Origin of the sequence: Aeromonas sp. (genome assembly GCF_050252055.1) — a bacterium.
GTDB lineage: Bacteria > Pseudomonadota > Gammaproteobacteria > Enterobacterales > Aeromonadaceae > Aeromonas > Aeromonas caviae.
Genome location: NZ_JBFWLQ010000002.1, coordinates 400,184 through 457,854 on the forward strand (window position 1 = coordinate 400,184; position 57,671 = coordinate 457,854).

At 61.1% G+C, this 57,671-nt stretch carries 49 protein-coding genes and 1 other annotated feature (2 of these 50 running past the window's edge); of the genes, 33 read left to right on the plus strand and 16 right to left on the minus strand.

Annotation, left to right across the window (positions count from 1 at the left end):
* On the minus strand, window positions 1–309 hold the 5' portion of the coding sequence (gene hisG, locus AB7E19_RS05450; protein ID WP_010674694.1) for an ATP phosphoribosyltransferase. It extends 588 nt beyond the left edge of the window; the window shows 309 of its 897 coding nt (coding positions 1–309); the start codon lies at window positions 307–309; its stop codon lies off the left edge, out of view.
* 24 nt (window positions 310–333) lie between these two features.
* Window positions 334–462: a sequence feature (His leader region), on the minus strand.
* Between the two features lie 190 nt (window positions 463–652).
* On the opposite strand from hisG, the gene AB7E19_RS05455 reads away from it, so the two are divergent.
* The 7 genes from AB7E19_RS05455 to rnd all read left to right on the plus strand — a co-directional run bounded on the left by AB7E19_RS05455 (window position 653) and on the right by rnd (window position 8,188).
* On the plus strand, window positions 653–898 hold the full coding sequence (locus AB7E19_RS05455; protein ID WP_103243147.1) for a hypothetical protein: 246 nt from the start codon (window positions 653–655) through the stop codon (window positions 896–898).
* Between the two features lie 61 nt (window positions 899–959).
* Window positions 960–2,879, plus strand: a complete 1,920-nt coding sequence (locus tag AB7E19_RS05460) for an ATP-dependent DNA helicase (RefSeq protein ID WP_042017607.1) — start codon at window positions 960–962, stop codon at window positions 2,877–2,879.
* A 97-nt stretch (window positions 2,880–2,976) separates the two neighbouring features.
* Window positions 2,977–3,678 (plus strand): tRNA (adenosine(37)-N6)-threonylcarbamoyltransferase complex dimerization subunit type 1 TsaB, encoded by a 702-nt coding sequence (tsaB, locus tag AB7E19_RS05465; protein WP_042017608.1) that lies wholly within the window; start codon window positions 2,977–2,979, stop codon window positions 3,676–3,678.
* 49 nt (window positions 3,679–3,727) lie between these two features.
* On the plus strand, window positions 3,728–4,243 hold the full coding sequence (locus tag AB7E19_RS05470) for a Slp family lipoprotein (RefSeq protein ID WP_039039136.1): 516 nt from the start codon (window positions 3,728–3,730) through the stop codon (window positions 4,241–4,243).
* 9 nt (window positions 4,244–4,252) lie between these two features.
* Window positions 4,253–5,095: an alpha/beta hydrolase gene (locus AB7E19_RS05475; protein ID WP_322131203.1), complete on the plus strand. Its 843-nt coding sequence runs from the start codon at window positions 4,253–4,255 to the stop codon at window positions 5,093–5,095.
* A gap of 205 nt (window positions 5,096–5,300) precedes the next feature.
* Window positions 5,301–6,977, plus strand: a complete 1,677-nt coding sequence (fadD, locus tag AB7E19_RS05480; RefSeq protein ID WP_010674700.1) for a long-chain-fatty-acid--CoA ligase FadD — start codon at window positions 5,301–5,303, stop codon at window positions 6,975–6,977.
* A 98-nt stretch (window positions 6,978–7,075) separates the two neighbouring features.
* A complete protein-coding gene (gene rnd, locus AB7E19_RS05485) occupies window positions 7,076–8,188 on the plus strand; it encodes a ribonuclease D (RefSeq protein WP_039039174.1) in 1,113 nt (370 codons plus the stop codon).
* A gap of 158 nt (window positions 8,189–8,346) precedes the next feature.
* Here the strand turns inward: rnd and AB7E19_RS05490 are convergent, their stop codons facing one another.
* From AB7E19_RS05490 to dusC, 4 genes are all read right to left on the minus strand, one after another.
* Window positions 8,347–8,715, minus strand: a complete 369-nt coding sequence (locus tag AB7E19_RS05490; protein ID WP_039039175.1) for a TraR/DksA family transcriptional regulator — start codon at window positions 8,713–8,715, stop codon at window positions 8,347–8,349.
* Window positions 8,716–8,796: 81 nt separating this feature from the next.
* Window positions 8,797–9,762: a DMT family transporter gene (locus AB7E19_RS05495; protein WP_322131204.1), complete on the minus strand. Its 966-nt coding sequence runs from the start codon at window positions 9,760–9,762 to the stop codon at window positions 8,797–8,799.
* 74 nt (window positions 9,763–9,836) lie between these two features.
* Entirely contained in the window at window positions 9,837–10,664 is an 828-nt protein-coding gene (locus AB7E19_RS05500; protein ID WP_128295888.1) for an AraC family transcriptional regulator, read from the minus strand.
* Between the two features lie 56 nt (window positions 10,665–10,720).
* Entirely contained in the window at window positions 10,721–11,665 is a 945-nt protein-coding gene (gene dusC, locus AB7E19_RS05505) for a tRNA dihydrouridine(16) synthase DusC (RefSeq protein ID WP_103243143.1), read from the minus strand.
* Between the two features lie 176 nt (window positions 11,666–11,841).
* Here dusC and AB7E19_RS05510 point away from each other — a divergent pair, with 176 nt between their 5' ends.
* The 4 genes from AB7E19_RS05510 to AB7E19_RS05525 all read left to right on the plus strand — a co-directional run bounded on the left by AB7E19_RS05510 (window position 11,842) and on the right by AB7E19_RS05525 (window position 16,006).
* Window positions 11,842–12,219, plus strand: a complete 378-nt coding sequence (locus AB7E19_RS05510; protein ID WP_039039141.1) for a YbaN family protein — start codon at window positions 11,842–11,844, stop codon at window positions 12,217–12,219.
* 132 nt (window positions 12,220–12,351) lie between these two features.
* Window positions 12,352–12,897 carry an adenine phosphoribosyltransferase gene (apt, locus tag AB7E19_RS05515; RefSeq protein WP_010674707.1) on the plus strand — a complete coding sequence of 182 codons (546 nt, stop codon included), beginning with the start codon at window positions 12,352–12,354 and terminating at the stop codon, window positions 12,895–12,897.
* 177 nt (window positions 12,898–13,074) lie between these two features.
* Entirely contained in the window at window positions 13,075–15,552 is a 2,478-nt protein-coding gene (dnaX, locus tag AB7E19_RS05520) for a DNA polymerase III subunit gamma/tau (protein ID WP_322131205.1), read from the plus strand.
* Between the two features lie 124 nt (window positions 15,553–15,676).
* A complete protein-coding gene (locus AB7E19_RS05525) occupies window positions 15,677–16,006 on the plus strand; it encodes a YbaB/EbfC family nucleoid-associated protein (RefSeq protein ID WP_011706069.1) in 330 nt (109 codons plus the stop codon).
* Window positions 16,007–16,116: 110 nt separating this feature from the next.
* Here the strand turns inward: AB7E19_RS05525 and AB7E19_RS05530 are convergent, their stop codons facing one another.
* Window positions 16,117–17,043: a LysR family transcriptional regulator gene (locus AB7E19_RS05530; protein WP_322131206.1), complete on the minus strand. Its 927-nt coding sequence runs from the start codon at window positions 17,041–17,043 to the stop codon at window positions 16,117–16,119.
* 118 nt (window positions 17,044–17,161) lie between these two features.
* Between AB7E19_RS05530 and AB7E19_RS05535 the strand changes: the two genes are divergently transcribed.
* Window positions 17,162–18,043 (plus strand): pirin family protein, encoded by an 882-nt coding sequence (locus AB7E19_RS05535; RefSeq protein WP_043152681.1) that lies wholly within the window; start codon window positions 17,162–17,164, stop codon window positions 18,041–18,043.
* A 57-nt stretch (window positions 18,044–18,100) separates the two neighbouring features.
* On the opposite strand, the gene AB7E19_RS05540 is transcribed toward AB7E19_RS05535, so the two are convergent.
* Window positions 18,101–19,423 carry a YjiH family protein gene (locus AB7E19_RS05540; RefSeq protein WP_427934710.1) on the minus strand — a complete coding sequence of 441 codons (1,323 nt, stop codon included), beginning with the start codon at window positions 19,421–19,423 and terminating at the stop codon, window positions 18,101–18,103.
* Window positions 19,424–19,830: 407 nt separating this feature from the next.
* On the opposite strand from AB7E19_RS05540, the gene AB7E19_RS05545 reads away from it, so the two are divergent.
* From AB7E19_RS05545 to AB7E19_RS05575, 7 genes are all read left to right on the plus strand, one after another.
* A complete protein-coding gene (locus AB7E19_RS05545) occupies window positions 19,831–20,901 on the plus strand; it encodes a helix-turn-helix transcriptional regulator (protein ID WP_041215183.1) in 1,071 nt (356 codons plus the stop codon).
* Between the two features lie 83 nt (window positions 20,902–20,984).
* A complete protein-coding gene (locus AB7E19_RS05550; RefSeq protein ID WP_010674714.1) occupies window positions 20,985–21,407 on the plus strand; it encodes a CBS domain-containing protein in 423 nt (140 codons plus the stop codon).
* 189 nt (window positions 21,408–21,596) lie between these two features.
* Window positions 21,597–25,511: an ATP-dependent RNA helicase HrpA gene (gene hrpA, locus AB7E19_RS05555; RefSeq protein ID WP_427934711.1), complete on the plus strand. Its 3,915-nt coding sequence runs from the start codon at window positions 21,597–21,599 to the stop codon at window positions 25,509–25,511.
* 71 nt (window positions 25,512–25,582) lie between these two features.
* Window positions 25,583–26,413, plus strand: a complete 831-nt coding sequence (locus tag AB7E19_RS05560; protein WP_427934712.1) for a hypothetical protein — start codon at window positions 25,583–25,585, stop codon at window positions 26,411–26,413.
* A gap of 164 nt (window positions 26,414–26,577) precedes the next feature.
* Window positions 26,578–26,865, plus strand: coding sequence for a 50S ribosomal protein L25 (gene rplY, locus AB7E19_RS05565; RefSeq protein WP_010674717.1), 288 nt, complete (start codon window positions 26,578–26,580; stop codon window positions 26,863–26,865).
* 204 nt (window positions 26,866–27,069) lie between these two features.
* Window positions 27,070–30,240, plus strand: a complete 3,171-nt coding sequence (locus AB7E19_RS05570) for a hybrid sensor histidine kinase/response regulator (RefSeq protein WP_408810830.1) — start codon at window positions 27,070–27,072, stop codon at window positions 30,238–30,240.
* Window positions 30,237–31,253, plus strand: coding sequence for an HD domain-containing phosphohydrolase (locus tag AB7E19_RS05575; protein WP_261999737.1), 1,017 nt, complete (start codon window positions 30,237–30,239; stop codon window positions 31,251–31,253). Before AB7E19_RS05570 ends, AB7E19_RS05575 begins: the two co-directional genes overlap by 4 nt.
* On the opposite strand, the gene AB7E19_RS05580 is transcribed toward AB7E19_RS05575, so the two are convergent.
* The 4 genes from AB7E19_RS05580 to AB7E19_RS05595 all read right to left on the minus strand — a co-directional run bounded on the left by AB7E19_RS05580 (window position 31,229) and on the right by AB7E19_RS05595 (window position 35,564).
* Window positions 31,229–31,873 carry an MBL fold metallo-hydrolase gene (locus tag AB7E19_RS05580; protein ID WP_336582097.1) on the minus strand — a complete coding sequence of 215 codons (645 nt, stop codon included), beginning with the start codon at window positions 31,871–31,873 and terminating at the stop codon, window positions 31,229–31,231. The two genes, AB7E19_RS05575 and AB7E19_RS05580, sit on opposite strands and share 25 nt — an antisense overlap.
* Window positions 31,867–32,997: a tRNA 2-selenouridine(34) synthase MnmH gene (gene mnmH, locus AB7E19_RS05585; RefSeq protein WP_201888725.1), complete on the minus strand. Its 1,131-nt coding sequence runs from the start codon at window positions 32,995–32,997 to the stop codon at window positions 31,867–31,869. The genes AB7E19_RS05580 and mnmH overlap by 7 nt, the downstream gene beginning before the upstream one ends.
* Window positions 32,994–34,031 carry a selenide, water dikinase SelD gene (selD, locus tag AB7E19_RS05590; protein WP_323951770.1) on the minus strand — a complete coding sequence of 346 codons (1,038 nt, stop codon included), beginning with the start codon at window positions 34,029–34,031 and terminating at the stop codon, window positions 32,994–32,996. Before selD ends, mnmH begins: the two co-directional genes overlap by 4 nt.
* Before the next feature lie 348 nt (window positions 34,032–34,379).
* A complete protein-coding gene (locus AB7E19_RS05595) occupies window positions 34,380–35,564 on the minus strand; it encodes an acyltransferase family protein (RefSeq protein ID WP_427934713.1) in 1,185 nt (394 codons plus the stop codon).
* Window positions 35,565–35,823: 259 nt separating this feature from the next.
* Here AB7E19_RS05595 and AB7E19_RS05600 point away from each other — a divergent pair, with 259 nt between their 5' ends.
* A complete protein-coding gene (locus AB7E19_RS05600) occupies window positions 35,824–36,468 on the plus strand; it encodes a glutathione S-transferase family protein (RefSeq protein WP_427934714.1) in 645 nt (214 codons plus the stop codon).
* 459 nt (window positions 36,469–36,927) lie between these two features.
* Here the strand turns inward: AB7E19_RS05600 and AB7E19_RS05605 are convergent, their stop codons facing one another.
* A complete protein-coding gene (locus tag AB7E19_RS05605) occupies window positions 36,928–38,121 on the minus strand; it encodes a class I SAM-dependent methyltransferase (RefSeq protein ID WP_039039155.1) in 1,194 nt (397 codons plus the stop codon).
* Between the two features lie 183 nt (window positions 38,122–38,304).
* Entirely contained in the window at window positions 38,305–39,735 is a 1,431-nt protein-coding gene (locus AB7E19_RS05610) for a methyl-accepting chemotaxis protein (RefSeq protein WP_214003245.1), read from the minus strand.
* An 85-nt stretch (window positions 39,736–39,820) separates the two neighbouring features.
* Between AB7E19_RS05610 and AB7E19_RS05615 the strand changes: the two genes are divergently transcribed.
* Both AB7E19_RS05615 and AB7E19_RS05620 read left to right on the plus strand, forming a co-directional pair.
* Window positions 39,821–40,093, plus strand: coding sequence for an acylphosphatase (locus AB7E19_RS05615; protein WP_010674727.1), 273 nt, complete (start codon window positions 39,821–39,823; stop codon window positions 40,091–40,093).
* Between the two features lie 12 nt (window positions 40,094–40,105).
* Window positions 40,106–40,840 carry a CHAD domain-containing protein gene (locus AB7E19_RS05620; protein ID WP_427934715.1) on the plus strand — a complete coding sequence of 245 codons (735 nt, stop codon included), beginning with the start codon at window positions 40,106–40,108 and terminating at the stop codon, window positions 40,838–40,840.
* A 71-nt stretch (window positions 40,841–40,911) separates the two neighbouring features.
* On the opposite strand, the gene metG is transcribed toward AB7E19_RS05620, so the two are convergent.
* The gene (gene metG, locus AB7E19_RS05625; RefSeq protein WP_322131732.1) at window positions 40,912–42,945 is read right to left on the minus strand and encodes a methionine--tRNA ligase; all 2,034 of its coding nucleotides are present in this window, start codon (window positions 42,943–42,945) and stop codon (window positions 40,912–40,914) included.
* Between the two features lie 185 nt (window positions 42,946–43,130).
* On the opposite strand from metG, the gene apbC reads away from it, so the two are divergent.
* The 4 genes from apbC to AB7E19_RS05645 all read left to right on the plus strand — a co-directional run bounded on the left by apbC (window position 43,131) and on the right by AB7E19_RS05645 (window position 47,403).
* Window positions 43,131–44,213: an iron-sulfur cluster carrier protein ApbC gene (apbC, locus tag AB7E19_RS05630; RefSeq protein ID WP_113978935.1), complete on the plus strand. Its 1,083-nt coding sequence runs from the start codon at window positions 43,131–43,133 to the stop codon at window positions 44,211–44,213.
* A 108-nt stretch (window positions 44,214–44,321) separates the two neighbouring features.
* On the plus strand, window positions 44,322–44,966 hold the full coding sequence (gene udk / locus AB7E19_RS05635) for a uridine kinase (protein WP_010674731.1): 645 nt from the start codon (window positions 44,322–44,324) through the stop codon (window positions 44,964–44,966).
* A gap of 63 nt (window positions 44,967–45,029) precedes the next feature.
* Window positions 45,030–45,611 carry a dCTP deaminase gene (gene dcd, locus AB7E19_RS05640; protein WP_010674732.1) on the plus strand — a complete coding sequence of 194 codons (582 nt, stop codon included), beginning with the start codon at window positions 45,030–45,032 and terminating at the stop codon, window positions 45,609–45,611.
* A gap of 319 nt (window positions 45,612–45,930) precedes the next feature.
* On the plus strand, window positions 45,931–47,403 hold the full coding sequence (locus tag AB7E19_RS05645) for an inorganic phosphate transporter (RefSeq protein WP_029314527.1): 1,473 nt from the start codon (window positions 45,931–45,933) through the stop codon (window positions 47,401–47,403).
* Between the two features lie 649 nt (window positions 47,404–48,052).
* Here the strand turns inward: AB7E19_RS05645 and rne are convergent.
* The gene (gene rne, locus AB7E19_RS05650; protein WP_427934716.1) at window positions 48,053–51,175 is read right to left on the minus strand and encodes a ribonuclease E; all 3,123 of its coding nucleotides are present in this window, start codon (window positions 51,173–51,175) and stop codon (window positions 48,053–48,055) included.
* 414 nt (window positions 51,176–51,589) lie between these two features.
* Between rne and rluC the strand changes: the two genes are divergently transcribed.
* The gene (gene rluC / locus AB7E19_RS05655; RefSeq protein ID WP_010674735.1) at window positions 51,590–52,534 is read left to right on the plus strand and encodes a 23S rRNA pseudouridine(955/2504/2580) synthase RluC; all 945 of its coding nucleotides are present in this window, start codon (window positions 51,590–51,592) and stop codon (window positions 52,532–52,534) included.
* Between the two features lie 52 nt (window positions 52,535–52,586).
* Here rluC and AB7E19_RS05660 read toward each other — a convergent pair whose 3' ends face one another.
* A complete protein-coding gene (locus AB7E19_RS05660) occupies window positions 52,587–53,168 on the minus strand; it encodes a Maf family protein (protein WP_201997132.1) in 582 nt (193 codons plus the stop codon).
* 183 nt (window positions 53,169–53,351) lie between these two features.
* Between AB7E19_RS05660 and AB7E19_RS05665 the strand changes: the two genes are divergently transcribed.
* The 6 genes from AB7E19_RS05665 to fabD form a co-directional block, all read left to right on the plus strand.
* Complete coding sequence (locus tag AB7E19_RS05665) at window positions 53,352–53,981, plus strand: START domain-containing protein (protein WP_324034049.1); 630 nt, start codon at window positions 53,352–53,354, stop codon at window positions 53,979–53,981.
* A 196-nt stretch (window positions 53,982–54,177) separates the two neighbouring features.
* Window positions 54,178–54,699 (plus strand): 23S rRNA accumulation protein YceD, encoded by a 522-nt coding sequence (gene yceD, locus AB7E19_RS05670; protein ID WP_029314532.1) that lies wholly within the window; start codon window positions 54,178–54,180, stop codon window positions 54,697–54,699.
* Between the two features lie 20 nt (window positions 54,700–54,719).
* Window positions 54,720–54,887 carry a 50S ribosomal protein L32 gene (rpmF, locus tag AB7E19_RS05675; RefSeq protein ID WP_005300935.1) on the plus strand — a complete coding sequence of 56 codons (168 nt, stop codon included), beginning with the start codon at window positions 54,720–54,722 and terminating at the stop codon, window positions 54,885–54,887.
* A gap of 9 nt (window positions 54,888–54,896) precedes the next feature.
* Window positions 54,897–55,916 carry a phosphate acyltransferase PlsX gene (plsX, locus tag AB7E19_RS05680; protein WP_041215168.1) on the plus strand — a complete coding sequence of 340 codons (1,020 nt, stop codon included), beginning with the start codon at window positions 54,897–54,899 and terminating at the stop codon, window positions 55,914–55,916.
* Between the two features lie 6 nt (window positions 55,917–55,922).
* Complete coding sequence (locus tag AB7E19_RS05685; RefSeq protein WP_010674740.1) at window positions 55,923–56,882, plus strand: beta-ketoacyl-ACP synthase III; 960 nt, start codon at window positions 55,923–55,925, stop codon at window positions 56,880–56,882.
* A 66-nt stretch (window positions 56,883–56,948) separates the two neighbouring features.
* On the plus strand, window positions 56,949–57,671 hold the 5' portion of the coding sequence (fabD, locus tag AB7E19_RS05690) for an ACP S-malonyltransferase (RefSeq protein ID WP_042017641.1). It continues 213 nt past the right edge of the window; only the first 723 of its 936 coding nucleotides appear in the window; the start codon lies at window positions 56,949–56,951; the stop codon falls past the right edge of the window.

A 57,671-nucleotide genomic window follows, 5' to 3' on the forward strand; every position in this document is an offset into this window, starting at 1 on the left:
GCAGCCGCCGAAGTCGAGCTGCTTGAGGGTCTTCACCGCAAAGGGCTGCCCCTGGGCTGCGCGGATGAGCTGCACCTCTTCGAGAACGTTCTCGCCGATGATGCCAAGATCGACCACCCCTTCCATCACCAGACCCGGGATATCGTCATCACGCACCCGCAGAATGTCGATGGGCATGTTCTCGACATGGGCGATGAGGCGCTGTTCCCGCAGGTTGATCTTGAGGCCGCAGCTCTTGAAGAGGGCCTGGGAATCCTGGCTCAGACGACCGGATTTTTGCATGGCGATGCGCAGACGTTGTGTTTCCATTGCTCGATTTCCTTTTAGTCAAAAACGAAAAAACCCTCGGAAGTATGTGCTTCCGAGGGTTCATGAATCTTGCGGTCCTTTTGGAAGTCACCAGTTAAGTGTCTTCCAGCAGTCAACCTCCTGAAAGACTATTCGGGATGATGATGGTGATGATGAGTCTTCAGGTTGGTGAACTTCATGATGTAATCAATCCTTTACAAATCAGATGCCGTTGTTGACGCCCGGTTTAAACTACCTGCCTTGACAGAAAAAGCAACCGAAAAATGTGATCCGGACGATTAAAGTTGAGAAAACGGTTTTCTGGTCGATAACTAGACAATGAGATGCCAAAGGAGGCGACATCATGCCCAGCCAGGACCTGTTATTTCCCATCCTGCCCCGCGCACCCTCGACACCGAGCCCGGATGACATCAAGCGGGAGGTGACCCAGATCAGCCAGAAACATCAGCTGCGCAAGATAGGCACCGACAATGGCGGAGGTGGCCAGTATCACCAGCAGAGAGAGCAGCCGCCAAAGCCTGATCAACCAGCGGTGCAGGATGATGATCACAAACCGGATCCGGACCACCGGATTGATCTCTTCGTCTGAACGCATTATCAGTCCCGCTTTTTCCGCGCTTTTGGCATAATGCCCGCTTTTGCAGCGGGACATGCCTTTGACCATCATCCAGACCCTGTTCAAGCCAGACGGCCCCCTGGCCCGCCATATTGACGGCTTCAAGGCCCGTGCCCCGCAACTGGAGATGGCCGAGGCGGTGTCGCGCGCCATCAAGCAAGGTGGCCGCTTGCTGGTGGAGGCTGGAACGGGCACTGGCAAAACCTATGCCTATCTGGTGCCTGCGCTGGAATCCGGCAAGCGGGTGGTGATCAGCACCGGGTCCAAGAATCTGCAGGAGCAGCTCTTTTATCGGGATCTGCCCACCATCACGGGGGCGCTTCACTACACCCCGCCGGTGGCACTGCTCAAGGGGCGCAGCAATTACCTCTGCATCGAGCGGATGAACCGGCTGTTGAGTGAATCCCATCTGCAAAAGCCCGAGATCCTGAGCGATCTCGTGAAGGTCAAATCCTGGTCGACCGCCACCGACAACGGCGATGTGGGGGATATCCCGGGGCTACAGGAGAACGCCGAGATCCTTGCCCACGTCACCAGCACCAACGACAACTGCCTGGGTCGCGACTGCCCCTATTACGATGATTGTCACCTGGTCATCGCCCGGCGCCGTGCCATGGACGCCCAGGTAGTGGTGATCAACCACCACCTTTTTTTCGCCGACATGGCGGTCAAAGACACCGGCTTTGGCGAGCTGGTGCCCGAGGCGCAGGTCTATGTATTCGACGAGGCGCACCAGCTGCCCGAGATCGCCAGCCACTACTTCGGCAAGTCCGTGGGCAGTCGCACCATCCAGGATTTGGCGCAGGATATCCAGCTTGCCTACCGGGCAGAGGCTCATGACATGGCCCAGCTTGGCAAGGCGGCGGACAGGCTCGCCATTGCCAGTCAGGATCTGCGCCTTGCCTTCGGCGTGGAGGGGGGGCGCGGCAACACCCGGGATCTGCTGAGACAATCCCTCTGGGCCCAGGCGCTGGCCCGCCTCAACGATGCCATCGGGCTCTGTTATGAAGTGCTGAAACTGGCGCTCGGGCGAGGGGAGCAGCTGGATCACTGTTTCGAGCGCATCAGCGAGCTGCGTACTCGCCTTGGGGAGGTGCTGGCGGTCAACCAGACCGGTTTCTCCTACTGGTATGACTGTTCGCGTCTGCACTTTACCCTCAATCTGACGCCGCTGTCGGTCGCCGAGCGCTTCGGTGCCGAGGTGCAGCGCCCCGAGGTGGCCTGGGTCTTCACCTCGGCCACCTTGACGGTGGACAATCGCTTCGCCCACTTCGTCGCCGAGATGGGGCTGGCCGGCAGCGCCGAACTCATTCTCGACAGTCCGTTCGATTACGCTGAGCAGGCGCGCCTGTGCGTACCCCGTTTCCTGCCAGAGCCCAATGCCTTCGGGCGCGGGGAGCAGCTGGCGACCCTGATGATCCCCCTCATCAACAAGACGCCGGGGGGATGTTTTTTCCTCTGCACCAGCCATCAGGTGATGCGCCAGGTGGCCGAGGTGCTGCGCCGGGAAATCGGGCGCACCGTCCTGCTGCAAGGGGAAGACAACAAGCAGCGGCTGCTCAAGACCTTCGTGGAGAACGGTCGGGCCGTGCTGGTGGCCACCAGCAGTTTCTGGGAGGGGATAGACGTGCGGGGGGCGGCATTGTCCTGTGTTATCATCGACAAGCTGCCCTTTGCGAGCCCGGACGATCCCCAGCTCAAGGCACGGGTGGAGGATTGCAAGCTCAAGGGGGGGGATCCCTTTGCCGAGCTGCAGTTGCCCAAGGCGGTGATTGCCCTCAAGCAGGGGGTGGGGCGGCTCATCCGTGATCGCAGTGATCACGGCGTACTGGTTATTTGTGATCCACGGGTGGTCAACAAGCCCTATGGCGCCACCTTCATCAAGAGCCTGCCTGCCATTCCACGGACCCGGGAGCTGGCGACCCTGGGAGAATTTTTCGGACCACGGGAGTGAGTCCGCCGCGCCGGGGCTGATTGCACCCGGACATGCATGACGGCAGGCCTTGGCCATGCTGACGATTTAACTGACTGATGTGAAGAGAATAAAAAGAATGGATGAGTTGAAGATCCTGGCCGTGGATACCGCCACCGAAGCCTGCTCCGCAGCCCTCTTGGTGGGCGATACCCTCTACTCCCGCTGGGAAGAGGCGCCCCGTGACCATACCCGCAAGATCCTGCCCATGGTTCAGGCTCTGTTGGATGAAGCCGGTCTATCGTTGGATGAGCTCGACGCCATCGCCTTCGGTCGTGGGCCTGGCTCCTTCACCGGGGTACGGATCGGGATCAGCGTGGCTCAGGGGCTCGCCTTTGGTGCCGGCGTGCCGATGATCGGTGTCTCCACCCTGGCAGCCATGGCCCAGGGGGCCCATAAGCTGGAAGGGGCCGAGCAGGTGCTTGCCGCCATCGATGCGCGCATGGACGAGGTCTATTTCGGCCACTACGCCTTGGTGGACGGGGTGATGACGCTGGTGGGCGAGGAGGTGGTGAGCGAACCAGCCGCACTGGTGCAGGCCCGTGACAAGCTGACTGGCGCGGTGAGCTGCGTTGGCACCGGTTTTGAAACCTATGGCGAGACCCTGGGCGGCCTGGCAGATGTGCTGATGCCAAGCCAGGTGCGTTTCCCGGCGGCCGCCGACATGCTGCCTCTGGCACGCCAGGCCTGGTTTGCGGGTGAGGCGGTGCCGGTTGAGCAAGCCACCCCTGTCTATCTGCGTGACAAGGTGACCTGGAAGAAACTGCCGGGTCGCGAATAGGCGGCAACAGCTGCCCGGGCTGCTTTATCGGACGATGATGGAGAGACGAATGAGAAAATCCGTGATCATGCTGGGATTGGTGGGGCTGCTGCTGGGTGGTTGCAGCACGGTGCCCAAAGAGCTTGCCTATGAGCCTGCGGATCAGCTGGTTGCCTATCAACCCGCCCTGCAGGGGATGGAAGGCAAGCCGGCCCGCTGGAGCGGTGTCATCTCGGCGGTCCACAACAAGGCGGATCAGAGTGTCATCGAGGTGGTCTATCTGCCCCTCAAGTCCAACGGGGTGCCGGAGCAGACCGAGCAGAGCCCAGGTCGTTTTCTCGCCATCATGCAAGGGTTTGTCGACCCGACCCTCTATGCCAAGGGTCGCAGCCTGACGGTGCTCGGCACCCTCGACAAGCCGGTGGACAGCCAGATTGGCGAGCACAAGTATCGCTTCTCGGTACTCAAGGTGACGGGGAGCAAGCTGTGGCCACCGGTGAAGGAGGTGGAGATCCGCTACATGGATCCCTACTTTTACGATCCTTTCTATGATCCCTTCTGGCCCAGACGGCCCCTGCGCCGCTGAGGAGCCCGGATGACGGCGACATTGCAGGAGCGCAGGCTGTGCCTGGCGGACGGGCGGCACATCGCCCTGCTGGACAATGGTCAGGAGGGCAGACCGCTGCTGGTGGCCCTCCATGGCTGGCTCGACAACGGCGCCAGCTTTTTGCCTCTGGCCCCCTGGCTGGGGGCGTTTCATCTGGTCTGCGTCGATCTGCCGGGCCATGGTCACTCCGATCACAAGTCGACTCCCTATGTCTTCGTGGACTGGCTGGATGATCTCTACCAGATCACCCAGGCCGCGGGCTGGCAGCGTTTCATCCTGCTTGGTCACTCCCTGGGGGCGCTGATTGCCTCTGCCTATGCCGGCGTTTTTCCCGAGCAAATCGAGCGGCTCATTCTGCTGGAGGGGCTCGGCCCCTTGAGCCAGCCTGACGAGGAGGTACCGGGGCAGCTGCGCCGCGCCATCCTCAACCGCTCTCGTACCCGTGAGCGTGCAACCAGTGGATTTGCCACCCTCGAAGAGGCGGTGGCTGCCCGCTGCAAGGTGGCGGACATCCCCCCGAGTGCGGCACGCCTTATCTGCGAGCGGCAGTTGGAGGCGCGGGAAGGGCGCTGGTATTGGCGCAGTGATCCCCGTCTTCGCGATCTCTCGCCCCTGCGCATGAGCGAGGGGCAGGCCCAGGCCCTGATCCGGGCCATCGCCTGTCCGGTGCTCTTTATCCGGGGAGAGCAGGGCTTCCCCGGGCTCCTGGCACAGTGGCAGTTGCGGGAGGCGGCCTTTGGCCACATTGAACGGGTAACAGTGGCAGGAGGCCATCATTTTCATATGGAAAATTCATCAGAAACCGCCGTTTATATCGAAAACTTCGCTTAAATCCGGTAGGATCGGCGGCTTTGAATCATGTCAGGTTTGCTTTCTCCCTCACATTTCCCGTTGTTAATTCACTGTTAATTGATGTTGCCTTATGTAAATATGTGCGGCATTAGAGCATGAACTTAAAACAACTGATTGAAATGGATGTGACAGGGACGGAGGCAACACAGTGAGCGCACAGGTGCGAGTTATGCAGGAGAAGTTCGTGGAAAGAGTCTGGCTGAAGCGTTATCCAGAAGGGGTGCCCGCCGAGATCAATCCAGACCAATACGGCTCTCTGGTCGAGATGTTTGAAGAGTCGGTGAACCAGTTCGCCGATCAACCCGCCTTCGTCAACATGGGGCAGACCATTACCTACCGCCGGCTGGAGGAGCAGTCCCGAGCCTTCGCCGCCTACCTGCAAAACGAGCTGAAGCTCGGCAAGGGGGACAGGGTGGCCGTGATGATGCCGAACCTGCTGCAATACCCCATCGCGGTATTCGGCATCCTGCGGGCCGGCATGACGGTGGTGAACGTCAACCCCCTCTATACCCCGCGCGAGCTGGAGCATCAGTTGAAAGACTCCGGCGCCAAGGCCATCGTCATCGTCTCCAACTTTGCCCACACCCTGGAAAAAGTGGTGTATGACACCCCGGTCAAGCATGTGATCCTGACCCGGATGGGAGACAACCTGGGGCTGGCCAAGGGGACCCTGGTCAACTTCGTGGTCAAATACGTCAAGAAGCTGGTGCCCAAGTACAACCTGCCCCATGCCAGCACCATGCGCCAGGCCCTCGCCAAGGGGCGCTACCTGCAGTACATCAAACCCGAGATCAGCAACCAGGACATCGCCTTCCTGCAATACACCGGCGGGACCACCGGCCTCTCCAAGGGGGCCATGCTGACTCATCGCAACATGATCGCCAACGTTGAGCAGTGCCTCGGTGTCTATGGCCCCGTGCTGGAGCGCGGCAAGGAGTTCGTGGTCACGGCGCTGCCGCTCTATCACGTCTTCGCCCTGACGGTAAACTGCCTGCTGTTCATGCGTCTGGGGGGCTACAACCTGCTCATCAGCAACCCCCGCGACATCCCGGGTTTTGTCAAAGAGATCAAGAAGTATCCTTTCACCTGCATCACAGGGGTGAACACCCTGTTCAACGCCCTGGTCAACAACGACGAGTTCAAGGGCATGGATTTTGCCAAGCTCAAGCTCACCATCGGTGGCGGCATGGCGGTGCAACGGGCGGTGGCCGAGCAGTGGAAGGGGCTGACCGGCACCCCGCTGCTGGAGGGCTATGGCCTGACCGAGTGCTCGCCCCTGGTGAGCGTCTGCCCCTATGATCTGGTGGATTACAACGGCTCCATCGGTCTGCCGGTCTGCTCCACCGAGATCCGTCTGGTGGATGACGAGGGGAACCAGGTCACCGAACGGGGTGCCCCCGGCGAGATGCAGGTGCGCGGTCCTCAGGTGATGACCGGCTACTGGCAGCGCCCGGAGGCGACCGCAGAGGTGATGCAGGATGGCTGGCTCTGCACCGGCGACATCGCGGTATGCGACGAGCAGGGTTTCTTCAAGATTGTCGATCGCAAGAAGGACATGATCCTGGTCTCCGGCTTCAACGTCTACCCGAACGAGATAGAAGACGTGGTGGCCCTGCATCCCAAGGTGCTGGAGGTGGCCGCCGTCGGCGTACCCAACCCGGTGTCCGGCGAGCAGGTGAAGATCTTCGTGGTCAAGAAAGATGCAAAGCTGGCGGAAGAGGAGATAATTGCCCACTGCCGCAAACATCTGACTGCCTATAAGGTGCCGAAACTGGTAGAATTTCGCGACGAACTTCCCAAGACCAACGTGGGCAAGATCCTGCGCCGCGTACTGCGCGACGAGGAGATTGCCAAGCAGTAACCGGCATGCACTGCTTTGCAGTCCAGCGCTGTCGTTATGCAAAACCGTGGGACATCCACGGTTTTTTCTTTCTGGATCCGACCAACGTGCAGGCAACGATGCAATATCAACTCATTTCACAGCAAGCCGAACTGGATCAGTATCTCGCTTCTCTGGCCGACGTTCCCCTGGCCATCGATACCGAATTCGTTCGCACCCGTACCTACTATCCCCAGCTCGGTCTGTTCCAGATCTACGATGGCAAGCAGCTTGCCCTGCTCGATCCCCTGACCCTGGATCTCTCCGGTTTGTGGCAGCGCCTCGGTCGGGCCGGACAGATTGCCATCCTGCACGCCTCCGGTGAGGATCTGGAACTTATCCAGCATCAGGCGGGTCACCTGCCCAACCAGATGCACGATACCCAGCTGGCGGCAGCCTTCCTGGGTCATGGCGTGTCGGTGGGGTTTGGCGCCTTGGTCAACGAATTCCTCGGGGTCGAGCTTGAGAAGGATCAGGCCCGTACCGACTGGCTGGCGCGCCCCCTTACCCCTCGTCAGCTGGAATATGCCGCGGCGGATGTCTTCTACCTCATGCCCCTCTACGAGAAGGTGATGGCCAGACTGCGCGAGAGCGGCAAGTTCCCCTGGTTCGAGCAGGAGTGCCAGAACCACTCCGCCCGCAAGACCCAGGGCAGCGATCCCCGTCAGGCCTACCTAGAGATAGTCAACGCCTGGCAACTGGGTCGCCGCGAGCTGGCCATCCTGCGCGAGCTGGCCGCCTGGCGCCAGCAGGAAGCGGTACGCCGGGATCTTGCCCTCAACTTCGTGGTCAAAGAGCTGCACCTGTTCAAGGTGGCGGAGCGTCGTCCCGCTTCCCTTCGGGATCTTAACGAGCTGGGCCTCTCGCCCATCGAGATCAAGATCCACGGCAAGCGGATGCTGGACATCGTCGCCGCCGCCCAGCAGAGCGACCCTGCGAGCTGGCCCGATCCCATCCGCCGTCTGGTGGACTTCCCCCAGTACAAGGCCGAGCTCAAGCGCATCAAGGCCATGGTGGAGGAGAAGGCCAAGGCCAGCAACATTCCGCCGGAGCTGGTGGCGAGCAAGAAGATCATCCACCAGTACTTCACCTGGAGCTGGCGCATGAGTGCCGAGGAGCGGGCCAGGGCGGACAAGCCCATGCTGCTGCAAGGGTGGCGTCATGAGCTGGTAGGCCACCTGCTGGCCCAGTGACGAGTACGCAGTACGAGAAGGGGAGTCCATGACTCCCCTTTTTCATGCCTGTGCGGCTGCCCCCGGGGGTTGCCGGGATCGTCGCGCCAGGGGGTTGGTCATGATGGGAAGCGAGAAGGGGTGGAGGAGGAAAATGGCGGGCACAAAGGGTGCCCCCATCAGAGTTCGTGAGCGTGGAATCCCTTGCGGTAGCGGGCCTCGCAGCGCGGGCAGCGTTGCAGGGTCGGATCCTGTTCCAGCTGTTCAGGGAGCAGCGGCTCCTCACAATCGGAGCAGAAGCCATAGAGCCCCAGATCCATCTGGCAGAGCGCCGCGTCGAGCCGTTTGAGGCGTGCCACGCTGTGTTCCACCCCGGGCAGATCGAGACGGCTGGTCAGATCAACCAGTTGATCCCGCTCGCAGCGCTCCACCTTCTGTGCCCAGTCATCTTGTCGACAGGCCTTGAGCTGACGGATCAGCTCCTCTCTTGTTTGCGCCCAGTCGGTCAGAAGGCGCTGATGCCATTCGGCCAACCGGGCTTGCGTCACTTCACACACAGCAGCCCCCAAAAACGAGTGATAAAACTCGGCCAGTATAGGGAAACCCGCGGTTTATCAAGATGACATGAGTCAAGTTAACCGTGCTTTGGCAGGTTTTTCCGGCAGGTGCTGCGGCTTGCCGGTGATGACGTAGAGCACCCCCGCCACCAGACAGACGACACCCATCAGGGTACTCATGGGGGGCATGATCCCGCGCAGCATAAAAGCGTACAAGAGCCCCGCCAGAGTCTCGAACACGATGAGCGGCCCGACCAGCACGGTCGGCAGGCGCTGGCTCGCCTCGTTCCAGCACAGGGTGCCGAGCCAGGAGCAGAAGAGCCCCACCGCCCCCATCAGCAGCACGAAGCGCAGGGGCGTCGGCCCGAAGGGCAGGGGAAAGTCCGGTGCGCTCAGGGCAAGATGGCCGAGGCTGCCGAGATAGGCAATGAGCGCTACCGGCAGGGTCACCAGCCCCTGGGCGGTGGCCCAGACGGCCGGACTGCGGCCCGGGTGCTCGCGCAGCCAGCGGGCGTTGCGCAGGGGATACCAGGTCCAGCACAGCACGGCGCCCACCGCCAGGGCGAGCCCAAGCAGTTGTTCGGTGCGCGCCTCGGTGTGCCAGATCAGCTCGGCGCTGTTGACCAGATAGAGGCCGGCCCCCATCAGCACCAGGGACGGGTAGAGCCGGGTGCGGGAGAGGCGACCGTCCCGTGCGCCATAGAGGCGGTTGGCGGCCAGGGCCGTCACCACCGGCAGGGTGCCGATAAACATGGCCGCCAGGGGCGAGCCGATGCGCAAGATGGCCCCCGACAGGCAGAAGTAGTAGAGGAGGTTCCCCACCAGAGTGAGGGCGAGGGCCTCTCGCCAGTCGCTGGCCGAGAGGGCCGCCAGGTGTTTGCGGGCCTGCCAGGCGAGCGGCAGCACGATGAGGCCGAAGGCGAGGTAGCGGCCGCTCGCGAGCAGGGCGGGGGGATAGCCGTCCACCAAGAGGGGGGCGACGAAGATGAGCCCCCACATCAGGCCGGCCAGCAGGGCAAACAGGACTCCGATCAACATGTTTCATATCCGGTAAAGAAGAAGGAGGCCAGCCTAGCAGGGGGGAAGGGGGGCGTATTGAACCAGATTGCGCTTTAGCGGCCAGCCTGCACCTGTTTCTGGTAGCGGACCGGGGTGGTGCCATAGCGGCGCAGGAAGGCACGGTTGAGGTGGGACTGATCGGCCAGACCACAGGCGGCGGCCACTTCGGCTGCGGGCAGGCCGGAGGCCAGCCACCCCTTGGCGCGCTGCAGGCGGATGGCCATCAACATCTGCTGGGGGGTGACGTGAAAGCGGGCCTTGAAGCTGCGCTGGAAGTGGTAGGGGCTGAGGTTCACTGCACCGGCCAGCTCGGCCAGGGTAATGGGGCGAGCGAAACAGGCCTGCATATAGTCGATGGCGCGGCCCAGAGGGTGTGCCGCTTCGCGCGGGGCCGCCAGGGCCCGGGCATGGGGGCGCAGGGTCTCGCACACCCTTAGCAGCAGGCCGTCGGCGGCGAGCTCGCTGTCACAGTGCCAGAGGGCATCCAGGGCCGCCTGCAGGACGGGGGCAGTGCGCGGATCGCTTCGCACGGCATCGGTGAAATACCAGTCGCGCTCGCCGCTGATGGCCTCGAGCCGGTCGGCGGGCAGGTAGAGCATGCGATAGCGCCACCCCTGCTCGCAGGCTGACTCGCCCGTGTGCAGCTCATCGGGGTTCATCAGCACCAGGCTGCCGGGACCGGCCAGGAGCTGGCTGCCGCGATAGCGAAAGCGCTCGGCACCGCACTCGATGACACCGAGGCCAAACCCCTCGTGACTATGGGGATCGAAGATGTGGTGCTGGATGTGGGCGCGATAGAGCTCGGTCGCAGGCTGCCCCGGCAGGGCGCGAAAATCGGCCCTGTCGTGCTGATGGGTAAAGTTGACCGGCACTCCTTGCATCCTGACCTCCTGTCAATGAGCCTTCATCATAGGGCGCCGCGGGGCGGCGGCCAAGTCTAGGCCTGTGAGGCGCACTCGCGCTCGAGGGCGGTGCGGATCTCCTCTGCGGTCTTGATGGTGCGGATGCGACGAAACAGCTCGTCGGCCTGGGGGTATTCCCGCACTATGTAGGAGAACCACTGCTTGATGCGACTCGGGTAGTAGTCGGCCTTGTCGCTCGCCAGATCCTGCTCGGTGTAGGTCACCATCAGTTGCAGTACCTCGGCCCAGCTCATGTGGGCACACCCCGTCTTCATCACGTTGGCCAGGTTGGGCAGGGAGATGGCGCCCCGGCCAACCATGAGGGCATCGCAACCGGACACCCGGGCACAAGTCAGGGCATCGGCATGGTTCCAGATCTCGCCGTTGGCGGTGACGGGGATGGGCAGGGCGCGGCGGATGGCGTCCACGTACTCCCAGTGGGCCGGCGCCTTGTAGCCTTCGCGCTTGGTGCGGGCATGCACCGCCAGCTCGTTGGCGCCCCCCTGATAGACGGCTTGGGCGTTGTCCAGATAGAGATCCTTGTCATCGTATCCCAGGCGGATCTTGGCGCTCACCGGCAGGTGGGCAGGCACGGCCTCCCGCACCGCCTTGACGATGCGATAGACGGTCTCGGGCTCCTTGAGCAGCACGGCGCCCCCCTTGCTCTTGTTGACCGTGGGGGCAGGGCAGCCGAAGTTGAGATCGACCCCGGGAGAGCCGAGCTCGATGGCCCGGATGGCATTTTCTGCCAGCCACTCCGGATGCTGTCCCAGCAGTTGCACCCGTACCGGGGTCCCTGCACGGGTCTTGCCATCCTGTTTCAGCTCGGGGCAGAGGCGATGGAAGACCTTGGCGGGCAGCAGTTGATCGACCACCCGGATGAATTCACTGACGCAAAGGTCGTAATCATTGACGGAGGTGAGGACCTCCCGCATCAGGTGATCCAGCACCCCCTGCATGGGGGCCAAAATAACGCGCATAGCTGCTTCCGAAGACAAGGGGAGAAAAAAGAGCGCAGATTGTAGTGGCAATGGCCAGGATTGTCAGCCGTCTGCCCACTCGATGGCCCCCATCGACGGCCGCAGACTGGGCCAGGCTGTCAGCTTCCGGGCCAACTCTGTTAGGCTAAAGGCAGAGAAACACTAGAGGAGTACCCATGAAACGCTGGTGTCTGATGGCCCTGGGCTGGCTTGCCTTCGCCACCGGGATAGTCGGGATAGTCCTGCCCCTGCTGCCGACAACCCCCTTCATGTTGCTGGCGGCGGCGCTGTTTGCGCGCTCCTCCCCCCGCTTTCATGGCTGGTTGCTGGCGCATCCCTGGTTTGGCCCCCCCATCCTCGACTGGCAGCAGTATCGCGGCATTCGCCGCCACGCCAGACGCCGCGCCATCATCTTCATCCTGATCTCGTTCTCGGTATCGCTGCTGGTGGTGCCGTTGCCCTGGGTGAGGTGGCTGCTGGTTGTCATAATGGTGATCCTGCTCACCTGGTTGATGCGTCTGCCGGTGCTGGAGCCGGTTGCAATGAAGAAGTGAAATCCCTAAGCTATCGCGGCAATAATGCTATGGAGTTGGCTCGTCATTTTTGCGTGACGGGCCTTTTTATTGCCCCCAGGCGGAGACCCCGTGCGCCGCCATGGCAGGGCTCAAAAAATAAGCGGTCAAATAATGAATCCGGAAACCCTGAAGTTTATCGAAGCGAGCATCAAGACCATTCCCGACTATCCGAAGCCGGGCATTCTGTTTCGCGACATCACCAGCCTGATCGAGAATGCCGAGGCCTTCAAGGCCACCATCGATCTGCTGGCCGATCATTACCGTGATCAAGGCATCACCAAGATTGTCGGCACCGAGGCCCGTGGCTTCATCTTCGGCGCCCCGGTTGCCTACGCCATGGGGCTGGGGTTCGTGCCGGTGCGCAAGCCGGGCAAGCTGCCCCGCGCCGTCATCGAGGAGTCCTACGCCCTGGAGTACGGCACCGACACTCTGCAACTGCACACCGATGCCATCGTGCCCGGTGACAAGGTGCTGGTGGTGGACGATCTGCTGGCCACCGGCGGCACCGTCGATGCCACCGTCAAGCTCATCCGCCGCGCCGGCGGTGAGGTAGCGGATGCCGCTTTCATCATCTCCCTGCCGTCCCTGGGCGGTGATGCCCGCCTGACCGCCGCCGGCGTCAAGGTGGTCTCTCTGGTGGAACTCGCGGGGGCGTAAATCGCCCCTTCGCGCGGCAGGCCTCGTCACCCTGCTTTCTGCCGCAAACCGGTGCCTGAACGGGCACCGGTTTGAAATTCAAGCGATCCCTCCCAAGGCGGCGCATCCCCCATACAGCCAGCCCTCCATTTGTGTTAGCATCCAGCCTCAATGCCTCGTTTCCCAGCATCGAGATCTATGAGCTATCAGGTTTTGGCGCGCAAATGGCGCCCCCATACGTTTGAACAAGTGGTCGGCCAGCAACATGTGCTGACTGCCCTGACCAATGCCCTGGATCAGGGGCGGCTTCATCACGCCTACCTGCTGAGCGGGACTCGCGGCGTGGGCAAAACCACCATCGCCCGCATTCTGGCCAAGAGCCTCAACTGCGAGCAGGGGATCAGCAGCCATCCGTGCGGTGTGTGCGATACCTGCCGCGAGATCGATCAGGGTAATTTCGTCGATCTGCTGGAAATCGATGCGGCGTCCCGCACCAAGGTGGAAGACACCCGAGAGCTGCTCGACAACGTGCAGTACCGTCCGGCCCGTGGTCGTTTCAAGGTGTACCTCATCGATGAAGTGCACATGTTGTCGCGCCACAGCTTCAATGCGCTGCTCAAAACCCTAGAAGAGCCGCCGCCCTATGTGAAATTCCTGCTGGCCACCACGGATCCGCAGAAGCTCCCCATCACCATACTGTCGCGCTGCCTGCAGTTTCATCTCAAGAGTCTGGATCAGACCCAGATTGCCAGGCAGCTCGAATGGGTGCTGGATCAGGAGGGACAACCCTTCGAGCCTCGCGCCCTGCTGGCCCTGGCCAAGGCGGCTGACGGCAGCATGCGCGATGCCCTGAGCCTCACCGATCAGGCGCTGGCCCACGGCAACGGCAGCGTGCGCCTGGAGAGCGTGCTCGCCATGCTGGGGACCCTCGATCATCACCACCTGCACCAGTTGCTGGAGGCGGTGCTGCGCCAGGATGCCCCGGCCACCATGGCCAAGATCACCGAGATTGCTACCCTGGGGCCGGATTTCGACCAGCTTCACGCCGAGCTGGAAGCCTTGCTCCACCGGGTGGCCATGGCGCAACTGCTGCCTGCGAGCGTGCAGGAGCAGGGGGCGGATGCCGATGCCTTGCTGCAGCTCGCCGGAGCCATGAGCCCGGAAGAGGTGCAGCTTTGCTATCAAATCGTGCTGGGGGGGCGCAAGGATCTGCCCTGGGCCCCTGACGGACGCACCGCACTGGAGATGACCTGTCTGCGGATGCTGGCCTTCTCTCCCCGGCGCGAGGTGGTCCATCCCGCCAACCTGGCGGCCCAGCCTCTCATGACAGGGCACTCCGGCGTGATGGCGGCTGCGAGGGAAAACGCGCCGCTCCTGCCGGGAAAGCCCCAGGGGGCTGAGCCGGCCCCGGCTGCCAGCGCAGCACCACAGGCTCCCGCCGCGCCATCATCGGTCCTTGAGGCCGAGCACGTCGCCCCCGCACCCAAGGCGGAGGAGGGCGCAGTGCTGGATCCGCTCTTTGCCGAGCAGGATGAGCTGCTGCGCGAGGCCGAACGGATGGGTTACGAGGCCGTGGTGCCCGCCAGTCCGCCTGCAGAGCCTGCCTCTGGGCCGTTTGCGGCGGATGACGCCGGGCAGACGCAGCAGGTTGAGGTCCAAGATGAAGACGTCGCCATCTCTTCGACCTCCAGCATGCAGAGCCTGCTTGGCAAGCGCAATCTGCTGCGAAGCCGCCTGCGTGGCGAGCAGAGTGCAAACGCCGCGCCTGCCCGGGTCACTCCCGTCAAACCGGTGGCCGCGACCAAACCGGCCCCGATGCCTGCCGTCGCGACTTCGCCCCAGGCCGAGGTGCAACCAGCGGCGCGGCCCGAGATGCCGGGGCAGGGATCTGCCATGCAAACGGGGTATGACGACCTGCCTCCTCTCGATGCCTATGAAGAGGGGGCCAGTGACTACGAAGAGTATCTGAATCAGGGGTTTGACGAGGGGTTTGCCAGTGCCCCGTTGCCCACGCGGGCAGTGACTTCCGCCCAGCCAGCTCCCGCCACCATGGCATCTCCTTCGCAGGAGGATCTGCCGCCCTGGGATCTGGGCGCTGACGTCGGCAGCGCTGATGCGGCGGCACCTGCGGTTGCCGCTATGGTGTCTGCCGCGCCTCCAGTGGCCGCCAGCGAGCCTCAGCCCGCCATTGCGTTGATGGAGACTATCGACTGGGATGCGCTGGAGAGCGACGCCCAGCCCGAGGAGGAGGGGGAGGTCGCCCGTCTGATCCCCTCGTCCTTGCTGGTCAATTGCGGGGACGCCTGGGCCGAGCTCATCGCCCGCACCGGGGTGGGTGGTCGGCTGCGTCAACTGGCCATCAACGCGGTGATGACCCGGGAAGGCAATCGGGTCTCCCTGCTGCTCAAACCCGAGCAGCGCCATCTGGTGAGCGACAAGGCCCGCGCCGATCTGGCCGAGATCATCAGTCCCGAGCTGGGCGGCCCGGTTCACATCGATGTGACCCTGGGCTCGGATCCCGCGCGGGAGACGCCGCTCGAGATAGAGCACCGTCTCTATCTCGGGGTGCGTGAACAGGTGAGCCGGGATCTGGCGGCGGATCCCAACGTACAATTCTTGCAGCAGCGTTTCGGCGCCGTGCTCCATCCCGAGAGCATCGAACCACTGAGTCGCTGAATTGCGGTGAAAAAACCGTGCCGGGGTTTGTCCCCGGTTGAAAAGACCTTTGGCTGCCCCCACTTAGGGCAGATGAACCCACAGCCCGGCGCTGGATGCCGGATTTCAAGACGAGAGACGATCTATGTTTGGTAAAGGTGGAATGGGTAACCTGATGAAACAGGCCCAACAGATGCAAGAGCGCATGCAGAAGATGCAAGAGCAGCTGGCCCAGATGGAAGTCGTCGGCGAAGCCGGCGCCGGCATGGTCAAGGTCACCATGGCCGGCAGCCACAGCGTGCGTCGTATCGAGATCGATCCCAGCCTGATGGAAGATGACAAGGAGATGCTGGAAGATCTGGTCGCCGCCGCCGTCAACGACGCCGTGCGCCGGGTGGAAGAGCAGAACAAGAGCAAGATGGGCGAGCTGACCGGCGGTATGCAATTGCCCCCGGGCTTCAAAATGCCCTTCTGAGGATACTGCCCGTATCCGTTTCTCCTCCTCTGTGAAGAGGAAAATGAAAAGGCCAGAGCCAAGCTCTGGCCTTTTGCATGTCAGCACACCCGGGAACGGCCATGCACAGATCATGGCGGGGGCGGCGTACTTGCCTGCCCCTGGTGGGAGAAGCCCTCGACCAGATGATCGATGAGGGCGCGGATGGCAGGCAGCAGACCGCGGCGTGAGGGGAAGACCGCGTGGATCACCTCCTGGCGCGGTGCCCAGTCGGGGAGCAGACGCACCAGCCGGCCATCGGCCAGGGGCTCATTCATCATCATGGTGGGCAGTTGCACGACCCCGAGCCCGTCGATCGCCCCCTGACGCAATGTCTGCATGTCGGTGGTGGCAAAGCGGGGGCTGTGGTGCTGTTTGACTCGGGCACCATCGGGGCCCAACAGGGTCCAGTGATGGCCTTCCAGGCTGGCGCCGTGACCGAGGCTCGGCCATGACAGCAGATCTGCGGGGGCCCGGGGCATGCCGAGTGACGCGACAAGGGCCGGACTTGCCACCAGACACTGGGTCGCATAACCCAGCACCCGCATGGCGAGATCGCTGTCCTCCAGGGGCAGTGGTCGCACCCTGAGCGCCATGTCCAACCCCTCCGCGACCAAATCCACCGCCCGGTTGACCCCGACGAGCTGCACCTTGACGCTGGGATGGGCCAGGGCGAAGGAGACCAGCATCCTCCCTACGTGGGCGTGCAGCAGATCGATGGGGCAGGCGATGCGAACCAGACCGCAAGGCTCGCTCTGGGTCGCGGCGATGAGATCCTGCGCCGCATCTGCTTCCACCAGCATGGCCCGGCAACGGGTGTAATAAGCCTGCCCGAGTTCGGTGACGGTGAAGCTGCGGGTGGAACGCTGGATAAGGCGCACTCCGAGTCGCTCTTCCAGCATGGCGATGCGGCGGCTGAGTCGCGATTTGGGCATGCCGAGGGCCCTGCCGGCCTGGGCAAAGCCCCCGTGATCCACCACCTGGACATAGAAATAGAGGTCGTTGAGATCCTGTTGCATGGGGTTATCGTTCACAAAATAGGACGCTGATGGCAAATTTTACGTCTACCGGACGCAGCGTTCCAGACTCACAATGCGAGCAACGGCACATCCCGTGACGATCACCCAGGAGAGCATCATGAAAAGAGTCATCGGTATTTACAGCGCCCCTCGACAACACTGGGTCGGCGACGGATTCCCGGTTCGCTCGCTGTTCTCGTATCAGACCCATGGCCGCGCCTTGAGCCCCTTCCTGCTGCTGGACAGGGCTGGCCCGGCACATTTCGAGCCCGCCGATCATGCCAGGGGAGTGGGAGAGCACCCGCACCGTGGCTTCGAGACGGTCACCATCGTCTATGAAGGGGAGGTCGCCCATCGCGACTCGACCGGCCAGGGGGGGATCATCGGTCCGGGAGACGTGCAGTGGATGACGGCCGCCGCCGGCATCATGCACGACGAATTCCACTCCCAGGGGTTTACCCGTCGTGGTGGCACCCTCGACATGGTGCAGCTGTGGGTCAACCTGCCCGCCAAACACAAGATGTCGACGCCCGGTTATCAGGGCATCACCAGCGACACCATCCCGCAACTGAGCCTCAAGGAGGGCGACGTGCGGGTGCGCATCATCGCCGGGAACGATGCCGGGTTGCAACAAGGCGAGGTAGAGGGGCCTGCCCGCACCTTCTCGCCCATGAACATCTGGGATCTGCGGCTCAAGGGCGGGGCCAGCGTGGTGCTGCCGGCGGTAGCGGGATGGAACAGCGCCTTGGTGGTGCTCAAGGGCTCTCTCATTATCAACGGTCAGGAGCGCGCGGGCGAAGCACAACTGGTGCTGCTCGATCCCAACGGTGAGGAGTTCATGTTGGAGGCGGAAGGCGAGGCCAGCTTGTTGCTGTTGAGTGGCGAGCCCATCGATGAACCCATCGTGGGTTATGGCCCCTTTGTCATGAACAGCGAGGCAGAGATCCATCAGGCGATAGATGATTTCAACAGCGGCCGGTTCGCCGTCATCGCCCCCTGAGACAATCCCGATAAAAACAAAGCGCCTGATGGCGCTTTGTTTTTTTATGAGCCCTGGTCAACCGAGCCAGCCGAGGGCCAGCGCCAGCCTGCCGCACAAGGCGGCCAGCAGGATGCCAAGCAGGGTGCGCAGCAGCCAGATCACCACCAGCTGTCCCACGCTCACCGGGATCCGGGTGGCCAGGATGCAGGGGATGGAGGCAGAGAAGAAGAGCACCGAGCTGACCGAAACCACGGCCGCGACATAGCGCACCAGCGGGTCGGCATCCTTGAGCAGGATGGCGGGCAGGAACATCTCGGCGAGACCGGCGGAGAGGGCCTTGGCGGTGGCGAGCGGTTCGCCGAGATCCAGCAGCCAGGTCAGTGGCCAAAGCAGCCAGCCCAGCAGATCGAACAGGGGAGTGTGCTTTGCCAGCAGCAGGCCCAGCAGACCGACGGACAGTATGGTGGGCACCACGGCAGCGGCCATGTGAAGACCGTCCCTGAGGTTGTCCTTCAATTGCCGCAGCAGGGGATCTGCCTGGTGGGACTGGGTCAGGCCGCAGGTGAGGGCCGCCTGCCAGCGGCTCATGCCAGCCGGTAGCGGCTCGTCGGTCTCCCCATGGTGAGCCAGGCGACTGATGGGAGGAACGCGCGCCAGGATGGCGGTGATGACGAAAGTGATCACCAGGGTGGACCAGAAGTAGAAGTTCCAGTGTCCCATCAGGTTGAGGGTCTTGGCCACGATGATCATGAAGGCGGCCGAGACGGTGGAGAAGCCGGTGGCGATGATGACGGCTTCTCGCACCGTATACTTGCCCGCGAGGAAGACCCGGTTGGTGATGAGCAGGCCCACCGAGTAGCTGCCGACGAAAGAGGCGACGGCATCGATGGCGGAGTGACCCGGCGTGCGCCACAGGGGGCGCATCACAGGTTGCATCAGTACCCCGATGAATTCCAGCAGGCCGAAACCGAGCAGGAAGGTCAGGGCCATGGCGCCGATAGGCACGATGAGACCCACAGACATGGCCAGTTTATCGAACAGGAAGGGGAGGCGATCCGGGGTCATCAACCAGGCAGGGCCCCAGTCTGTGACATACAAAATGGCCAGGGCCAGCCCGAGCAGCTTGAACAGGCTCAATACCCTGTCGATGGGACGGGCGCGCCAGCGGCCATCCAGCAAGGGGGTGATGGCGCCATAGGCGATGAGCAAGAGAATGAGGGTCAGGGCAAGGGGGCGCTGGGCAATCAGAAAGCCGGCCAGGTGATCCACCACTATGGTGCTGCGCCCGCCAAGCTCGAAGGGCACGAAAAAGATGGCGATGCCAAGCAGGCTGGCCAGCAGCAGCTTGATGCCGGCCCCTGATCCTGCCGGTGCAGTGAGCGTGTGTTCAGGTTCCATTTTCTCTCCTTGTGATCCGCATGGTTCAATTCCGTTGAGGGGATAATATGTATATACAATATCGTCCGGCGCTCAAAATGGAAACACCAAAGTCACCAAAATGCAACATGTGAATCGGTGTGGATGCAGATGACCCCAAGACTGAAAAGCGTGATCTCGGGGGGAAAGAGGGGCCGGGATGGCGAGTGGGTGGTGAGGCATCAAGAGGCAAAACAGGAAGGTAAGCGACCAGCGCCAGGAAAAACATGAGCGGCTATTTACCCTTTCTGGTCATATTCATTCATGAGCCTATATTCATGACTATTTATGAATAAATCATAAACCCTTTGTTCATTTGACTACTTTTCGACTATCACATTGCAGAGTAAGATGCCTCTTCAATAAAAATAAGAATTAGGAGTTCGGGTGTGAAGGCATTAGAGAAAGAAAGGATATCGCCCTATATCAGCCAGTTATACGAGTGCGGTATTAATGATTCTGACATTAAGCTCGTCGTGGACCAATTTCGTGCCGACGTTTCCTGCAGTTCATCCCTGTTTTTATTGCGGGATGATGACAAGAGCGACGGAATAAAGCTTTTTTCCAGCGGTCTGACCGAGGCCCAGCAGCAGTTTTACCTGCAACATCATCGCCAGGATGTGTGGTTCAACCATTATCTGGATAAAGGGTGCAAGGGGATCGTCAGCGCCAACAGCATTTCAAGCTCGGTGGGCCTGCTGGCAAGTTTCGGCGCCCAATTCGCCGCCGGCGGCGTCTGCCAGGTCAAAGGGCGTGGGCTGAGCAGCCTGTGCAGTTACCGTGGTGCAGCGCAAGATGATTTCAGCAGTCGCGACCTCACCTCGCTCTCGGAAATCTATTCCGGACTGGCGGCCTGGAGCCACCATTATTGGAACTTGCTGGCCCTGGAAACCCAGAACTATCAGTTGCAACAGCTGGTGAAAAACCATAATAAGCCCAGCGCCATCATAGACGACAAGGGGCATATTCATTATTCCAATGTGGCCTTCAACCGTATCGCCGATGAAAATGTGGAATTGCGGGCCATCAATGGCATTTTCTCTTTGCAGAATAAGGAGCAGCAACGTCAGCTCAAGGAGATCCTCAATGGCTTTGCCTATTTGCTGCCCGGCGCCAGCGCCTATATGTCCATTCCCCGTCAGCCTAACCTGCGCCCGCTGCTGGTCCAATGCACCCTGATGAGCGGACTCAGCCGCTTTGAACGCTATGTGGAAGTGGTGCTGCGTGACCCCGAGCACGCCTTCAATCCCGACATCGAAGCGCTGGCCAGCCTCTATCCCCTCACCATTGGCGAGAAGGAGCTGCTGGTGCTGATGAGCAAGGGTTACAGCAGCAACGACATCGCGGAGCTGCGCGGTGTCAAGGTGGAAACCGTGCGCTCCACCCTGAAAGGGGTGTTCAAGAAGACCGACTGCCACAGCCAGAACGAGCTCTTGCTCTTGCTGCAATCCATCTCCTGATCCATGCGGACTATGCTTGGAGTGAGCCGGACATAGTGCCCGGCTCTTGCCTCCCCTCGGGAGGCTCGTTGGGGGAAAGCGTCATGGAATCACTCAAGGCAAAGGACTACATGCAGACCAAGCCCATCACCTTCAGCGCAGAGATGATGGTACAGGCGGCGGTGGAAAAATTTCTCAACAGTCATCAGTTGGGCGGCCCCGTAGTGGACAGCCAGGGACATCTGATTGGCTGGGTCTCCGAGCAGGATTGCATCGCCGTCATGTTGAAAGAGGCCTACCACTGTGAACAGGTGGCCCAGGTCAGGGATGTGATGCGCAAGGAGGTGCTGGCAGTCGGCCCCGACACCAGCATCCTGGATCTGGCGGAGATGATGATGGGTCAAAAGCCCAAGATCTATCCTGTGGTGGAGGAGGGGCGTCTGCTCGGGGTCATCAACCGCCACAATGTGATGCAGGCCATCCACGCCCAGCTTGGCACCTGTTTCGTGCATCAGGCCAGAGTCTGAGCGGTGTTGTCTGGTTGTTTTCAAAGAGCAGGCTCCGGCCTGCTCTTTTCATCCGTGACGGTCATGACGCCTCCGGCTTGATGTGCTGGCGCGGCGCTTTAAGGCTTGCACCGCCCAGCCTCGCTCTTTAGGATCTCCCCCAGCTATCGATATGGCCCTTGATGGGCACTCTTTTAAGGAATTCGTACCTTGTCTCTCTCTATCGAGGCGCTGCGCCGCCGTCTTACCGCCTGCATGAATCTCGACGCCCGCCGTCTTTCCAGTCGACTGCACGGGGTCAAGAAGCTGCCGGAAGCCAAGCAGGCTGCCGTGCTCGAGACCATCGCCGCTGACCTGGATGTGGCACAGGCGCGCTATCAGTCCCGTCTGGCGGGCGTGCCCAAGGTCACCTATCCGGACAATCTGCCAGTCAGCCAGAAGCAAGGGGAGATCGCCAAAGCCATTGAAGAGCATCAAGTGGTGATCATCGCCGGCGAAACCGGTTCGGGCAAAACCACCCAGATCCCCAAGATCTGTCTGGCGCTCGGGCGTGGGGTCAAGGGCTTCATCGGCCACACCCAGCCACGCCGTCTGGCGGCCCGTACCGTGGCAGCCCGTATTGCCGAGGAGATGGAGTCCGAGCTTGGCCACTACGTGGGTTACAAGGTGCGCTTTACCGATCAGGTGAGTGAGCAGACCCACATCAAGCTGATGACCGACGGTATCCTGCTGGCGGAGATCCAGAGCGACCGGATGCTCACCCAGTACGACACCATCATCATCGATGAGGCCCACGAGCGCAGCCTCAACATCGACTTCATTCTGGGTTATCTCAAACAGCTGCTGCCAAAGCGCCCCGATCTCAAGGTGATCATCACCTCGGCCACTATCGACCCGCAACGTTTCTCCCGTCATTTCAACAAAGCGCCGGTGATCGAGGTGTCAGGTCGCACCTATCCGGTGGAGGTGCGTTACCGCCCACTGTTTGTTGATAAAAAAAGCAGTGACAAGAGCGAAGGGCTGGAGGAGCGCGACGAGCTGCAGGGGATCTTCGATGCGGTGGAAGAGCTGGCCCGCGAAGGGCTCGGGGACATCCTCATCTTCATGAACGGCGAGCGGGAGATCCGCGATACCGCCGATGCCCTGCGCAAACTCAACCTGCGCGATACCGAGGTGCTGCCGCTCTACGCCCGCCTCTCCAACGCCGAACAGAACAAGGTGTTCCAGCAACATGCTGGGCGGCGCATCGTGCTCGCCACCAACGTGGCGGAGACCTCGCTGACGGTGCCGGGCATTCGATACGTCATCGATCCGGGCACCGCCCGTATCAGCCGCTACTCCTGGCGTACCAAGGTGCAGCGCCTGCCCATCGAGCCGGTCTCCCAGGCCAGCGCCAACCAGCGTAAAGGGCGTTGCGGCCGGGTGGCGGATGGTATCTGTATCCGCCTCTACTCGGAGGAGGATTTCAACGGCCGTCCGGCCTTCACCGACCCCGAGATCCTGCGCACCAATCTGGCCTCCGTCATCCTGCAGATGCTGGCGCTCGGCCTTGGCAATATGGAGGCATTCCCCTTCGTCGAGCCACCCGAATCGCGCCATATCAAGGACGGTCTGACCCTCTTGAAAGAGCTGGAGGCGGTGCGCGAGCTGCCCGCCACCGGCGATCGCGAAGCCAAACTGCAGCTGACAGAGATCGGTCGCCAGCTCTCGCGCATCCCCCTTGATCCGCGTCTGGCGAAGATGGTGATCAGCGCGGCGCAGACCGGCTGCCTGAGCGAGGTGATGGTGATCACTGCCGCCCTCAGCATTCAGGATCCCCGCGAGCGGCCCATGGAGAAGAAGCAGGCCGCCGACGAGCAGCACAGACGTTTTGAGGACAAGGAGTCCGACTTCCTCGCTTTTGTTAACCTGTGGAATTACCTGAAAGAGCAGCAGGATAGCCTTGGCAGCAATCCATTCCGCCGCATGTGCCAGAAGGAGTTTCTCTCCTACCTGCGGGTGCGCGAGTGGCAGGACATTCACTTCCAGCTGCGTCAGACGGTCAAGGAGCTTGGTTTTAAAGCCAACCAGGAACCGGCAGATTTCAAGACGGTGCACTGCGCGCTCTTGACCGGTCTTTTGAGCCATATCGGCAACAAGGATCTGGAGAAGCCCGAGTTCCTTGGGGCCCGCAATGGCCGTTTCCACCTCTTCCCGGCCTCGGGTCTGTTCAAGAAACCGCCCAAGTGGGTGATGGCCGCAGAATTGGTGGAGACCTCGCGCCTCTACGCCCGCATCAACGCCAAGATTGAACCCGAGTGGGTGGAGCCGCTGGCGGGGCACCTCATCAAGCTGCACCACAGCGACCCCCACTGGTCGAAGAAAAATGGCGCCGTGATGGCCAAGGAGAAGGTGACGCTTTATGGCCTGACTCTGGTCAACGAGCGCATCATCAACTTCAGCCACATCGATCCGGCGCTGTGCCGCGAGCTGTTTATCCGCCGCGCCCTGGTGGAGGGGGATTTCGAGACCCGCCACCGCTTCTTCAGCGATAACCGCAAGCTCCTGGCCGAGGTAGAGGCGCTGGAGCACAAGTCGCGGCGTCGCGACATCCTGGTGGATGACGAGGACTTGTTCCGCTTCTACGATGCCCGTTTGCCGGAAGATGTGATTTCCGCCCGTCACTTCGACAAGTGGTGGAAAGAGGCGCAAAAGCAGGATCCCGAGCTGCTCAACTTCGAAAAAGAGATGTTGATGAAGGGGGATGCGGCCCACATCAGCGATCTCGACTACCCCAACTTCTGGCAGCAGGGGCGCCTCAAGCTCAAGCTGACCTATCAGTTCGAGCCGGGGGAGGCTGCGGACGGTGTGACCCTGCATATTCCGTTGCCGCTCCTGAATCAGGTGGAGGTGAAGGGGTTCGAGTGGCTGATCCCGGGGCTGCGTCACGAGCTGTTGGTGGCCCTCATCAAGTCGATGCCCAAGCCGATGCGCAAGAATTTCGTGCCGGCGCCGAACTATGCCGATGCGCTGCTTGCCACCCTCAATCCCGAGCAGGGGCCGCTGTTGGACGAAATGGAGCGCCAACTGCGCCGCATGACCGGCGTGATCGTGCCCCGAGAATCCTGGGATTGGGCTGCGGTGCCCGATCACCTGAAACTCACCTTCCGGGTGGTGGACGACAAGCACAAGAAGGTGGCGGAAGGCAAAGATCTGGAGGCATTGAAAGAGTCCCTGCGTGGCAAGGTACAGGAGACCCTGTCACAAGTGGCGGACGATGATATCGAGCAGTCCGGCCTCACTCTGTGGAGCTTTGGCGAGTTGCCCCAGGAGTACAGCCAGAAGCGCGGCGGGTTCGAAGTGAAAGCCTATCCGGCGTTGGTGGATCAGAAGGATTCGGTCGCCATTCAGCTGGTGGAGAGCCCGGTGGTGCAGCAGCAGCTGATGTGGGCAGGCCAACGCCGGCTGGTACTGCTCAACGTGCCATCTCCCATCAAGTATCTGCAGGAGAAGCTGCCCAACAAGGCCAAGCTCGGGCTCTATTTCAACCCGTTTGGCAAGGTGGCGGAGCTGATTGACGACTGCATCGCCTGCGGCTGTGACAAGCTGATTGAGCAGCATGGCGGGCTGGCGTGGGACGAGGCCGGTTTCGAGGCGCTCAAGGAGTTTGTTCGCGCCGAGCTCAACGATGCGGTAGTGGAGGTGGCCAAGCAGGTGGAAGCCGTGCTGACCCTCTCCCATGAGATCAAGAAACGGCTCAAGGGCAAGATGCAGCTCGACACCGCCTTTGCCATGTCGGACATCCAGCAGCAGTTGGGTAACCTCATTCACAAGGGCTTTGTCACCGAGACCGGCTGGCAGCGGCTGCCTGACTTGCTGCGCTACCTGCGGGCCATCGAGCGGCGGCTCGAGAAGCTCGCCATCGATCCCAACCGGGATCGGGTCTACATGCTCAAGGTGCACAGCGTGGAGTCGGAGTACAAGGCACTGCTCGCCAAGATCCCCAAATCCCAGCTGATCCCGGCCGAGGTGACCAATATCCGCTGGATGATCGAGGAGCTGCGAGTCTCCTTCTTCGCCCAGCAACTGGGGACGCCATACCCTATCTCGGATAAACGGGTGCAGAGTGCCATTGCCCAGTGCTAAGCTGCTATCTATCTGTTTTCTGAGCCATAGTGTGAAAGCAACGGGACGCCAAAGGGAAGGGAGGCCGTCATATGCTGGGGATCTGGTTGGGGGTGGCACTGGTCAACATCAGCGGGTATCAACCCATTGCGGAACAAACCTGGGTGCAGCTCAACCCGGAGTTCTATCCGGTGCTGCGCCCCGTGCCGCCCATTTTTGCGGCCTGGCGGGGCAATCAGTTTCCCCCACTTGAACAGAGAAAGAAGAATGGCCGCTGGCAGATCCTCTTTCCTGCCCGGCTGGTGCCCCCCTTCGATCTGTTCGAAGGGGAGGCCCAGCTCTCCAAGGCTTACCTGGCCAGGCTAAAGCGCATCGATGAGATGGCCTATGGCATGGCGCCCCACCAATCAGTACAGCAAGCCGCCTCCTCGGCCCCCTCGTTCGAAGTCCCGGGCGCTGTCGCCTTTGTCGCCGAGTTCTCCCTGCCCCGGGAGAGGAAGATGCGGATGCCTCTGGGGGAGCCCTTGCTCGCACGGCTTGGGAGGCAGGTCCCCACACAGGCCTTGGCAAGGCAGGGAGATGCACAGCCCATGGCCACCGCAGATTCTGCCCCTGAGCAGGCGACCCTGACTCTTTCCGCCACGGCGGCAGGGGAGGCATCGCGGGTTTGTCATCAGGTGGCGGCGGGAGAAACCCTGTGGCGCATTGCAAGCCAGCTTCAGTCAAAGGAGGCCGGCGGCTCGGATACTTACAGTTATCTGCTGGCGCTGGTGCAGGAAAATCGTGACAGGATGGCCAAAGGGATCCAGGTGCAGGCCGGGCAGCGCCTCTATTGCCCCACAGCGCAGACCCTGGCGCAATTCGATGCCCTGAGCCCGGCCCAGCGACAGCAACAGTTTGCTCGTCTGGAGCAGGGGCGTTAGGGGATGGCGAGAGGCGTGGTGGAGTGCCTTTTTGCCTAGAGAGGAGTGCCGCGGGTTCTTTCCTTGTATCCCCTCCGGGCCCGTGCTAGTATTCGCGCTCGTTTTGCGAGGTGCTGACCGGTCGCAGTCAACACCATACATTCATCTTAAAAGAGATAATCACTATGTCTTTCGTATTCCAAGCTGAAGTCCGTTCTGACCTGGGGAAAGGTGCGAGCCGCCGCCTGCGTCATGCTGACCTGGTTCCTGCCATCGTTTACGGTGCAGGCAAAGAAGCCGTGTCCGTTACCCTGGACCACAAAAAGCTGATCCTGGCCCAAGAGAAGCCGGAGTTCTACTCCTCCGAGCTGACCCTGGTCATCAACGGTGAAGAAGTCAAAGTGAACGTGAAGGCTATCCAGCGTCACCCGGTTCGCTACAAGCTGGTTCACCTGGATTTCGTTCGCGTCTAATCGACAACGAACTTTCCTGTGAAGAGGCCACCCAATCGGGTGGCCTCTTTGTTTTTACAGCATTTTTTCCGGGAAAATAAAATACTCAAACAGCACTATTGGTCTTTACTTGTAGGCATGATTGACAGCAGGACACGTGTTGTGGTGCTCTGATGTTCAAAAAGTACTCGGGTAAGTCCATTTTTCGGGGCGATGTTGACCGTTATGAAAGGAATCGTACGGACATATATCCTGCTGTTTTCACCTATTCTGCTGCTGGTCCTGGCGGGTGGCTATCTGCTGGGCAATGCACTGATCGAGCGCGAGCTCTATCGCGTTCGCAGCGATGAAAGCACCTTCCTGGCGCTTGCCAGCGGCCGCCTTGACGGCGAGCTGGCGGTGCCGCTGCGCCATGTGCGCAGCATGTCGGAAGAACCCATCCTGCTTGAAGCGGCGGCTCGCAATGACCGTGACACCCTGGCCGTCCAGTTCACCATCCTGCTGAACCGCAATCCCGACTATGCCCAGGTGCGTTGGCTTGCCCCGGATGGCATGGAGCGGGTGCGCATCGATCGTCAGGGTCGGCGTTTGTGGCGTGTAGCGGACGACCAGTTGCAGAACAAGGGGGAGCGTTACTACTTTCGCGATGCCATGGCGCTGCCCTGGGAGCGGGTCTACGTCTCGCCGCTCGATCTCAACGTTGAACACGGGGTGATCGATCGCCCCTTCAACCCCATGATCCGCATTGCCAAGCGTCTGCGCCTTGGGGGGCGTGATCTTGGTCTGCTGCTAATCAACGTCCAGGCTGCCCGTATGCTCAAGGAGTTTGCCGACAACCGCGGCAAGGCAGCCGATCACATCATGCTGTTCAACCAGGACGGTTACTGGCTGCGCAGCCCGGACCCATCCCGGGAGTGGGGCTTCATGCTCGAGCGCCCGGATCTGACTCTGAAGCAGACTTCTCCCCAGGCCTGGCAGGCGTTCTGGGACGCATCAAACGGCCAGATGGAGTCTGCCGACGGACTCTGGAGCTGGACCACCCTGTACCCGGCACAGAATCATGATCAGCTGATCTGGAAAGCCGCGTCCCTGGTGCCGCACAGCGAGCTGCAGGCCATTCGCACTCATATCTGGGGGATCATCTTGGCCGCCAGCGCCGTGCTGCTGCTGTTGTTTGGTGCCGGTGTGGCTGCACTGGTGCGCAGCAGGCACAAGGAGCAACTGGCCCAGCAGGAAGCGGCCAGGTTGGCACAGGTCAAAGGTGATTTCATCGCCAACATGAGCCACGAGATCCGCACCCCCATGAACGCCATCATGGGGCTGACCTACCTGCTCGAACAGGGAGGGCTCGACGATGGTCAACATGCCCTGGTGCGCAAAATCCACCAGGCCGGGCAGGCGCTGCTCGGGATCATCAACGACATCCTTGATTTCTCCAAGATTGAGTCGGGTCGACTCGAACTTGAACGGGTGCCATTCAGTCTCGAAGAGGTGCTCGATCACGTGGCGGCCATCATGTCCACCTGCGTTGGCCAGAAGCACCTCGAACTGGTGGTGAGCAGTGCCCCCGAGCCGGTTTCCCATCTGATTGGGGACGCCCTGCGCCTCGAGCAGGTGCTGCTCAACCTGACCGGCAATGCCATCAAGTTTACCGAACGCGGCGAGGTGGAGGTCAAGGTTGTGCTGGAATCAGAGCAAGACGGCATGGCCACCTTGCTGTTTCGGGTGCGCGACACCGGGATCGGCATTCCCCCCGAGCAGCAGGCCAACATTTTCAATGCCTTCTCCCAGGCAGACTCCTCCACCAGTCGCCGCTTCGGGGGCACCGGGCTTGGTCTGACCATCAGTCGCCGCCTGGTGAATCTGATGGGGGGGGATATCGGCGTCACCAGCGAGCTTGGCAAGGGGAGCGAATTCTGGTTCCGCGTCCGGCTGGAGCAGGTGGAGCGGCCCGAGGCCTTGAACGAGCGCCTGCAGCACATCTCGCTGCTCATCGCCGACGACAATCAGGTGACCCGCGACGCCCTGTCGATGACGGTGGGTTCCCTCGGATGGCAGTCGCGGGTGGTGGAGTCCGGTGAGCAGGCGCTGCACCATCTGCTGCGCCAGGGGGAGCGTTTCGACGTGATCCTGCTCGACTGGATCATGCCGGGCATGGACGGGCTCGAGACCTGCCTGGCCATTCGCCGCGCCTTCGAGCAGCAGGAGCGTTCACCCATCATCATCATGGCGACCGCCTATTCCCAGGATGAACTGATGCACCGCCCCGGCTCTGATCAGGTGGATCTGGTGCTGCACAAACCGGTCACCGGCTCCAGTCTCTACAACGCGGTGGCGCGTCTCATCCACGAGAAGCGCGAGCATGTGGAGCCCCTTGAGAGTGGCCAGCGCCGTCTGCGCCTGCCGGGCGTGCACATACTGCTGGTGGATGACAGCGACATCAACCTGGAGGTGGCGACCCGCTTGTTGCAACGGGAGGGGGCCGAGGTGTTGACCGCCATCGATGGGGAGCGAGCCCTGGCCTGCCTGGCAGATCCGGCACGGCGCATCGATCTGGTGCTCATGGATGTGCAGATGCCGGTGATGGATGGCTACGAGGCGACCCGTCGCCTGCGCCTGCTGCCGGGGCGGGAGGAGACTCCCGTGCTGGCACTCACCGCAGGGGTATTCAAGGATCAGCGGGAGGCGGCGCTGGCCTCTGGCATGAACGACTTCATCGCCAAGCCGCTCGATGTGGAGCAGCTCATCGCGACCTTGCTGCGTTATCTGCCGGACGTAGTCCTGCCGCTCACCGTGAACGACGAGCGACTCCCCCACGAGCCGGTGGCCGGCATCGATATCGATACCGGACTGCGCAACTGGGGTGAAGCCTCGGTCTACCTCAAATACCTGCGGCGTTTTCGCGATGACTACATGACGGTCGGTACCGTGTTGCCGGGTTACATCGCCCAGCACGAGACCGATGCGGCCGCGAGCCTGACCCACAAGCTCAAGGGGGTGGCGGGCAGCCTGTCACTCACCGATGTGGCGCGTATCAGTGCCGAATTGAACGAGGCCATCGAGCAGGGTGGCGACACCAGCCAGCTTATCGCGCCTTTCCTCGAGGCCCTGGAGCGGGCACAACACTCCATTGATACCTATGCCGGGCGTGAGCCGGGCGCGGTCAGCTCCCCGCTGGCCCAGGAGGAGGCGCGGGAGGTCTGCCTGCACGCCCTGCATCAGGCCCTGGTGAGCGAGGATCTGGATCTGATTGAGCCGGCGCTGAGCCAGGCAAGGAGTCACTTGCCTTGCGAGCTGGTGAGCGAAATAAGTGCAGCCCTGGAGCTGTTCGATATCCCGTTCGCCACCCGCAAGCTGGAGGATTATCTGGAGGATCGGGAGGAACCTGCGCCATGAGTCGACCGCGCGTGTTGATCATCGACGACGAGCCGAGCAACCTCGGGTTGCTGCGGCAAATCCTCAAAGAGGAGTACAACCTCTTCTTTGCCAAAGGGGGAGAGGAGGGGTTGGCCGCCGTGGGGCGTCACGAGCCGGCACTTATCCTGCTGGACGTGCGCATGCCCGACATGGATGGTTACGAAGTGTGCCGCCGGCTCAAGGCTGATCCGGCTCACGCCGGGATCCCGGTGCTCTTTATCACCGCGAGCGACAACGCAGACAGCGAGAGCCAGGGGTTCGAGGCGGGCGGAGTGGATTATATCTACAAGCCGGTCTGTCCGAGCACGGTGCGTGCCCGGGTGCGCAATCATCTCTCCCTGGTGCGCCTCGATCAGCTCGAGTGCAGCTATCGCACTGCCATCGTCATGCTGAGCGAGGCGGGCCACTACAACGACACCGATACCGGGGTGCATATCTGGCGCATGGCCGCTTACGCCCGGGCCCTGGCTGATGCGGCGGGCTGGAGCCCGGAGCAGTCGGAGCTGCTGGAGCTGGCGGCCCCCATGCACGACATGGGCAAGATTGGTATCCCTGACCACATCCTCAAGAAGCCCGGCCCCCTCACTGAGGAGGAGTGGATCATCATGCGAAGTCACCCGCGCATCGGTTACGAGATATTGAGGCGGTCCGATGCCCCCATCTTTCGCATGGCGGCGGAGATTGCCCTGCACCACCACGAGAAATGGGACGGCTCCGGCTATCCCGCCGGCGAGACCGGCGAGGGGATCCCCGAGGCGTCGCGGATCGTGGCCATCGCCGACGTCTTTGACGCCCTGAGCGTGCGTCGCCCCTACAAAGAGCCCTGGCCCCTGGACCGGGTGCTGGCTACCATGCGCGATGGCTCCGGCCAGCACTTCGATCCCCGGCTGCTCTCCCGTTTTCTCGAGATCATGCCGGAGATCTTGCGCCTCAAGGCGCAATGGGATGCCCGCGAGGAGCGGGGGGATTACCAGATGGGCTGGGTCAGATAGGGATTGCTGGCCCGTTCGTGACCAAAGGTGGAGCTCGGGCCATGGCCCGGAATAAAGACGATCTCATCCCCGAGCGGCAGCAGGGTCTCGGTGATCGACTTGATCAGCGTCCCGTGATCCCCGCGCGGGAAATCGGTGCGGCCTATGCTGCCGGCAAAGAGCACATCCCCCACCCAGGCGAGGCGTTCTGACTGGCAGAGCAGCACGATGTGACCCGGAGTGTGGCCTGGGCAGAAGTAGACCTCCAGCTCGCATTTGCCAACCTGTACCTTGTCACCCTGTTCGAGCCAGCTATCTGGTGTAAAGGCCGGTGTGTGGGAGAAGCCGAACATCTGGCTCTGCTGGGGCAGGATATCGAGCCAGAAGGCATCCTCCTTGTGGGGGCCGGTAATGGCGACACCGGTTCTCTCGCGCAGCTCGGTGGCGGCGCCCACGTGATCCAGATGGCCGTGAGTCAGCAGGATATGGGTGAGGGTCAGCCCCCGTTTGGCAATGGCGGCCAGCAGCTTGTCCGCCTCGCCGCCGGGATCGACGAGGGCAGCCTGGCGGGTCTCGTCACACCAGATAAGAGAACAATTCTGGGCGAACTGGGTGACCGGGATCACCTCGAACTTCAACATGTGGGACTCTCCTGAGGGGTCTGAAGGGGGGAGCATTTGGCGAAGAAGGCGAGGCAGGCCTCCTTGTCACCACGAAACAGGATCCGCTCGCGCTTGTTGTCCAGCTGATAGCGGTACATGGGGTCATAGTAGCGAGTCAGCAGCAGCCTGATCCAGACCAGATGGGCGCGGGTGTCCCCGCTCTGGGCCTGTTCCCTGAGGGCGGCCTGCAACAGCCCATCGAGTTCGCGATAATCCTTGTCACCGAGTCGGCGCTTGAGCCTGGCCATGGCGTCGGTGAGGTAGCCGGCAAACAGCGGCCAGCCTGCATCTGGCCCATGGAACTCCAGATAGCGCAGCCAGAGATCCTGCACGTAATCGGTGCGGATCTGCTCGGCCCGTGCCTCCTGCGGCACCTCCACCACCACCAGAGGAGCCCGGCACATGGCCTCATAGAGGTTGAGTGGCAGGGCGCAGCGACCGATGAGACGGCTCTCGTCTTCCAGGACAAACTGTGACTCTCCCCGGTTGCGACGCTGAAGCAGCTCGATGGCAAGCCGATTTTCGAAGTCGATGTTGCCGGGTTGCCCACCCGGCAGTTGGCCAAACGACGACCCCCTGTGACGGGCGTGCCCTTCCAGATCCACCGCTTGGGTGATGTGCGCCAGCATGTGGGTCTTGCCGGAGCCGGTCATGCCGGTCAGCACGGTCCAGTCGCACTCTGCACTGGCCTTCGCCTGGGTGTCGATGAGAAAGTGGCGCAGCGCCTTGTAGCCGCCCGCGACCCGGGGGCGGGTGACGCCGGCCTCGGCCAGCCACTGCTGCACTGTCTGGGAGCGCAGGCCGCCGCGAAAACAGTAGAGCAGGGCGTCGGGTTGCTGGCGCAACCTGGCCAGCCAGCTTTCCATGCGCGCGGCGCGCACCGCGCCTCCCACCAGTAGATGGCCCAGGGCGATGGCTGCGGCCTGACCCTCCTGCTTGTAACAGGTACCGACCCGGGCACGCTCCTCGTCCGTCATCAGCGGCAGGCTGACGGCGGTGGGAAAGGCCCCTTCCTTGAACTCGACGGGGGCGCGCAGATCGATGAGTGGAACCTCATCCAGAAAGATCCGGGCGTAATCCGTGGCCAGTGGCAGGGTACTCATCGGACAACCTCGATGAACTGGTTGCCGGTGCGGGCCTGCAACTGGCCGATGGGAGAGAGGGTCAGCCCTGCCTGTGCGGCAATGGCAAGGAGCTCGGCTTCACTTTCTTTACCGACGGCTACCAGCAGGCCGCCGCTGGTCTGCGGGTCGCACAGGATGTTGCGGGTGCGATCATCCATGGCGCCCAGCTTGTCACCATAGGAGTCGAAGTTGCGCAGGGTACCGCCCGGTACGCAGCCCTCACTCAGGTAGTAATCCACCTCGTCCAGCAGCGGCAGCGCCTTGAAGTCCAGACGGGCACTGACGCCGGAACCTTCGCACATCTCCAGCAGGTGGCCTGCCAGCCCAAAACCGGTCACGTCGGTCATGGCGTGCACGCCGGGTAAGGCGGCGAAGCGCTGGCCAATCTTGTTGAGGGTGCACATGGCATCCGGGGCCAGTTGCTCATGCTCGGGCTTGAGCTTGCCCTTCTTCTGGGCGGTAGTGAGGATACCGATGCCAAGGGGCTTGGTCAGATAGAGGGTGTCGCCCACCTGGGCGGTGTCGTTCTGCTTGATGGCATTGAGCGGCACGATACCGGTCACCGCGAGGCCGAAGATGGGCTCGGGGGCGTCGATGCTGTGACCGCCTGCCAGAGAAATGCCCGCCTCGTGACACACCTGGCGGCCGCCGTCGATCACCTGCTGGGCCACTTCCGGCGCCAGCGTGTTGATGGGCCAGCCGAGGATGGCGATGGCGACGATGGGCTTGCCGCCCATGGCATAGATGTCGCTGATGGCATTGGTGGCGGCGATGCGACCGAAGGTGAAGGGATCGTCGACGATGGGCATGAAGAAGTCGGTGGTGGAGACGATGCCCTGGCCGTTGCCGATGTCCACCACGGCGGCGTCATCTTTGCTGCTGTTGCCGACCACCAGGGTGGGGTCGTCAAAGCCCGGGATCTGGCTCTTCAAGATGGTGTCGAGCACCTTGGGGGAGATTTTGCAACCGCAGCCAGCGCCGTGGCTGTATTGGGTCAGACGAATGGAAGACATGCTTTCCCCTTGTGTGGGCAGACTTGCGTGTGCAAATAACTGCTGTGGCACCGTCAAATGTGCGCGCAAAAATAGGGTGGCCCTGGCGGCCTGTGAACACAGTGATGTCAGGCTGCCTGGCAGGACGGGAGGAGGGCAAGGATGCGCCGGCGAAGCCCCGCCGAGGACCACAGGACGGGCCATTATGCCACAGACGGCCCTCTTGATTCGAACTGGAATTCACACAAAGCGCAGGGGATTGTCGGGTTCAAAAAGATCCGTACCCTTCGCCTTGCTCAGGCTAGTCTCACTTTGAGCCGCCCCGACGACGTGCTGGTCTTGCATCGGGGCTGCATGTGGTGACGGAAACTAGCCAGCTTGCTCCATCACTGGTTGGGGAGCCTTGCCTAGCCGGCGCAGTCGCCGTTGCAGCGGCCGCTCCAGCAGGGTGTAGCTCAGCGCCGAGAGCCCGATCAGCACGGCGAGCATCAACAGGGTGGCCAGCACCCCCAGCAAGGGGTTGGTCTGGGCGTACCACCACGCGGTGAGCCCCGGCGCCAGAGAGTGGACAAGCTCGCAGCCGGTGAGCAACACCAGGGCGTGGAGCAGGTAGATGGAGTAGGAGAGATCCCCCAGCCAGTTGGTGAAGCGGTTGTCCAGGAGGTGCAGCCGCGGGCTTTGGCGATCACCCTGGGCAGCGGCAATCCAGATCAGCAGCACGTAGGAGCCGATCAGCAGCAGTGTCAGTGGTAGCGTCATGGTGAACTGCATCAGCGCGAAGGGCAGCAAAAAGGCGACCAAGAGCGGCAGATCCCGATTCATCATGGGCATGCCTTTCGCAGCCTTGACCCTCGGCAGCAGCCAGAGGCCGAGCACGAATTCACTCACCCCGCGCCCGATGGCCAGCGCTCCGCTGGTGACATCCAGGGTACCCCGGCTGTGCACGATAAAGGCCAGCACCGTCAGGGCCAGCAAGGGGGCGAGGTTGCTCCAGCGGCTGCGGGTGACGGCGAGCGGAATGAGCAGCGGAAACAGCAGATAGCTCATCCACTCCACGCTGAGGGACCAGGCGGCGAAGTTCCAGGTCAATCCGTGATCGGTCACCACCTGCAGCAGCAACAGGCTGCTCGGCAGCGCCTCGGCGGGGGTAAAGGGTGAGCCGAACGGAGGCATTCCTTCCCACTCCCACATCTTGAACAGGGGGCCGGCGTAGAAGCCAATCCCGTGGTGGGCCTTGTAGAGCTCCCAGCCTACCAGCAGCAGCAGGGTCACCAGGTAGAGGGGATACACCCGGGTCAGCCGCAGCCAGAGGAAGCGGCCATAACCGATGGTGCGGGGCGTGCGGGCGAAGGCCTCCCCGTAGACGTGGGCCAGCACCAGCCCGCTCAAAATAAAGAAGAGATCGACCCAGAGGTAGCCGTTCTCGATGAGTTGGGTGTGGCCTGCGATCGACTCCATCCACTGGGGAAAGAGCAGCAAGCGGGCATGGAACAGCACCACCATCAGGGCAGCGATGCCCCGCAGCGGCGTCAACAGCGGCAATGATTGATTCATGACGGGATCCTTGATGATGTTCAGCTTGGCCTGACATCAATTTTTGTTGTGGTGCCGCTCATCAACCCTGATGAGTCGGTTGCCCCGGCTTGGCGGCCGCAGGCGGGATCACCCTACCTAAAAGAGAGTCATACGAGTGTGATTACCGTCATGAATGGGCGTTTATCATCCCAAAACCAGCATGGGATAGGGACGCATCGAAAATAGAGAGGGGATCTAGACTAGGGAAGTCATCCCTCTGAGCGTCAGGAACATCCCCATGAAACTCTATGCCCACCCCTTTTCGTCCTACAGCCAGAAAGTGCTGATCGCCCTTTACGAGAATGCCACCCTGTTCGAATACCGGAACCTCGAAGAGCCGGCGGCCAGCGCCGAACTTGCCGCCCTCTGGCCACTCAAGCGCTTCCCGGTGTTGCTGGATGATGGTCGCTGCATCCTCGAGAGCAGCACCATCGTCGCCCATCTGCAGGCGTACCATCCGGGCCCCGTCAGCCTGATCCCGCCCGGCGATGCGGGTCTGGAGGTGCATATGCTGGATCGCATCTTCGACAACTATGTGATGACGCCGATGCAAAAAGTGGTGCTGGATGCGCTGCGCCCGGTCGCGGATCGCGACAGCTATGGCGTAGCGGAGGCCCGCGAGCTGCTCAATCAGATCTACCCCTGGCTCGATCAGCGACTGGAAGGACGCCACTGGATTGCCGGCGCAGACTTCACGCTGGCCGATTGCGCCGCCGCCCCCTCGCTCTTCTACGCCGACTGGGCCCACGAGATCCCGGCTGGCTATGGCCGTCTGCGTGCCTATCGCGCCCGTCTGCTCAATCATCCCTCCATCGTGCGGATGGTGGAGGAAGCGAGGCCATTTCGACACTACTTCCCGCTGGGCGCGCCAGCGCGTGATTGAGCGGGATGACTTGTGGTGGGCGAGTATTGTCGCCCCAGGCAATGTGCGAGGCGGACAGGGGCATGGCGTGATCCATTGCAGGGGAAAACAGCAATATTCATTAAAATGAGTGAATATGCGTTTATGGCTGATATTTCCCCGAGGATTTTTTAATGTTGATGCGTAATATTTCATGCTTTTGCATAAAGCAAATGCCGGGCATGTCTCTGCTGGTGGGTTGTGTAGTGAAAGAGAGATGAGAATCGGGTTAACGATACGGCAACCTTTGATTGAGGATGGCTGTCGTCAGTCGAAGAGGAGGGATGGGGGCAGCAATCGCTGTTGGTGGCAAAGTCGGGGGGAGGTTGTCTCTTTGGCGGCCGCATAAAAAAAGCCCGCTACGATCGCGGGCTTCTTGATGGCTTGCCGGACCCGGAACTGGAACCGGGGGCAAGGGAGGTCAGCGCTGGTCTGCTCGGCTTAGCGGGCGCGCACTACCAGCCCCTTGAGGTAGAAGCCTTCCGGATAGGCGGTGCCGATGGGGTGATCGGATGCCTGGGAGAGGAGCTCCAGGATCTGGGCATCGCGGCCGGCATCGAGGGCTGCATCGGCGACGATTTTCTGGAACAGGCTCTGCTCCATCAGGCCGGAGCAGGAGTAGGTCAAGAGCACGCCACCCGGCGCCAGCAGTTGGAACGCCAGCATGTTGATGTCCTTGTAGCCGCGGCAGGCGCCCAGCAGCTGGGCCTTGCTCTCGGCAAACTTGGGCGGGTCCAGCACGATGACATCGAACTTCTCGCCCTTCTCGCGATATTCGCGCAAGAGCTTGAAGACGTCGTGACGCACGAACTGGGTGTTGCTGGTATCGAGACCGTTCAGTTCGGCGTTCTGGCGGGCGATGTCCAGCGCATTCTGGGAGAGATCGACGTTGACTACCTCCTTGGCACCGCCCTGGAGGGCATAGACGCCAAAACCGCCGGTGTAGCAGAAGCAGTTGAGCACCCGCTTGCCTTCAGTGTATTTCGCTGCGGCAAGGCGGTTATCCCGCTGATCCAGATAGAAACCCGTCTTGTGACCGTTACGAATATCGACCAGGATCTTGACGCCGCCGTTCTCCTCGATGACCACGGGGTCGGTCGGGGTCTCGCCATGGATGACACCGGTGCGCTCCTTCAGCCCTTCCTTCTTGCGCACGGCCACGTCGGAGCGTTCATAGATGCTGCACTCGGGGTAGAGGGTACGCAGCGCTTGCGTGATCAGCTCGCGCTGGAACTCGGCGCCGGCAGAGAGAATTTGGCACACCAGGAAGTCGGCGTAACGGTCGATGGTCAGACCCGGCAGGCCGTCGGATTCGGCGGCGCAGAGGCGATAACCGGTGAGGCCCTGACGCTTTATGAGCCCGTCACGGGACTCCTGCGCATATTTGAGGCGACGGATGAAGAAGTCGAGATCGACGCTCTCATCCTTGTCGAAGGTCCAGACCCGGGCACGGATCTGGGAGCTGCCGGACCAGGCACCACGGGCGAGCCATTTGCCGTCATGGGTGAAGATCTCGACGGTATCGCCGTCAACGGGGTTGCCCTGCACCCGCTCAATGCCCTTGGAGAAGATCCAGGGGTGGCGACGCAGCAGGGATTTTTCGCGGCCTTTGACGAGATAGATGGAAGCGCTCATGGGTAGTTGCCGATGGTAGAAAAGAAGGGGGCATATAGTAGGGGCTGTGAGGGTAGGCACGCAAGCCGCGTCTACCGGGATCCGTGCATCCACACGTGGTCAGGGTCGGACGGGCTGTTTCGCGCGTCCCCAGCGCCTGGCCCAGACATGGCAGGCCATCTGGACGATGGCCTGCCGGAGTGGTCAGATCCGCAGGCCGGTGAGCGCCTGACCGAGTTCGCTGGCGGTTCCCTTGAGGCCGGTGGTGCCGGCGACCGCCGCGCTGGCGGACTCCTCCACCCGGCTTGCCTCGTGGCGCACCTTGTCGAGGTTGCGGGTGATCTCCTCGGCCACCGAACTCTGCTCTTCGCTGGAGGTGGCGATCTGGGTGCTCATCTCCAGCACCGCATCGCTGTGGTTGCTGAGCCGCTCGATGTCCATGCCCACCTCGGTGATGAGCTGCTGGCTGTCGGCCGCGCGCCCCACCGTCTTCTCCATGATGTCGTTCAGCGCCCCGGTACCGGCCTGGAGCTCCTCGATCATCTGCTGGATCTCCACCGTGGCCTGCTGGGTGCGGCTGGCGAGGGTGCGCACCTCGTCGGCCACCACCGCAAAGCCGCGTCCCTGTTCACCAGCCCGGGCGGCCTCAATGGCGGCGTTGAGGGCCAGCAGGTTGGTTTGCTGGGAGATGGCGTTGATGACGTTGACCACTTCGTTGATGCGATTGGCGTTGTGAGTCAGCCGCTCGACCGCGCCCGATGCATTGCCAATCTCGTCCGCCAGGGTGCGGATGGCGGTAATGGTGCGTGCCACCCGTTGTGCCCCGTGAGTCGCCTCGTCGCTGGACTGGCGGGTTTGCAGCAGGGTGTCGTTGGCGTTGCGGGCCACTTCCCGGATGGCGGCGGACATCTGCTCCATGGCGGCGGCAAGGGAGTCCATGTGCTGGCGCTGGGCGCGGGCAAGCTGCTCGCCGTCGCTGGCATGCTCGCGAAATTCGTCGGCGGCCAGGGTAAGGGCATCGGCGGACTCTTCCACCAGTTGCACTATCTTGTGCTGGCGGTCGGTGAAGGTGTCGATGCTGCCCGCCAGAATGGAGAACTCATCCCGCACCGGGAAGAAATTGAGCCGGAAGGTGAGATCGCCGTTCGCCACCGTCTGCAGTGCCTTGTTGGTGGAGTAGAGCGCCCCCGAGACAAAGGTCATCAGATAGTGGGTGATGAGGGCCAGCAGGGCGGCCAGCACCGCGATGATGGTCAGGGTAGTGCCCTGGCCATCCCAGAGGGCGTAGTGACTCGTATCCAGGGTGCCGGAGACGACGCCCGCCTGACCTGCGCTGGCGCCATAGCGATAGACGTTCCCCTGCTGGCTAAGGCCGGTGGCGGCGCCAGGCGTGAGTACGAGATCCGCAGGCAGGGTAAGGGTCGGCTGCTGGCTCACCAGCTGGGCTGTGGTCTCGACCCGCCCTTTGAGCTGATCCACTCTGAGCTGCATCGCCTGATCATGGCCGTCGGCCAGCAGATACCAGGTGAGGAAGGCGATGAACACTAAGGGGCACCAGAAGGTGATGAGAAATTTCTCGCTGATCGTGAGGTGAATGAGATAACGGTCAACCCACCGAAACTTTACTTCTTTCATAATGGTATTGCGTCCTGCAAGGGGAAGAGAGTGTCGCGCTCATTATCGCCCCGGGGAAAAATTACTTAAGGGAAAGGTGTGATAAATGGGAGAGCAATCGTTTGTCGTGCGGGTGTGGGGTCAGGTTCAGGGGGTGGGGTTTCGCTACTTCACCCGGGAGCGGGCGCTGCAACTGGGGCTGCGGGGGCATGCCTACAACCTGGAAGATGGTTCGGTGGAGATCCTGATTGCCGGTCCCGAACAGAAGGTTCAGATGATGCTGGGCTGGCTTGAGCACGGGCCCCGAACCGCCACCGTCACCCGAATGGAGTGCACCCAGGCGTTGCCACCCACCGGAACCGGTTTTCATACCAACTAGCCGGGAGGGTTCATGGGGGAGAGCGGGATTGCGCAGGCCAACCGGCTCGTTGGGCAATATCGGGGGGCGACCCTGGCACTGCGCCAGCACAAGGGGATGGAAGAGGTGCATGCCTACCGGATAGCGGCCCGTCGCCTGCTGGCGCTGCTCGCCCTGTGGCGACCCCTCATTCATGAGCCCGAGCTGGAGCTGCGATTGACCCGTGCTGTCGGCACGCTCTCCACCCTGCGCGATGCCCAGGTCTATGCGCAGCATCATGGTGGCTCGCTTCGGCAGAGCCGCTTGCCACGGGTCCCCCTGTTGACCGGCCCGCTGGCCCGTTGGCTGGCCCGACTGGAAGAGGTACCCGTCGGTGTCGATCTCTTGCCGCTGTTTCGGCTGCATCTGGCGCTGTCACTGTCGGATGCACTGGCGAAGACCACCTCCCTTCCTGTGGGCATCAGGGCGAAACTTCGGTGCTGGCACCGGCTGCGTCTGGTGCTGAAACAGGCGCGCTACGGGATGGAGCTGCTGACGGCACAGGGGGGAGGGGATCCGGCCTGGTTGTCCATGCTGGTGAGCTGGCAGGAGCGGCTTGGGCAATTGCAGGACAGGCGCCAATGGCTAAGACGCCTTGGGGGCGAAACGGGGCGAGGCCAGCAACGGCGAGCCCTGAAAACAGAGATCCGCTGCCAACTACTGCAACTGGATTGCCATCAGGCGGAGCTGGTCGGCCTTCGCATGGCATTGCTGCAGAGCGGGCAGTAAGCACCCCACAAGGTAAAAAAAGAGAGGCCATTGGCCTCTCTTTTTATTGGGACTGTCCGGGAAGGGGCGTATTACTTCACGCGCATGCCCGGCTGGGCACCTTCCTGGGGCTCGAGGATCCAGAGATCCTTGCCACCTGGACCTGCCGCCAGCACCATGCCTTCGGACATGCCAAAGCGCATCTTGCGCGGGGCCAGGTTGGCCACCATCACGGTCAGCTTGCCTTCCAGATCTTCCGGGTTGTAGGCGGACTTGATACCGGCAAACACCTGACGGGTTTCGCCGCCGATATCCAGCTGCAACTTCAGCAGCTTCTCGGCTTCCGGCACCGCTTCGGCTTTCTTGATCAGCGCCACCCGCAGGTCAATCTTGGCAAAGTCGTCGTAGGTGATGGTCTCGCTGATGGGATCGTCCACCAGGGGGCCTGCCGGCTTCTTGCTCTGCTCCTTGGCGAGATCTTCCTTGGACGCTTCCACCATGGCATCCACCTTGGCGGACTCGATGCGGGAGAAGAGCGCCTTGAAGGGAGCGACGCCGTGGTCGACCAGAGGGGCGGCGATGCCGTCCCAGGTCAGGGTTTCGCCAAGGAAGGCTTCGGCGCGCTCGGCCAGCTGCGGCATGACGGGCTTCAAGTAGGCCATCAGCACGCGGAACAGGTTGATGCCGACGGAGCAGACGGCTTGCAGCTCGGCATCCTCCCCTTCCTGCTTGGCGATGACCCAGGGAGCCTTGTCGTCCACATAGCGGTTGGCCTTGTCGGCCAGGGCCATGATCTCGCGGATGGCGCGGCTGAATTCGCGCGCTTCATAGGCTTCGGCGATGCTGGCGCTGGCGCTGGCAAACTCGGCGTAGAGTGCGGGCTCGGCGCAGGTGGTGGCCAGCTTGCCGTCAAAACGCTTGGCGATAAAGCCGGCGTTGCGAGAGGCCAGGTTGACCAGCTTGTTGACCACGTCGGCGTTGACGCGGGAGACGAAGTCTTCGAGGTTCAAGTCCAGATCGTCGATGCGGCTGTTGAGCTTGGCGGCGTAGTAGTAACGCAGGCACTCCGGGTCCAGGTGCTTGAGATAGGTGGACGCCTTGATGAAGGTGCCTTTGGACTTGGACATTTTGGCGCCGTTGACGGTCACATAGCCGTGCACGTTGACCTTGGTCGGCTTGCGGAAGTTCGCGCCTTCCAGCATGGCCGGCCAGAACAGGCAGTGGAAGTAGGCGATGTCCTTGCCGATGAAGTGATAGAGCTCGGCGTCGGAGTCCGCTTTCCAGTAGCTGTCGAAGTCGATGTCGCCGCGCTTGTTGCACAGGTTCTTGAACGACGCCATGTAGCCGATGGGGGCGTCCAGCCAGACATAGAAGTATTTGCCGGGGGCACCGGGAATTTCGAAGCCGAAGTAGGGGGCGTCACGGGTGATGTCCCACTGCTGTAGGCCGCTTTCGAACCACTCTTGCATCTTGTTGGCCATCTCTTCCTGGATGGCGCCGGAGCCGCGTACCCAGTCGGCGAGCCAGGCTTCGAACTGGGGCAGGTCGAAGAAGTAGTGCTCTGAGTCCTTCATCACCGGGGTTGCACCGGAGACGGCGGATTTCGGATCAATCAGCTCGGTCGGGCTGTAGGTGGCGCCGCAAGCGTCGCAGTTGTCACCGTACTGATCGGGGGACTTGCACTTGGGGCAGGTGCCCTTGACGAAGCGATCCGGCAGGAACATGGATTTTTCCGGATCGAACAGTTGAGAGATGGTGCGGATCTTGATTTTGCCGGACTCTTTGAGGCGGCCATAGATCACGCCCGCCAGCTCGCGGTTCTCGTCGCTGTGGGTGGAGTGGTAGTTGTCGAAGCTGATGTTGAAACCGGCAAAATCCCCCTGGTGCTCCTGGGAGACGGCGGCAATCATCTCTTCCGGCGAGATCCCCATCTGCTGAGCCTTGAGCATGATGGGCGTACCGTGGGCATCGTCGGCACAGACGAAATGCACCTGATGGCCACGCATTCGCTGATAACGAACCCAGATATCGGCCTGGATGTGTTCCAGCATGTGGCCGAGATGGATGGAGCCGTTGGCATAGGGGAGGGCGCAGGTTACCAGCATTCTACGAGGATCAGTTGCCATAATACGTTCTTTATGTGCCTGTTGGGATGATACAGTGCCGTGCATGTTACCCGAATTGGGGGCGGCCTGCCTAGGGTTGTGGCCCCCGGTGCCCTGACTGGCGGCATCACGATGACGTCGGCAAGCCACTGATTTATGTGCGGTAACCGTTCACCTCAGCATAACGACAACATAATGGGGAGTTAATGGTGATTGATTCAGTAAAACAGATCCTGGCCGAATTTAAGCCGGCAGGATGGGGCAAGGATCTGGTCGCGGCCGGTTTTGTGCGTTCCGTCGAGCGGCACGAACAGACCCTGGCCATCACGCTGGTGCTGCCCTTTGCCGGCCAGTCCCTGTTTGAACAGATCAAAGAGGAGTTCGATTCCCGGCTGCGCAGCGCAACCGGCGCGACCCGCATCGACTGGACGGGGGAGATAGACGTGGCCAGCATGCCCCGCGCGCAGCAACTGGCGGCGGTGCAGGGGATCCGCAATATCCTGGTGGTTGCCTCCGGCAAGGGAGGGGTGGGCAAGTCCACTACCGCGGTCAACCTGGCGCTGGCGCTGCAAAAAGAGGGGGCGCGGGTCGCCCTGCTGGATGCGGACATCTATGGCCCCTCCATCCCGACCATGACGGGGACCCTCAAGGAGCGCCCTGTCAGCTTTGATGGCAAGTTGATGGAGCCGGTGATGGCCTGCGGCATCAAGAGCAACAGCATCGGTTATCTGGTGGCCGAGCAGGATGCCACCATCTGGCGCGGTCCCATGGCGAGCAAGGCTCTCGGGCAGATCCTGCACGAGACCCGCTGGGGCGAGGTGGACTACCTGGTGGTGGACATGCCCCCGGGCACTGGCGATATCCAGCTGACGTTGGCCCAGCAGGTGCCCACCACGGCGGCGGTGATCGTCACGACGCCCCAGGATGTGGCGCTGGCAGATGCCCGCAAAGGGATTGCCATGTTCAACAAGGTCAATGTGCCTGTGCTTGGCATCGTCGAGAACATGAGTTACCACGTCTGCAGTGCCTGCGGGCATCACGAGCCGTTGTTCGGTACCGGCGGTGGCCAGAAGATGGCGGAGCAGTATCACGTGGCGCTGCTTGGTCAGTTGCCGCTGCATATCGACATTCGCCAGCACATGGATGACGGCTGCCCCACCGTGTTCGGTGCGCCGGATGGCGAGCTGTCACAGACTTACCTGAAACTGGCTCGCCGGGTAGGAGCCGAGCTCTATTTCAGCGCAAAACCGATTGCGACCCCGCTCTACACGGTGGCGCTGGACGAATAATCGGCGTTCGGCCAAGGGGGACGGATTTGGGGTGGGCATGGCCACCCCTTTTTCATATAATGGATCGGTTTAAACAATCCCCAGTGCTCTTCTCTTTAGGTATTTTCAATGTCTGATACTCAACATTCCTGCGTGATCATCGGTATTGCTGGTGCATCCGCGTCCGGCAAGAGTCTTATCGCCCAAACCATCTATGAAGAGCTGGTGGCCGAGCTGGGAGCGGGTCAGATTGGTGTGATCACCGAGGATTGCTACTACCGTGATCAGACCCACCTGACCATGGAAGAGCGGGTCAAGACCAACTATGACCACCCCAATGCCCTGGATCACGATCTGCTGGTGCAGCATCTGACCCAGCTGACGCAAGGGGAGGCGGTCAACATCCCCCAGTACTCCTATACCGAGCACACGCGCATGACCGAGGTCACTACCTTTGCACCGCGCCGTGTCATCATCCTCGAAGGGATACTGCTGTTGACTGACAGCCGCCTGCGCGAACTGATGGACGCCTCCATCTTCATGGATACCCCGCTCGACATCTGTTTGCTGCGCCGTCTGGTGCGCGATGTGCAGGAGCGCGGTCGTACCATGGACTCCGTGCTCAAGCAGTATCAGAAGACTGTGCGTCCCATGTTCATGCAGTTCATCGACCCGTCCAAGCAGTATGCCGACGTGATCGTGCCCCGTGGTGGCAAGAACCGCATCGCCATCGACATGCTCAAGGCGCGTATCCGCCATATGTTGATTGGTTGAGAGAAAACAAGCCGGGTGATGCCCGGCTTTTTTTAATGAATCTTTTGTCAGGAGAGTCGCAGAATGCGTCTTTGTGATACCGATATCGAACGGCACCTGGATGAAGGCAAGATCGTCATCGAGCCGCGGCCCGGTGTTGAGCGGATCAGCGGCGTCAGCGTCGATGTGCTGCTGGGCAACGAGTTTCGGGTGTTTCGCGATCATACCGCGCCTTACATCGACCTTGGCGGTACCAGTGCCGAGATGGCCGATGCCATCGAGCGGGTGATGAGCGAGGAGATCCACGTGCCGGACGGTGAAGCCTTCTATCTGCATCCGGGTCAGCTGGCGCTGGCGGTGACCTATGAATCGGTTACCTTGCCCGCCGATATCGTCGGCTGGCTGGATGGTCGCTCCTCCCTGGCGCGCCTGGGCCTTATGGTGCACGTCACCGCCCACCGCATCGATCCGGGCTGGTCCGGTCGCATCGTGCTGGAGTTTTACAACGGCGGCAAGTTGCCTCTGGCCCTGCGTCCCAAGATGAAGATCGGTGCCCTGAACTTCGAGATGCTGTCAGGTACCGCGGCTCGCCCGTACAACAAACGGGAAAATGCCAAATACAAGAGTCAGCAAGGGGCTGTGGCCAGCCGGATCAACCAGGATTGATCCCCGCACCGTGCGGCTTGTCTATCGAGGAGGGTGCCAAGGCACCCTCTTTTTTATCTGACAAAAGGAAACGGGCGTGCCGAGCGGGTTGAAGGCAGCCTTTTTCGGGACATTGAGCCATACTCCGGCTTTGATTGGCGCCTATCCACAGCAATGGAATGGACTTAAATTAATCCTCGACAAGCCCCGTTCCTACAGGCCCTAAGACATTTTCTGACGGAATGCCCTTTTTTTTTTTTGCTGAAATATTTCAACAACGGGTATGGCGCATCGAGCCTTCTGGCATAATCCGCCGCAACTCATAAACAGGTTCGTTTTTATGTTTGAAATGTTTAGTGGTTTGGGTTTGTGGTGGTCAATCGGTTTGGTATTGGCCGTTTTTTTTGTGCTGGCCTATGAATTCATCAACGGCTTTCACGATACCGCCAACGCGGTAGCAACGGTTATCTATACCAAGGCGATGCCGGCTCATATGGCGGTGGTGGCTTCCGGTCTGTTCAATTTCGCCGGTGTCATGCTGGGTGGATTGGGGGTGGCCTACGCCATCGTTCATCTGCTGCCCATCGATCTGCTGCTTGGCATGGACTCCACCCAGGGTCTGATCATGGTGTTCTCCCTGCTGTTCTCGGCCATCGTCTGGAACCTGGGAACCTGGTACTTCGGCATTCCGGCATCCAGCTCCCACACCCTGATCGGTTCCATCCTGGGGGTAGGCGGTGCCTATGCCCTGATCAGCCATCAACCCCTGAAAGAGGGTATCAACGTCGGCAAAGCCATCGACATCATGCTCTCTCTCATCATCTCTCCCACTGTGGGCTTCATCATTGCCGCCTTGCTGCTGTTCGCCATGAAGCGCGTATGGCTTGGCAGCAAGATCCACAAGACCCCGGAAGAGCGCCTGCTGGTGGACGGCAAGAAGCATCCACCGTTCTGGGCCCGTGTCACTCTGATTTGCTCCGCAATGGGGGTGAGCTTCGTGCACGGCTCCAACGATGGTCAGAAAGGCATCGGTCTGGTGATGCTGGTGCTGATCTGCATGGCGCCTGCCTATTTTGCGCTGGACATGAACAGCCGCTCCTATGATCTGGACAGAACCCAGGATGCCAACCAGCGCATCATGGAGATCTACCAGCGTAACCAGGATCAGGTCTCCCATCTGGTGAACTTCAGTGTGCCTGCCAAAGCCCAGGAAGAGCTGATGAGCCACTGTGCGGCTGGGGAGGCCCTGCAGGCCATGGCGACCCTCGACAAGCGTCTGGGCCAGGTGCGCACCTACGAGGAGATGAACCTGGTGGATCGCCGCGAGGTGCGTCGTCTGCTGCTGTGCATCGACGACACTGCCCGCAAGGTCTCCAAACTGCCGCTGCCGGCCAAGGAGCTGACCGATCTCGCCAAATGGCGCAAGGATCTGACCGCCACGGCTGAATATGCGCCGACCTGGGTCATCGTGTCCATCGCCCTGGCGCTCGGTTGCGGTACCATGGTGGGCTGGCGTCGTATCGTCTACACGGTAGGGGAGAAGATCGGTTCCTCCGGCATGACCTACAGCCAGGGCATTGCAGCCCAGATCACGGCCGCCGCGTCCATCGGGATTGCGAGTCTGACCGGGATGCCGGTGTCCACCACCCACATTCTCTCCTCTGCGGTAGCGGGGACCATGGTGGCCAACAAGTCCGGCCTGCAGAGCCAGACCATCAAGACCATTCTGCTGGCCTGGGTGCTGACATTGCCGCTCACCATGCTGCTCTCCGGCGGTCTCTTCCTGCTGAACAACCATCTCTTTGGCGGATAAGCGCGACAGTCATTGGAAATGAAACAAGGGCCTTCGGGCCCTTTTTTGTTGCCTGGTGAATGTCACGTCATACGGCAATAGTTCAATGAGTAATAGCTGTATGCCATCAGACAAGAAGTTGAATGACATTATCTATCACCTCTTTGGCTTCTCTACATCCCTGAGCCACTCGTTGTGCACAGTGAGGGGAACCTGCCTGTGTGACGCCTTGTTACGAGCCGACCCTTGCACGTGAAGCTGAAGGGAGGGCGTTCAACGGGTCTATGATCCTCACCAGAAATGATGAGAGTGAAGAGTGCCACAGGTTGCCCTATGTCTGGCATTCCCGTTCAACCTGGGTTGTCTCAGCCACCACTGAACACACCGACTGTGAACCAAAGGGGAACGCTGCCAGACTGTTTGCCAATGGCTTCATATGCTGTCAATGCACGGACCCTGTCGACAAAGCAGAGCATGTCGTGATGCTTTGTCAGAGATGAATCATCTGTTAGGGGAGTGAATCACATCTTGCGTGGACAGGAGAGCACCAGGGAAAGTGGCGGATATCGAACGGGCAGGGGGGGGGAGAGCAAGGCGATGTCAGCCCCAAAAAAGAGACAAAAAAAGAGCCACACATTGTGTGGCTCTTTATTCAGACTAACGAGTCTGCTCAGGGGCGACCGGCCGGGCTGGTTGCCACGTTGCTGGCAGCGGTGCTGCCACCGTGGCGACCGGAGGTCACGACTTCACTGCGTACCAGGGGAGCGTACTCCACGGGTTCACGGGGTGTCGGGGCAGGAGCTGCAGCCGGCGTTGCCATGGGGGCATAAGCCTTGCGGGCACGGGCCAATACACCGGCACCCTTGCTGACCTTCACTTCGGGGCTGGTTGCTGGCTCGGTTTGCACCACGGCAGCCGGCATCTCGACGACCTCCGCCTCGGCGGTGGCCGTCTCCTCAGCGATCACGACAGGTGCCGCTTCAGCAACCGGTGCAACCTCTTCTGGAATGGCCTCAACTTGTTGGGTCTGCTCGACAGCGTCGATCACGGCGACAGGTTTGTCATGAGAGGCGGTGTCGACGATAGGTTCGACCATCTCGGGTTCGACAACTGCCACTTCGGCGACGGGTTCAGCGTCTGCTTGCGCAACCTGCTCAACTTCGTCAGTGGAGGGCGCGTCCACAGCCTGGGCTGCCAGTGCTTGCTCTGCCGCTTCCTCAGCAACGGCTTCAGCCACCACGTGTTCGGTTAGTGCGGCGGAGGCCTGCAGGGCGGCAGCAACCGCTTCTGCGCTCGGAATGGTGATGACAGGCACAACCGGTTCTTCCACCTTTACCTGAGCCGCATCGGCTTGGGCAGCTGCAGTCAGCTGCACTTCACCTTGTGCTTCGTCTTCACGCTGGCCACGAGCCTCTTCGTTGATGCGCTTGCGACGTTGCCCTTCGATGCGCTGATTGCGCGGGGTACGGCGGGAACGACGCTGACCTTCGCCTTGCTCTTCTTGTTGCTCAGCAGCGGCGGCTTGCACGTCAGTCGGCAGGGCAGGGGTGTCGGTCGCGGCGACATCGACACGGATCTGCTTGCGCAGTTGGCGACGTTCGCGGCGCTCGGCCACTTTTTGCTCTTTTTCCTGACGCGGTTCAGCGCTGGCGACCGCAGTATCAACGGTATCAACCGCTTCGACGCTCACCTCGGCACGGGGTTCGCGGGGGGCGCGAGGTTCACGAGCCGGACGCGGGGCACGAGGTTCGCGCTCCTGGCGGGGTTCGCGAGGCTCACGCTCCATGCGCTGTTCGGTGCGCACTTCGCCACGGGGTTCCCGTTCCTGGCGCGGTTCCCGCTCTTGACGAGGCTCACGCTCTTTGCGCGGGCGACGATTGCGATCACTGCTCTCGCGGCTGGCTGCGCCTTCACGCTTCTCGCCGGCCTCGGCATTGCGACTGCCGCGGTTGTCATCGCGACGGCCACGTTGACCACGGCTGCGGGATTCATCGCGCTGGTGACGGTGCCCGTCATCCTTGCGAGCTTCGCGCTGGGCGGCCGGTTTGTCGGCAGGCGCCTTCACCTCGGCCGGAGCCGCATCGGAGGAGGCACCGAACAGGCCGGAGAAGGCCTTGGCCAGCTTGCCAAAGAAGCCGACTTGTTCTGCAACCGGAGCGGGAGTCGCAACAGGAGCCGGGGCGGTGGGCGCAACCGGCTGGGGAGCCGGGGCAAACCCTTGCAGCAGCGGCTGTTCGCGCTCGACTACCTGAGCCTGGCGCGGCTGATAGACCGGCTTGGCAATCTCGGTTTTGAGCTCGTAGCTGGCCGCTTCCGGGATCTCGTTCTGACGGATGCGGGTCACTTCGTAGTGCGGGGTTTCCAGATGCTGGTTCGGAATGATGTAGACACGCACATCATTGCGCTGTTCCAGATTGGCGATGGAGGTACGCTTCTCGTTGAGCAGATAGGCGGCCACATCGACCGGCACCTGGGCATGAACCTGCTCGGTGTTGTCCTTCATGGCCTCTTCTTCGATGAGACGCAGGATGGACAGGGCGAGGGATTCGTTGTCACGGATGACCCCCTGCCCCTGGCAACGGGGGCAGATATGGCTGCTGGACTCGTTGAGGGAGGGACGCAGACGCTGGCGAGACATCTCCAGCAGACCGAAACGGGAGATACGGCCCAGCTGGATACGGGCACGATCCTGATGCACCGCTTCACGCAGACGGTTTTCCACTTCGCGCTGATGGCGAACCGGGGTCATGTCGATGAAGTCGATGACAATCAGGCCACCCAGGTCACGCAGGCGCAGCTGGCGGGCAATCTCGTCTGCTGCTTCCAGGTTGGTCTGCAGGGCGGTCTCTTCGATATCGCCGCCCTTGGTGGCGCGGGAGGAGTTGATATCGATGGAGGTCAGTGCTTCGGTCGGGTCGATGACGATGCTGCCGCCGGAGGGCAGGCGCACTTCGCGCTGGAAGGCCGATTCGATCTGGCTCTCGATCTGGAAGTGGTTGAACAGGGCGACATCGCCCTTGTACAGCTTCACGCGATTGAGAAAATCGGGACGGACCAGCTCGATATGCGACTTGGCGCGCTCGAAGATGACCGGGTTGTCGATCAGGATCTCGCCCACATCGCGACGCAGATAGTCACGGATGGCGCGCACGATGACGTTGCTTTCCTGGTGAATGAGCACCGGAGCGGAACGTTGTTGTGACGCCTTGTGGATGGAGTCCCAGTGATTGAGCAGAACGTTCAGATCCCACTCCAGCTCTTCCGGGGACTTGCCCACACCGGCGGTGCGCACGATGAGGCCCATGCCGTCCGGCACGGTCAGTCCGCTCAGGGCTTCCTTCAGCTCGGTCCGCTCGTCACCCTCGATGCGACGGGAGATGCCGCCGGCACGAGGGTTGTTCGGCATCAGCACCAGGTAGCTGCCAGCCAGACTGATGAAGGTGGTGAGGGCTGCACCCTTGGTACCACGCTCTTCCTTGTCGATCTGGACAATGACTTCCTGGCCTTCGCGGACCACTTCTTTGATGTTGGGACGACCCTGATAGGAGTAACCGGAGGGGAAGTAATTGCGGGCGATTTCCTTTAACGGCAGGAAACCGTGGCGTTCGGCGCCATAGTCAACAAAAGCAGCTTCGAGACTGGGTTCTACTCGGGTGATTTTGCCCTTGTAAATGTTCGCTTTTTTCTGCTCGTGTCCCGGACTTTCAATATCCAAATCGTAGAGCTGTTGTCCGTCAACCAGCGCTACGCGCAACTCTTCTTCCTGAGTCGCGTTGATTAGCATTCTTTTCATTGAGTTCTCATTATTTTGTCATTTTGATTCCTCCACTGGGTCCTGCCGGCGCCGGCCTCGGGTCTTCAGCATGCTGGGGCAACCTCCCGGTTGGGGTATGCATGAGGCGCAAACTAAGGGCACTCTGGTTCAGCCTTCTCGAGAGGGCGTGAATTAAGGATACCGATGTGGAGACAATTTACGTCGGCTCTGTTTGTGTTCTCCATGCGTTGTACCTCGCACCCGGGAACCGTCATGTTCTTGTATACACGGTGTTTCGGGATTGGGTGGCATACATTTTGGCCACTTAGTACAAGGCTTGAACACAATGACAAAACCTTGTTTATTATCCCATTTAAACCACTTTTATAGCAAGACGCCATTTTTTAACAAAGCATGGAGCCAAGGGCTGTCTGCGGTGTTAAAATCCGCGCCATGACACAGATACATCAACAAGTGCAGCTGCTCACCATCGAAGCTGAGCATGACGGGCAGCGCATCGACAATTTTCTCAAGACTCAGTTAAAGGGCGTCCCCAAGAGCCTGATTTATCGCATCCTTCGAAAAGGGGAGGTGCGGGTCAACAAGAAGCGCATCAAACCGGAATACAAGCTTTGTGCCGGAGATGAGGTGCGGGTGCCCCCCGTGCGTGTGGCCGAGAAGAATGAGTTGCCTTCTGCCAACCTCGGCAGCATCCAGCGTCTGGAGAGCCAGATCCTGTTTGAAGACGACGCCATGATAGTGCTCAACAAGCCGTCCGGCATGGCAGTGCACGGCGGCAGCGGACTCAGTTTTGGCGTCATCGAAGGGCTGCGTGCCCTGCGCCCCGAAGCCCGTTTCCTCGAACTGGTGCACCGGCTGGATCGCGACACCTCCGGCGTGCTGCTGGTTGCCAAGAAGCGCAGTGCCCTGCGGAGCCTGCACGAGCAGCTGCGGGTCAAAACCATGCGCAAGCAGTATCTGGCGCTGGTGCGCGGCCAGTGGCAACCCCACGTCAAGGTGGTCAATGCGCCACTTCGCAAAAATGATCTGCAATCCGGTGAGCGGGTGGTGCGGGTCAGCAGCGATGGCAAACCCTCCGAGACCCGGTTTCGGATTGCCCGTCAGTTTGCCGAGGCCACCCTGGTCGAGTGCAGCCCCATCACTGGCCGTACTCACCAGATCCGTGTCCACACCCAGCACGCCGGCCATCCCATCGCCTGCGATGACAAATATGGTGAGACCGGGTTTGATGAAAAAATGCGAGGGCAGGGGCTAAAGCGTCTGTTCCTGCACGCCTGGAAGCTCACCTTTACTCATCCGGTGGATGAGCGGGAGATGCAGGTGGAAGCGCCATTGTCACCGGAGCTTGAGGCGTTTCTCGCCAAGCTGCCACGCTGACAACCATGAAAAACGGGAGCCAAGGCTCCCGTTTTTCATGGCAGAGTTCTTGTTATGGCAGAGCCAGGCCGTGGCGACCCAGGAGATCAACCAAGCCTATCAGGGGAAGACCGACAAGGGCGTTGGGATCGCGCCCCTCCAGCGCCTTGAACAAGACGATGCCCATTCCCTCGCATTTGAAGCTGCCGGCACAATCCAGAGGACGTTCGGCCTCCACATAGCGACGGATGGCTGCTTCGTCGAGCGAGCGAAAATGCACGGTGAAAGGCTCGACGAGCTGCTCGGCATGGCCATTCGCAGCATTGATCACACAGAGCCCGGTGTAAAAGATGACGCGCTTGCCTTGTGCCCGCAGCAACTGCTCGACCGCCTTCTCCACCGTGCCGGGCTTGCCGAGGATCTGCCCGTCACAGACGCACACCTGATCTGAACCGATGATCAATCCTTGATCACGGTCAGTAGCAACGGCATTCGCCTTGGCAAATGCCAATCTGCTGACCAGGGCTTCTGCGGTCTCCCCGTGTCGCGCTGTCTCATCGACTTGAGGCGCAGCACAGTGAAATGGCTGACCGAGTTTTTCCAGCAAGGTTTTGCGGTAGGACGAGGTGGACGCGAGGATCAAGGAAGGCTGCATGTTTTGATGATATCCATTTATAAATCAATTGGTTGATTCTATCTGTGCAGATGGGGCCACGCAAACAGGAGATGTCTACAGCGGGACTCGCCTAATTAGCGGGAAGCATGCATGCTGATGGAACCACAGCACAAACACAAGAGATCGGAATTGAGCGTGATGACACGATATGCGGCCTTGGTCATGGCACTGATCTCCTTCGCCAGCTGGGCAGGGACATGGCAACTTCGTCAGGGGGATGAGGGGGTGATGCTTTGGACCCAGCCACATCCTCCGACCTCTTTTCAGGCCTTACGTCTGGAGATGCGCGTGAATGCCGATCCTGGCGCGCTGATCACGGTGCTGCGCAACACGGCGCGCCATGAAGAGTGGTTGCCCCAGAGCCGTGAAGTCAGGGTGCTGGCCAGATCTGGTCCCGACGATGATCTGGTCTATACCCGCCTGGCGTCTCCCTGGCCGGTGCAAGACAGGGAGCTCATCACCCGCTCTCATTTGAGTCGACGCATCGATTGCGGCCTGACTCTCGAGGTGTGGGCAGAGCCGAATGCCCTGCCATTGCATGCAGGGCTGTTCCGGATCCAGGAAAGCGCTGGACGGTGGGAGGCGCTACCCCAACGGGATGGCAGCACACTCGTTCGGCTCGAAACCTATACCAACCCGGGCAACAACTTGCCGGGCTGGCTGGTCAATCCCATTGCCATCAAGGCTGCCGTGGGCAGTTTCAAAGCCATACGCCGACTGATGGAAGCCGAGCCCAGAGTGGCTGCGACACCAGGCCTGCTGGGGAGAGACCCGCGCTGTTCTGCCACCTGATGAGACACCAAGGAGCACATCCGGTGGACAGACAGGGGAGGGGAACAGGATCCTGTGCCAGATCCTGCACGATATGGCATAATCGGCCACCGATGAGCACAAGTTCCTCTTGCAGGGGCCTGTGAAGGTAAAATCATCGGCGGTAAGGACTTTTTCCTTTGACTATCCCTTGTTGGACCTATAATATTCGCGCCCTATGCAAAAGGTGAAGTTGCCCGTTAAGGTTGATCCAGTCCGTAATGCCTTGAAGCTACTCGATTATGTCGGGATAGTGGAAAAGTCGCAGATGCCCAGGCTGGAGGAATCAACCGAAGGCTTGCGAAGTGATGTGGATGTCACACTGCACTTTGGCAAAGATGTCCAGAAGTTGACCGTTATGAAAGGCACTGCCCATGCCAAGGTCGACCTGGTTTGCCAGCGTTGTGGTGAGACGTTTGAACACCTTTGTGAAGCTAGTTTTATTTACACTCCGCTGTTCGAAAGAACAAACGAGGAAGAACTGCCGGAAGCTTATGAGCCCATTGAGTTGGACGAAAACGGCGAGATAGATCTTCATCAAATCCTGGAGGATGAACTCATCCTCTCGTTGCCTCAGGTAGCCATGCATCCGGTGGATGTGTGTCCCAGAGGAAACATGGAGATGACCTGGGGTGAAATCGAACCTGCTGATGAGCGGCCGAATCCCTTTGCAGTTCTTGAAGCGCTCAAACGTAAGTGAATTTTAGGAGTTAGCCTACCATGGCCGTACAACAGAACCGTAAAACCCGCGCCAAGCGTGGCATGCGTCGTTCCCACGATGCGCTGACCACCGCTGCCCTGACTGTTGATCAGACCAGTGGCGAAATTCATCGTCGTCACCACGTGACTGCCGATGGTTTCTACCGCGGTAAAAAGGTAATCGCTTAAGGATTGCCTTTGTCTACGCAAACTGTCGCGCTAGACATAATGGGGGGAGATATCGGCCCCTCGGAAACAGTGCCTGCCGCCGTGCAGGCACTGTCTCTTCTACCCCAGCTAAAACTTGTTCTGGTCGGTGATCAACACCAGACCGCCCCTCTTCTGCAGCAACATGGCTTGCTCAACCACCCTCGCGTTCGTCTCGTGCATGCCTCCCAGGTCGTGGGCATGGGCGAAAAGCCTATCGTGGCGCTGCGTACCCTGAAAGACTCCTCCATGCGCGTGACCCTGGATCTGGTCAAAAGCGGCGCTGCCGATGCCTGTGTCAGTGCCGGCAACACCGGTGCCTTGATGGCCATGGCCAAGTGCGTGCTCAAATCCTTGCCCGGTGTTGACCGGCCAGCCCTCATCAAGGCGCTGCCCACATTGGGTGGAAAACGGACCGTGATGCTGGATCTGGGTGCGAACGTGAGCTGCGATGCCGACACCCTGCTGCAATTTGCCGTGATGGGCGCCGTAGTCGCAGAGAAGGTGGAGGGGATACCTTCACCCAGAGTGGCACTGCTCAACGTGGGGGAGGAGGAGATCAAGGGCAACGACCTGGTGCGCCACAGCGCCGAGTTGCTGCGCCAATGCTCCGCCCTGAATTTTGTCGGTTTCATTGAGGGGGACAGGATCTTCAGCGGCGAGTGCGACGTGATCGTCTGCGACGGTTTCGTGGGCAACGTGGCGCTCAAGACCGCGGAGGGGGTGGTGCGGATGATGGCCGAACTGGCCGGATATCCGCGCAAAAAACGCAGTTTTCTTGGTCGACTCGCCGGATTTATGTTCAAACGGCGTTTCTCTTACCTGAACCCCGACCAGTATAATGGCGCGAGTCTGTTAGGATTGCGCGGCATTGTGGTAAAAAGCCATGGGCGGGCCGAGCGCCGCGCTCTGTGTCATGCGATTCTGCTGGCCGCACAAGAAGCCAGACATCAACTTCCATTGCAAATTGCAGATCGCCTTGAATCTGTCTTTTCCGACAGGGATTTATAAAACTCTATGCATAGCAAAATTCTGGGTACTGGCAGTTATCTGCCGAGTTCGGTTCGTACCAACGCCGATCTTGAACAGATGGTTGAAACCAGTGACGAATGGATCGTGGAACGCACCGGGATCCGTGAACGCCGTATCGCCGGAGCCGACGAAACCGTCGCGACCCTTTCTCATCAGGCGGCCTTGCGTGCGCTTGATGCGGCAGGTCTGACTGCCGCCGATCTGGACATGATAGTGCTGGCCACTACCAGCGCAGAGAATGCCTTCCCAGCTGCTGCCTGTGAACTGCAGGGGCTGCTTGACGTACCGGGGATCCCGGCGTTTGACGTAGCCGCCGCTTGTGCCGGCTTTACATATGCTCTCGCCATCGCCGATCAGTTCGTCAAATCCGGCGCTGCTCGCCACGTGCTGGTTGTCGGTGCGGACGTGCTGTCACGCATGTGCGATCCCGAGGATCGCGGCACCATCATCCTGTTCGGGGATGGGGCAGGGGCCGTGGTCATCGGTGCCAGCGACACGCCGGGCATCCTCTCCACCCATCTGCATGCCGATGGCCGTTATGGCGAGCTGCTCAAACTGCCGCAGCCCCGTCGCGGCATGCCGGGTGCTGAGCTCGAAGCCTACATGTACATGAAGGGCAACGATGTCTTCAAGGTGGCGGTGACACGCCTTAGCGAGATCGTGACCGAAACCCTGGCTGCGGCCAACGTCGAGCCGAGCGAGCTGGACTGGCTGGTGCCCCATCAAGCCAACTTCCGCATCATCAATGCCACCGCGAAGAAACTCGGCATGGGGCTCGACAAGGTGATCCTGACCCTGGATCGTCATGGCAATACCTCCGCGGCCTCCGTGCCCATCGCCTTCGATGAAGGGGTGCGCGATGGTCGTATCAAACCCGGCCAGCTGGTCCTGCTGGAAGCCTTCGGCGGCGGTTTTGCCTGGGGCTCTGCGCTGGTTCGCCTCTGATACCGAGCGGTGCCCGGTCCTCGGGCGCCCGCTTACCGAATTCGTCTTACCTTAAAGGAATCAATGATGACCCGATTTGCCATTGCCTTCCCGGGACAAGGCTCCCAGAGCGTCGGCATGCTGGCCGAGCTGGCCGAGCAACACGCCGTGATTAAAGAGACCTTCGCCGAGGCGAGCCAGGTGCTGGGTTATGACCTGTTTGCCCTGGTGATGGCAGGCCCGGCCGAGGATCTGAACAAGACCTGGCGTACCCAGCCCGCGCTGTTGACCGCCTCGGTCGCGCTGTGGCGCCTGTGGCAACAGCAAGGCGGGGCAACCCCTGCCGTGATGGCCGGCCACAGCCTGGGGGAATACTCCGCCCTGGTGTGCAGCGGCGCGCTGGCGTTTGCTGATGCAGTCAAACTGGTCGAGCTGCGTGGCCTGGCCATGCAGGAAGCCGTACCGGAAGGCACTGGCGCCATGGCTGCCATCATCGGTCTGGACAACGAAAGCATCGCTGCCAACTGTGAGAAAGCGGCCCAGGGGCAGGTGGTCTCTCCGGTCAACTTCAACTCTCCGGGCCAGGTGGTCATCGCCGGCCACAAAGAGGCGGTCGAACGTGCCAACGTGCTGATGAAAGAGTCAGGCGCCAAGCGTGCCCTGCCGCTGCCGGTCTCCGTGCCCTCCCACTGCGCCCTGATGAAACCGGCCGCAGAAAAGCTGGCCGCCGCCCTGGATGGGATCGAGATCAAGGTTCCCGCCATCGCCGTCATCAATAATGTCGACGTCTCTTGTGAGCAGGATCCTGCC

Coding starts and splice junctions, on each gene's coding strand:
- AB7E19_RS05540 (WP_427934710.1), bottom strand. CDS start 19,423: ATGGAACCTGAACACACGCTCACTGCACCGGCAGGATCAGGGGCCGGC.
- AB7E19_RS05455 (WP_103243147.1), top strand. CDS start 653: ATGCCCAGCCAGGACCTGTTATTTCCCATCCTGCCCCGCGCACCCTCG.
- rplY (WP_010674717.1), top strand. CDS start 26,578: ATGTCTTTCGTATTCCAAGCTGAAGTCCGTTCTGACCTGGGGAAAGGT.
- apt (WP_010674707.1), top strand. CDS start 12,352: ATGAATCCGGAAACCCTGAAGTTTATCGAAGCGAGCATCAAGACCATT.
- AB7E19_RS05495 (WP_322131204.1), bottom strand. CDS start 9,762: ATGTTGATCGGAGTCCTGTTTGCCCTGCTGGCCGGCCTGATGTGGGGG.
- AB7E19_RS05525 (WP_011706069.1), top strand. CDS start 15,677: ATGTTTGGTAAAGGTGGAATGGGTAACCTGATGAAACAGGCCCAACAG.
- AB7E19_RS05460 (WP_042017607.1), top strand. CDS start 960: ATGCCTTTGACCATCATCCAGACCCTGTTCAAGCCAGACGGCCCCCTG.
- mnmH (WP_201888725.1), bottom strand. CDS start 32,997: ATGAGTACCCTGCCACTGGCCACGGATTACGCCCGGATCTTTCTGGAT.
- AB7E19_RS05510 (WP_039039141.1), top strand. CDS start 11,842: ATGAAACGCTGGTGTCTGATGGCCCTGGGCTGGCTTGCCTTCGCCACC.
- AB7E19_RS05500 (WP_128295888.1), bottom strand. CDS start 10,664: ATGCAAGGAGTGCCGGTCAACTTTACCCATCAGCACGACAGGGCCGAT.
- apbC (WP_113978935.1), top strand. CDS start 43,131: ATGGTGATTGATTCAGTAAAACAGATCCTGGCCGAATTTAAGCCGGCA.
- AB7E19_RS05620 (WP_427934715.1), top strand. CDS start 40,106: ATGGGGGAGAGCGGGATTGCGCAGGCCAACCGGCTCGTTGGGCAATAT.
- AB7E19_RS05470 (WP_039039136.1), top strand. CDS start 3,728: ATGAGAAAATCCGTGATCATGCTGGGATTGGTGGGGCTGCTGCTGGGT.
- AB7E19_RS05665 (WP_324034049.1), top strand. CDS start 53,352: ATGGCACTGATCTCCTTCGCCAGCTGGGCAGGGACATGGCAACTTCGT.
- rnd (WP_039039174.1), top strand. CDS start 7,076: ATGCAATATCAACTCATTTCACAGCAAGCCGAACTGGATCAGTATCTC.
- dnaX (WP_322131205.1), top strand. CDS start 13,075: ATGAGCTATCAGGTTTTGGCGCGCAAATGGCGCCCCCATACGTTTGAA.
- AB7E19_RS05605 (WP_039039155.1), bottom strand. CDS start 38,121: ATGAGCGCTTCCATCTATCTCGTCAAAGGCCGCGAAAAATCCCTGCTG.
- AB7E19_RS05645 (WP_029314527.1), top strand. CDS start 45,931: ATGTTTGAAATGTTTAGTGGTTTGGGTTTGTGGTGGTCAATCGGTTTG.
- dcd (WP_010674732.1), top strand. CDS start 45,030: ATGCGTCTTTGTGATACCGATATCGAACGGCACCTGGATGAAGGCAAG.
- dusC (WP_103243143.1), bottom strand. CDS start 11,665: ATGCGCGTTATTTTGGCCCCCATGCAGGGGGTGCTGGATCACCTGATG.
- AB7E19_RS05600 (WP_427934714.1), top strand. CDS start 35,824: ATGAAACTCTATGCCCACCCCTTTTCGTCCTACAGCCAGAAAGTGCTG.
- yceD (WP_029314532.1), top strand. CDS start 54,178: ATGCAAAAGGTGAAGTTGCCCGTTAAGGTTGATCCAGTCCGTAATGCC.
- AB7E19_RS05560 (WP_427934712.1), top strand. CDS start 25,583: ATGCTGGGGATCTGGTTGGGGGTGGCACTGGTCAACATCAGCGGGTAT.
- rluC (WP_010674735.1), top strand. CDS start 51,590: ATGACACAGATACATCAACAAGTGCAGCTGCTCACCATCGAAGCTGAG.
- AB7E19_RS05595 (WP_427934713.1), bottom strand. CDS start 35,564: ATGAATCAATCATTGCCGCTGTTGACGCCGCTGCGGGGCATCGCTGCC.
- rpmF (WP_005300935.1), top strand. CDS start 54,720: ATGGCCGTACAACAGAACCGTAAAACCCGCGCCAAGCGTGGCATGCGT.
- AB7E19_RS05615 (WP_010674727.1), top strand. CDS start 39,821: ATGGGAGAGCAATCGTTTGTCGTGCGGGTGTGGGGTCAGGTTCAGGGG.
- metG (WP_322131732.1), bottom strand. CDS start 42,945: ATGGCAACTGATCCTCGTAGAATGCTGGTAACCTGCGCCCTCCCCTAT.
- selD (WP_323951770.1), bottom strand. CDS start 34,031: ATGTCTTCCATTCGTCTGACCCAATACAGCCACGGCGCTGGCTGCGGT.
- AB7E19_RS05530 (WP_322131206.1), bottom strand. CDS start 17,043: ATGCAACAGGATCTCAACGACCTCTATTTCTATGTCCAGGTGGTGGAT.
- tsaB (WP_042017608.1), top strand. CDS start 2,977: ATGGATGAGTTGAAGATCCTGGCCGTGGATACCGCCACCGAAGCCTGC.
- AB7E19_RS05535 (WP_043152681.1), top strand. CDS start 17,162: ATGAAAAGAGTCATCGGTATTTACAGCGCCCCTCGACAACACTGGGTC.
- AB7E19_RS05685 (WP_010674740.1), top strand. CDS start 55,923: ATGCATAGCAAAATTCTGGGTACTGGCAGTTATCTGCCGAGTTCGGTT.
- AB7E19_RS05580 (WP_336582097.1), bottom strand. CDS start 31,873: ATGTTGAAGTTCGAGGTGATCCCGGTCACCCAGTTCGCCCAGAATTGT.
- AB7E19_RS05610 (WP_214003245.1), bottom strand. CDS start 39,735: ATGAAAGAAGTAAAGTTTCGGTGGGTTGACCGTTATCTCATTCACCTC.
- udk (WP_010674731.1), top strand. CDS start 44,322: ATGTCTGATACTCAACATTCCTGCGTGATCATCGGTATTGCTGGTGCA.
- AB7E19_RS05550 (WP_010674714.1), top strand. CDS start 20,985: ATGGAATCACTCAAGGCAAAGGACTACATGCAGACCAAGCCCATCACC.
- AB7E19_RS05570 (WP_408810830.1), top strand. CDS start 27,070: ATGAAAGGAATCGTACGGACATATATCCTGCTGTTTTCACCTATTCTG.
- AB7E19_RS05660 (WP_201997132.1), bottom strand. CDS start 53,168: ATGCAGCCTTCCTTGATCCTCGCGTCCACCTCGTCCTACCGCAAAACC.
- AB7E19_RS05475 (WP_322131203.1), top strand. CDS start 4,253: ATGACGGCGACATTGCAGGAGCGCAGGCTGTGCCTGGCGGACGGGCGG.
- AB7E19_RS05575 (WP_261999737.1), top strand. CDS start 30,237: ATGAGTCGACCGCGCGTGTTGATCATCGACGACGAGCCGAGCAACCTC.
- rne (WP_427934716.1), bottom strand. CDS start 51,175: ATGAAAAGAATGCTAATCAACGCGACTCAGGAAGAAGAGTTGCGCGTA.